The organism is Micromonospora sp. NPDC047793 (assembly GCF_040642635.1).
Taxonomy (GTDB): Bacteria; Actinomycetota; Actinomycetes; order Mycobacteriales; family Micromonosporaceae; genus Micromonospora.
The window spans coordinates 1-57,671 of the sequence record NZ_JBEYSG010000017.1; the positions used below are offsets into that span (position 1 = coordinate 1).

The 57,671-nt window shown below is 71.9% G+C and carries 47 protein-coding genes, 1 tRNA gene and 1 pseudogene (1 of these 49 running past the window's edge); 32 read left to right on the forward strand and 17 right to left on the reverse strand.

The window, feature by feature from the left end:
* Positions 1-285: 285 nt before the first annotated feature.
* Positions 286-1,131 carry a GNAT family N-acetyltransferase gene (locus ABZ738_RS25990; RefSeq protein ID WP_176094855.1) on the reverse strand — a complete coding sequence of 282 codons (846 nt, stop codon included), beginning with the start codon at positions 1,129-1,131 and terminating at the stop codon, positions 286-288.
* Positions 1,132-1,316: 185 nt separating this feature from the next.
* On the opposite strand from ABZ738_RS25990, the gene gltB reads away from it, so the two are divergent.
* From gltB to ABZ738_RS26025, 7 genes are all read left to right on the forward strand, one after another.
* Entirely contained in the window at positions 1,317-6,008 is a 4,692-nt protein-coding gene (gltB, locus tag ABZ738_RS25995; RefSeq protein WP_357217478.1) for a glutamate synthase large subunit, read from the forward strand.
* Positions 6,001-7,509, forward strand: coding sequence for a glutamate synthase subunit beta (locus tag ABZ738_RS26000; protein ID WP_357217269.1), 1,509 nt, complete (start codon positions 6,001-6,003; stop codon positions 7,507-7,509). Before gltB ends, ABZ738_RS26000 begins: the two co-directional genes overlap by 8 nt.
* A 262-nt stretch (positions 7,510-7,771) precedes the next feature.
* Positions 7,772-8,572 carry an SGNH/GDSL hydrolase family protein gene (locus ABZ738_RS26005; protein ID WP_131057760.1) on the forward strand — a complete coding sequence of 267 codons (801 nt, stop codon included), beginning with the start codon at positions 7,772-7,774 and terminating at the stop codon, positions 8,570-8,572.
* A 188-nt stretch (positions 8,573-8,760) separates the two neighbouring features.
* A complete protein-coding gene (locus ABZ738_RS26010; protein ID WP_357217274.1) occupies positions 8,761-11,499 on the forward strand; it encodes an FtsK/SpoIIIE domain-containing protein in 2,739 nt (912 codons plus the stop codon).
* 3 nt (positions 11,500-11,502) lie between these two features.
* Positions 11,503-12,432 (forward strand): hypothetical protein, encoded by a 930-nt coding sequence (locus ABZ738_RS26015; RefSeq protein WP_357217277.1) that lies wholly within the window; start codon positions 11,503-11,505, stop codon positions 12,430-12,432.
* Positions 12,433-12,614: 182 nt separating this feature from the next.
* Positions 12,615-12,878, forward strand: a complete 264-nt coding sequence (locus ABZ738_RS26020) for a DUF6244 family protein (RefSeq protein WP_131057839.1) — start codon at positions 12,615-12,617, stop codon at positions 12,876-12,878.
* 23 nt (positions 12,879-12,901) lie between these two features.
* The gene (locus ABZ738_RS26025) at positions 12,902-13,324 is read left to right on the forward strand and encodes a hypothetical protein (RefSeq protein ID WP_131057838.1); all 423 of its coding nucleotides are present in this window, start codon (positions 12,902-12,904) and stop codon (positions 13,322-13,324) included.
* Positions 13,325-13,354: 30 nt separating this feature from the next.
* Here ABZ738_RS26025 and ABZ738_RS26030 read toward each other — a convergent pair whose 3' ends face one another.
* Positions 13,355-14,455 carry a J domain-containing protein gene (locus ABZ738_RS26030; RefSeq protein ID WP_357217282.1) on the reverse strand — a complete coding sequence of 367 codons (1,101 nt, stop codon included), beginning with the start codon at positions 14,453-14,455 and terminating at the stop codon, positions 13,355-13,357.
* Positions 14,456-14,703: 248 nt separating this feature from the next.
* Positions 14,704-14,811: pseudogene (locus tag ABZ738_RS26035) on the reverse strand (MerR family DNA-binding transcriptional regulator); the annotation flags it as partial.
* A 64-nt stretch (positions 14,812-14,875) separates the two neighbouring features.
* Between ABZ738_RS26035 and ABZ738_RS26040 the strand changes: the two are divergent.
* On the forward strand, positions 14,876-15,679 hold the full coding sequence (locus ABZ738_RS26040; RefSeq protein ID WP_131053949.1) for an aminotransferase class IV family protein: 804 nt from the start codon (positions 14,876-14,878) through the stop codon (positions 15,677-15,679).
* A gap of 45 nt (positions 15,680-15,724) precedes the next feature.
* On the opposite strand, the gene ABZ738_RS26045 is transcribed toward ABZ738_RS26040, so the two are convergent.
* Positions 15,725-17,077, reverse strand: coding sequence for a pentapeptide repeat-containing protein (locus ABZ738_RS26045; RefSeq protein WP_357217287.1), 1,353 nt, complete (start codon positions 17,075-17,077; stop codon positions 15,725-15,727).
* Positions 17,078-17,226: 149 nt separating this feature from the next.
* On the opposite strand from ABZ738_RS26045, the gene ABZ738_RS26050 reads away from it, so the two are divergent.
* Both ABZ738_RS26050 and ABZ738_RS26055 read left to right on the forward strand, forming a co-directional pair.
* On the forward strand, positions 17,227-18,030 hold the full coding sequence (locus ABZ738_RS26050) for a TerC family protein (protein WP_131053951.1): 804 nt from the start codon (positions 17,227-17,229) through the stop codon (positions 18,028-18,030).
* Positions 18,031-18,265: 235 nt separating this feature from the next.
* Positions 18,266-19,165, forward strand: a complete 900-nt coding sequence (locus tag ABZ738_RS26055) for an alpha/beta fold hydrolase (RefSeq protein WP_357217291.1) — start codon at positions 18,266-18,268, stop codon at positions 19,163-19,165.
* Positions 19,166-19,329: 164 nt separating this feature from the next.
* On the opposite strand, the gene ABZ738_RS26060 is transcribed toward ABZ738_RS26055, so the two are convergent.
* Complete coding sequence (locus ABZ738_RS26060; RefSeq protein ID WP_176094845.1) at positions 19,330-20,202, reverse strand: aldo/keto reductase; 873 nt, start codon at positions 20,200-20,202, stop codon at positions 19,330-19,332.
* Positions 20,203-20,495: 293 nt separating this feature from the next.
* Here ABZ738_RS26060 and ABZ738_RS26065 point away from each other — a divergent pair, with 293 nt between their 5' ends.
* The 5 genes from ABZ738_RS26065 to ABZ738_RS26085 all read left to right on the forward strand — a co-directional run bounded on the left by ABZ738_RS26065 (position 20,496) and on the right by ABZ738_RS26085 (position 25,166).
* Entirely contained in the window at positions 20,496-20,864 is a 369-nt protein-coding gene (locus tag ABZ738_RS26065; RefSeq protein WP_117227117.1) for a YciI family protein, read from the forward strand.
* A gap of 255 nt (positions 20,865-21,119) precedes the next feature.
* The gene (gene pyk, locus ABZ738_RS26070) at positions 21,120-22,568 is read left to right on the forward strand and encodes a pyruvate kinase (protein WP_131053954.1); all 1,449 of its coding nucleotides are present in this window, start codon (positions 21,120-21,122) and stop codon (positions 22,566-22,568) included.
* Positions 22,565-23,452 carry an acyl-CoA thioesterase II gene (locus ABZ738_RS26075; RefSeq protein ID WP_176094844.1) on the forward strand — a complete coding sequence of 296 codons (888 nt, stop codon included), beginning with the start codon at positions 22,565-22,567 and terminating at the stop codon, positions 23,450-23,452. The genes pyk and ABZ738_RS26075 overlap by 4 nt, the downstream gene beginning before the upstream one ends.
* Before the next feature lie 60 nt (positions 23,453-23,512).
* Positions 23,513-23,974, forward strand: a complete 462-nt coding sequence (locus tag ABZ738_RS26080) for an Rrf2 family transcriptional regulator (RefSeq protein WP_131053955.1) — start codon at positions 23,513-23,515, stop codon at positions 23,972-23,974.
* Positions 23,975-24,191: 217 nt separating this feature from the next.
* Complete coding sequence (locus ABZ738_RS26085; RefSeq protein WP_357217299.1) at positions 24,192-25,166, forward strand: sulfite exporter TauE/SafE family protein; 975 nt, start codon at positions 24,192-24,194, stop codon at positions 25,164-25,166.
* Between the two features lie 108 nt (positions 25,167-25,274).
* On the opposite strand, the gene ABZ738_RS26090 is transcribed toward ABZ738_RS26085, so the two are convergent.
* Complete coding sequence (locus ABZ738_RS26090) at positions 25,275-26,705, reverse strand: pyridoxal-dependent decarboxylase (protein ID WP_236145734.1); 1,431 nt, start codon at positions 26,703-26,705, stop codon at positions 25,275-25,277.
* 212 nt (positions 26,706-26,917) lie between these two features.
* On the opposite strand from ABZ738_RS26090, the gene ABZ738_RS26095 reads away from it, so the two are divergent.
* Entirely contained in the window at positions 26,918-29,167 is a 2,250-nt protein-coding gene (locus tag ABZ738_RS26095; protein ID WP_357217303.1) for a cellulose binding domain-containing protein, read from the forward strand.
* A gap of 234 nt (positions 29,168-29,401) precedes the next feature.
* On the opposite strand, the gene ABZ738_RS26100 is transcribed toward ABZ738_RS26095, so the two are convergent.
* Together ABZ738_RS26100 and ABZ738_RS26105 are read right to left on the reverse strand one after the other, a co-directional pair.
* On the reverse strand, positions 29,402-30,418 hold the full coding sequence (locus tag ABZ738_RS26100) for an LLM class flavin-dependent oxidoreductase (RefSeq protein WP_131053249.1): 1,017 nt from the start codon (positions 30,416-30,418) through the stop codon (positions 29,402-29,404).
* A 44-nt stretch (positions 30,419-30,462) separates the two neighbouring features.
* The gene (locus ABZ738_RS26105) at positions 30,463-30,942 is read right to left on the reverse strand and encodes an Lrp/AsnC family transcriptional regulator (protein ID WP_131053250.1); all 480 of its coding nucleotides are present in this window, start codon (positions 30,940-30,942) and stop codon (positions 30,463-30,465) included.
* Positions 30,943-31,044: 102 nt separating this feature from the next.
* On the opposite strand from ABZ738_RS26105, the gene ABZ738_RS26110 reads away from it, so the two are divergent.
* Positions 31,045-32,202: a PLP-dependent aspartate aminotransferase family protein gene (locus ABZ738_RS26110; RefSeq protein WP_131053251.1), complete on the forward strand. Its 1,158-nt coding sequence runs from the start codon at positions 31,045-31,047 to the stop codon at positions 32,200-32,202.
* A 15-nt stretch (positions 32,203-32,217) separates the two neighbouring features.
* On the opposite strand, the gene ABZ738_RS26115 is transcribed toward ABZ738_RS26110, so the two are convergent.
* Both ABZ738_RS26115 and ABZ738_RS26120 read right to left on the reverse strand, forming a co-directional pair.
* Positions 32,218-32,952, reverse strand: a complete 735-nt coding sequence (locus tag ABZ738_RS26115) for a transcriptional regulator (RefSeq protein WP_236145735.1) — start codon at positions 32,950-32,952, stop codon at positions 32,218-32,220.
* A 47-nt stretch (positions 32,953-32,999) separates the two neighbouring features.
* A tRNA-Leu gene (locus tag ABZ738_RS26120) sits at positions 33,000-33,082 on the reverse strand.
* Positions 33,083-33,163: 81 nt separating this feature from the next.
* On the opposite strand from ABZ738_RS26120, the gene ABZ738_RS26125 reads away from it, so the two are divergent.
* From ABZ738_RS26125 to polA, 8 genes are all read left to right on the forward strand, one after another.
* A complete protein-coding gene (locus ABZ738_RS26125; protein ID WP_131053253.1) occupies positions 33,164-33,787 on the forward strand; it encodes a response regulator in 624 nt (207 codons plus the stop codon).
* Between the two features lie 55 nt (positions 33,788-33,842).
* Complete coding sequence (locus ABZ738_RS26130; protein WP_357217311.1) at positions 33,843-35,069, forward strand: hypothetical protein; 1,227 nt, start codon at positions 33,843-33,845, stop codon at positions 35,067-35,069.
* Between the two features lie 364 nt (positions 35,070-35,433).
* Positions 35,434-36,585, forward strand: coding sequence for a branched-chain amino acid ABC transporter substrate-binding protein (locus ABZ738_RS26135; protein ID WP_131053255.1), 1,152 nt, complete (start codon positions 35,434-35,436; stop codon positions 36,583-36,585).
* A gap of 61 nt (positions 36,586-36,646) precedes the next feature.
* Positions 36,647-37,630, forward strand: a complete 984-nt coding sequence (locus ABZ738_RS26140; protein ID WP_131053256.1) for a branched-chain amino acid ABC transporter permease — start codon at positions 36,647-36,649, stop codon at positions 37,628-37,630.
* The gene (locus tag ABZ738_RS26145) at positions 37,627-38,784 is read left to right on the forward strand and encodes a branched-chain amino acid ABC transporter permease (protein WP_131053257.1); all 1,158 of its coding nucleotides are present in this window, start codon (positions 37,627-37,629) and stop codon (positions 38,782-38,784) included. The genes ABZ738_RS26140 and ABZ738_RS26145 overlap by 4 nt, the downstream gene beginning before the upstream one ends.
* Complete coding sequence (locus tag ABZ738_RS26150; RefSeq protein ID WP_176094837.1) at positions 38,777-39,736, forward strand: ABC transporter ATP-binding protein; 960 nt, start codon at positions 38,777-38,779, stop codon at positions 39,734-39,736. The genes ABZ738_RS26145 and ABZ738_RS26150 overlap by 8 nt, the downstream gene beginning before the upstream one ends.
* Complete coding sequence (locus ABZ738_RS26155) at positions 39,726-40,436, forward strand: ABC transporter ATP-binding protein (protein WP_131053259.1); 711 nt, start codon at positions 39,726-39,728, stop codon at positions 40,434-40,436. The genes ABZ738_RS26150 and ABZ738_RS26155 overlap by 11 nt, the downstream gene beginning before the upstream one ends.
* A gap of 123 nt (positions 40,437-40,559) precedes the next feature.
* On the forward strand, positions 40,560-43,259 hold the full coding sequence (gene polA, locus ABZ738_RS26160) for a DNA polymerase I (RefSeq protein WP_357217318.1): 2,700 nt from the start codon (positions 40,560-40,562) through the stop codon (positions 43,257-43,259).
* Between the two features lie 20 nt (positions 43,260-43,279).
* Here polA and ABZ738_RS26165 read toward each other — a convergent pair whose 3' ends face one another.
* From ABZ738_RS26165 to ABZ738_RS26180, 4 genes are all read right to left on the reverse strand, one after another.
* Positions 43,280-43,696: a MerR family transcriptional regulator gene (locus ABZ738_RS26165; protein ID WP_176094835.1), complete on the reverse strand. Its 417-nt coding sequence runs from the start codon at positions 43,694-43,696 to the stop codon at positions 43,280-43,282.
* Between the two features lie 7 nt (positions 43,697-43,703).
* On the reverse strand, positions 43,704-44,456 hold the full coding sequence (locus ABZ738_RS26170) for an SDR family oxidoreductase (RefSeq protein WP_357217323.1): 753 nt from the start codon (positions 44,454-44,456) through the stop codon (positions 43,704-43,706).
* 110 nt (positions 44,457-44,566) lie between these two features.
* Positions 44,567-44,995 (reverse strand): DUF3140 domain-containing protein, encoded by a 429-nt coding sequence (locus ABZ738_RS26175; RefSeq protein ID WP_357217326.1) that lies wholly within the window; start codon positions 44,993-44,995, stop codon positions 44,567-44,569.
* 161 nt (positions 44,996-45,156) lie between these two features.
* On the reverse strand, positions 45,157-45,960 hold the full coding sequence (locus ABZ738_RS26180) for a class I SAM-dependent methyltransferase (protein ID WP_176094832.1): 804 nt from the start codon (positions 45,958-45,960) through the stop codon (positions 45,157-45,159).
* Positions 45,961-46,288: 328 nt separating this feature from the next.
* Between ABZ738_RS26180 and rpsA the strand changes: the two genes are divergently transcribed.
* Both rpsA and coaE read left to right on the forward strand, forming a co-directional pair.
* Positions 46,289-47,776, forward strand: a complete 1,488-nt coding sequence (gene rpsA / locus ABZ738_RS26185; RefSeq protein WP_117227135.1) for a 30S ribosomal protein S1 — start codon at positions 46,289-46,291, stop codon at positions 47,774-47,776.
* 129 nt (positions 47,777-47,905) lie between these two features.
* Complete coding sequence (gene coaE / locus ABZ738_RS26190; protein WP_176094831.1) at positions 47,906-49,084, forward strand: dephospho-CoA kinase; 1,179 nt, start codon at positions 47,906-47,908, stop codon at positions 49,082-49,084.
* A 10-nt stretch (positions 49,085-49,094) separates the two neighbouring features.
* On the opposite strand, the gene ABZ738_RS26195 is transcribed toward coaE, so the two are convergent.
* Positions 49,095-50,810: a hypothetical protein gene (locus tag ABZ738_RS26195; protein WP_357217333.1), complete on the reverse strand. Its 1,716-nt coding sequence runs from the start codon at positions 50,808-50,810 to the stop codon at positions 49,095-49,097.
* A gap of 334 nt (positions 50,811-51,144) precedes the next feature.
* On the opposite strand from ABZ738_RS26195, the gene uvrB reads away from it, so the two are divergent.
* The gene (gene uvrB / locus ABZ738_RS26200) at positions 51,145-53,253 is read left to right on the forward strand and encodes an excinuclease ABC subunit UvrB (RefSeq protein ID WP_176094829.1); all 2,109 of its coding nucleotides are present in this window, start codon (positions 51,145-51,147) and stop codon (positions 53,251-53,253) included.
* A gap of 112 nt (positions 53,254-53,365) precedes the next feature.
* Positions 53,366-54,325 (forward strand): helix-turn-helix transcriptional regulator, encoded by a 960-nt coding sequence (locus ABZ738_RS26205; RefSeq protein WP_131057038.1) that lies wholly within the window; start codon positions 53,366-53,368, stop codon positions 54,323-54,325.
* 174 nt (positions 54,326-54,499) lie between these two features.
* On the opposite strand, the gene ABZ738_RS26210 is transcribed toward ABZ738_RS26205, so the two are convergent.
* Complete coding sequence (locus ABZ738_RS26210) at positions 54,500-54,793, reverse strand: antibiotic biosynthesis monooxygenase family protein (RefSeq protein WP_131056996.1); 294 nt, start codon at positions 54,791-54,793, stop codon at positions 54,500-54,502.
* Positions 54,794-54,895: 102 nt separating this feature from the next.
* Between ABZ738_RS26210 and pnuC the strand changes: the two genes are divergently transcribed.
* On the forward strand, positions 54,896-55,549 hold the full coding sequence (gene pnuC / locus ABZ738_RS26215) for a nicotinamide riboside transporter PnuC (RefSeq protein WP_176094827.1): 654 nt from the start codon (positions 54,896-54,898) through the stop codon (positions 55,547-55,549).
* The gene (locus ABZ738_RS26220; RefSeq protein ID WP_357217339.1) at positions 55,546-56,658 is read left to right on the forward strand and encodes an AAA family ATPase; all 1,113 of its coding nucleotides are present in this window, start codon (positions 55,546-55,548) and stop codon (positions 56,656-56,658) included. Before pnuC ends, ABZ738_RS26220 begins: the two co-directional genes overlap by 4 nt.
* Before the next feature lie 54 nt (positions 56,659-56,712).
* Here ABZ738_RS26220 and ABZ738_RS26225 read toward each other — a convergent pair whose 3' ends face one another.
* Entirely contained in the window at positions 56,713-56,895 is a 183-nt protein-coding gene (locus tag ABZ738_RS26225; protein WP_357217342.1) for a hypothetical protein, read from the reverse strand.
* 201 nt (positions 56,896-57,096) lie between these two features.
* On the opposite strand from ABZ738_RS26225, the gene ABZ738_RS26230 reads away from it, so the two are divergent.
* Positions 57,097-57,671: the 5' portion of a tyrosine-protein phosphatase gene (locus ABZ738_RS26230; RefSeq protein ID WP_357217481.1), read on the forward strand. It continues 220 nt past the right edge of the window; the window shows 575 of its 795 coding nt (coding positions 1-575); the start codon lies at positions 57,097-57,099; its stop codon lies off the right edge, out of view.

Genomic DNA, 57,671 nt, shown 5'->3' on the forward strand with positions numbered 1-57,671 from the left:
ACCATGATGGTCGGCATCAGCTTCGCCGGGGGGCCGGGCCGCCCCCGGACGGTAATACCCTTGGTGGAGCCCGCCGCGACCAGGGAAGCGCCGCCGGGCTCCCCCACCCCCACCCCCACCCCCGCCCCCAACCCCGCCCCCACCCTGTCCCGCCCGCCCCGCCCGCCCGTCCGTCCGCCGCGTTGATCAAGGAGTTTTGGCGCCAGTTGATCGCCGGAAGCGACCAAACCTCTTGATCAACCCGGCGATGGGTGCGGCGCGCGGGGCAGGAGGGCGGGTGGGGCTTTAGGGGGTGACTGTGGCGGGTTCGGCTATGCAGGCGGTGCCGATGCGGCGGAAGCCGACTCGCAGGTAGACCCGGGCGATCTCCTCGCTGCCGGCGGAGAGGAAGACCACGTCGGTGCCGTTGGCGAGCAGGGTGCGGGCCAGTGCGGCGGTGACCGCGGCGGCCAGGCCCCGGCGGCGGGCGGTGGGCAGGGTGGCCACTCCGGCGATCTCGGCCACGTCACCGACCCGCATGGCCATCCCGCTGGCCAGCGCGCCCTCGTCGGGGGTCACGGCGAGGGCGGAGAGGCGGCTGCCGTCGGCGATGCGGGCCCGTTCCTCGTCCAACGCGGCGACGTCGAGGCCGATCATGGCGGCGTCGCGTTCGGCCGGGCCGCCCCTGCCCCGACCGGTGCCGGGTGCCGCGAAGCCGACGGCCGCGACGGCCCGGCGGGCGGCCACGTCGGCGGCGAGGTCCGGCGCGGAGGCGGTCAGCAACCGTACCGGTATGTCGGTGTACGTCGCCGGGTCGCCGACGGCCTCCGGGTCGAGGACCATCAGTGGGGCCTCCAGCACGGCGAGTCCGGCCGAGCGGGCCACCGCGAGCAGGTCCGGGTTGATCTCGTGTACCCATTCCAGGGCCTCGGGCAGACCGAGTTCCCGCTGCCGGTGGCGGACCGCCGTCAGGTCGGCCAGTGAGGGCGGTTGGTCGGCGTCGGGGCGCGGACGGGCATAGAACGGCCATCCGGGGCCTTCGCGGACGAACAGCACACACCCGCCGTGTTCTTCCGCGCGGGCCGCGTCGCGGGGGACCGCGTCGTAGAAACGTTCCAGCCGATCCAGCAGGCCGGCGTACGGTGTATCCACCGCGCGAGACTACACGTCCCAGAGTCTGGACGGTGTGATCAATCTGCACTGGCCTTGCGTACCGCGCCCTAACGTAGACTCAATAGTCCGATAAAGGGCCGACGTCGTCCCGTCCATGATCCACGCCTGAGTGACGACAGGAGGCCCGGGTGGCCTTTGCGTACCCACACCACCCCCAGCCGGCGCTGCGCGACGGCCAGGTAGCGTCCCCTGCCGGCCTGTACGACGCCTCCCACGAGCACGACGCGTGCGGTGTGGCCTTCGTGGCCGACCTGCACGGACGGCGCTCGCACACGGTGGTTGCCAGCGGTCTCGGCGCCCTGTGTCGGTTGGACCACCGGGGTGCCCGGGGTGCCGAACCGAACACCGGTGACGGCGCGGGCATCATGATCCAGGTGCCGGACGCGTTCCTGCGCGCGGTGGTCGACTTCCCGCTTCCCCCGGCCGGCGAGTACGCCACCGGCCTGGTCTTCTTCCCCGACGACGACGCCGCCGAGGCCCGCGCCCGGCAGGTGGTCGAGAAGTACGCGCTGGTGGAGGGCGCCGAGCTGCTCGGCTGGCGCGACGTCCCGGTGGACGCCTCGGACCTCGGCGAGACGGCCCTGGCGGCGATGCCCCGGGTGCGGCAGCTCTTCCTCGCCGCGGACCGGCTGACCGACACCCCCGCCGGACCGGCCGGCTCTCCGCTGCGCGGCATCGAGCTGGAGCGGGTCGCGTTCTGCGTCCGCAAGCAGGCCGAGCGGGAGTCGGCTGAGCGCGGCGTGCCGGCGTACTTCCCGTCGTTGTCCGGGCGGACCATGGTCTACAAGGGGATGCTCACCCCGGACCAGTTGCCCGCGTTCTATCCGGACCTCACCGACGAGCGGGTGGACAGCGCCATCGCGCTGGTGCACTCGCGCTTCTCCACGAACACGTTCCCGTCGTGGCCGCTGGCGCACCCGTACCGGTTCATCGCGCACAACGGCGAGATCAACACGATCCGTGGCAACCGGAACTGGATGCAGGCCCGCGAAGCGCTGCTGCGGACGCCGGAGCTCTCCGGCAACATCCGCCGGGTCTTCCCGATCTGCACCCCGGCCGCCTCCGACTCGGCCAACTTCGACGAGGTCCTGGAGCTGCTGCACCTGGCCGGGCGCAGCCTGCCGCACGCGGTGCTGATGATGATCCCGGAGGCGTGGGAGAACGACCCGGACATGGCCGCCGACAAGCGTGCCTTCTACCGGTTCCACGCCAGCCTGATGGAGCCGTGGGACGGCCCGGCCTCGGTCGCCTTCACCGACGGCGAGATCGTCGGTGCGGTGCTCGACCGCAACGGGCTGCGTCCTGGCCGGTGGTGGCAGACCGCCGACGGGCTCGTGGTGCTGGGCAGCGAGGCGGGCGTGCTCGACCTCGATCCGGCCACCGTGGTCGCCAAGGGTCGGCTCCAGCCCGGCAAGATGTTCCTGGTCGACACCACCGCCGGTCGGATCGTGCACGACGACGAGATCAAGACCGAGCTGGCCGCGGCCCAGCCGTACACGGACTGGCTGCACGCCGGGCTGATCGAGATGGACGACCTGCCGCTCCGCGAGCACGAGGTCTACACCCACGACTCGGTACGCCGTCGCCAGCAGACCTTCGGCTACACCGAGGAGGAGCTGAAGATCCTGCTCGCCCCGATGGCCCGCACCGGCGCGGAGCCGATCGGCTCGATGGGCACGGACACCCCGATCGCCCCGCTGTCCACCCGGCCACGGCTGCTCTACGACTACTTCCACCAGCTCTTCGCCCAGGTCACCAATCCGCCGCTGGACGCCATCCGCGAGGAGTTGGTGACCAGCCTGGCGACGACCATCGGCCCGGAGGGCAACCTGCTCGACCCGGGACCGGCGAGCTGTCGGCAGATCGTGCTGCCCTACCCGGTGATCGACAACGACGAGCTGGCCAAGGTCCTCTCCATCGACGAGGACGGCGACCTGCCCGGCTTCAAGGCGGTCCGGGTCTCCGGGCTCTACCGGATCCGGGACGGCGGGGCCGGCATCAAGGCCCGGCTGACCGAGATCTGCCGGCACGTGTCCGAGGCGATCGAGGACGGCGTCCGCATCCTGGTGCTCTCCGATCGGGACTCCAACGCCGACCTCGCGCCGATCCCGTCGCTGCTGCTCACCGCCGCGGTGCACCAGCACCTGGTCCGGGAGCAGACGCGGACCCAGGTGGCGTTGATCGTGGAGTCCGGGGACTGCCGCGAGGTGCACCACGCGGCGGTGCTGATCGGCTACGGCGCGGCGGCGGTCAACCCGTACCTCGCCTTCGAGTCGGTGGAGGACATGATCTCCACCGGGTCGCTGGCCGGGGTCGAGCCGCGGACCGCGATCCGCAACTACGTCAAGGCGCTCGGCAAGGGCGTCCTGAAGATCATGTCCAAGATGGGCATCTCGACCGTGTCGTCGTACTGCGGAGCGCAGGTCTTCGAGGCGGTCGGCCTGGAGACCCGGCTGGTGCAGCGGTACTTCCGGGGCACGCCGAGCACGATCAGCGGCGTCGGGCTGGACGGCATCCACACCGAGGTGGCCGCCCGGCACGCGCTGGCCTGGCCGCCGCCGGGTGCCGAGGCCCCCACCGGCCTGCCGGTCGGTGGCGAGTACCAGTGGCGTCGCGAGGGCGAGCTGCACCTGTTCAACCCCGAGACGGTCTTCCTGCTCCAGCACGCCACCCGGACCCGGCAGTACGACGTGTTCCGCGCGTACACCGCGAAGGTCGACGAGTTGGCCGCGAAGGCCGGGTCGCTGCGCGGCCTGTTCCGGCTGCGGACCGGCGACCGGTCGCCGGTGCCGATCGAGGAGGTCGAGCCGGCCAGCGAGATCGTCAAGCGGTTCGCCACCGGTGCCATGTCGTACGGGTCGATCTCGGCGGAGTCGCACGAGACCCTGGCGATCGCGATGAACCGCCTCGGCGGCAAGTCCAACACCGGTGAGGGCGGTGAGGACGTCGAGCGCCTCTACGATCCGGCCCGCCGCTCGTCGGTCAAGCAGATCGCCAGTGGCCGCTTCGGCGTGACCAGCGAGTACCTGGTCAACGCCGACGACCTCCAGATCAAGATGGCCCAGGGCGCCAAGCCCGGCGAGGGCGGTCAGCTCCCCGGCAACAAGGTGTGGCCGTGGATCGCCCGGACCCGGCACGCCACCCCCGGTGTCGGCCTGATCTCGCCGCCACCGCACCACGACATCTACTCGATCGAGGACCTCGCCCAGCTCGTGCACGACCTCAAGTGCGTCAACCCGGCCGCCCGGGTGCACGTCAAGCTGGTCAGCGAGGTGGGTGTCGGCACGGTGGCAGCCGGGGTGGCCAAGCTCAAGGCCGACGTCATCCTGATCTCCGGTCACGACGGTGGCACCGGCGCCTCCCCGCTGAACTCGCTCAAGCACGCCGGCACCCCCTGGGAGCTGGGCCTGGCCGAGGCGCAGCAGACGCTGCTGCTCAACAAGCTGCGCGACCGGGTCACCGTGCAGGTCGACGGCCAGCTCAAGACCGGCCGGGACGTGGTGGTCGCGGCGCTGCTCGGCGCCGAGGAGTTCGGCTTCGCCACCGCCCCGCTGATCGTCGCCGGCTGCGTGATGATGCGCGTGTGTCACCTGGACACCTGTCCGGTCGGCATCGCCACCCAGAACCCGGTGCTGCGCGAGCGCTTCAACGGCAAGCCGGAGTTCGTGGAGAACTTCTTCCTCTTCCTCGCCGAGGAGATCCGCGGCTACCTGGCCGAGCTGGGTCTGCGCAGCATCGACGAGGCGATCGGTCGGACCGAGCTGCTCGACGTCGCACCCGCGGTCGCGCACTGGAAGGCCGGCGGGATCGACCTCGGACGCGTACTGCACCTGCCGGAGCTGCCGGAGGGTGCCGCCCGCCGGGGCGTCCGGGTCCAGGACCACGGCCTGGAACTGGCACTGGACAACGAGCTGATCGCCCTGGCCGCCCCGGTGCTGGACGCGCCCGCCGACGGGACGCCGGTCGCCCCGGTCCGGGCGGAGGTGGCGATCCGCAACGAGCACCGCAGCGTCGGCGCGATGCTCGGCGGCGAGGTGACCCGCCGGTACGGTGGCGCCGGGCTGCCCACCGACACCGTCGAGTTCACCCTGCGCGGCACGGCCGGGCAGTCGTTCGGCGCCTTCCTGCCGCGCGGGGTCACCATGCGGCTGCACGGCGACGCCAACGACTACGTCGGCAAGGGCCTCTCCGGCGGGCGGCTGGTGGTCCGGCCGGACGCGTCGGCGCCCTTCGTCGGCGTCGGCGCCGAGTCCGGACAGCGCGCCGAGGACCAGATCATCGCCGGCAACACCCTCCTGTACGGCGCCACCGATGGCGAGGTGTTCCTGCGCGGCCGGGTGGGGGAGCGGTTCGCGGTGCGCAACTCCGGTGCGGCGGCCGTCGTCGAGGGTGTCGGCGACCACGGCTGCGAGTACATGACCGGCGGCACGGTGGTCGTGCTCGGCCCGACCGGCCGCAACTTCGCGGCCGGCATGTCCGGCGGCACCGCGTTCGTCTGGAACCTCGACCGGCGGCGGGTCAACACCGAGCTGGTCGACCTCGCCGCCCCCGGCGAGCAGGAGCGGGTCCGGCTGCACGAGCTGGTGCAGCGGCACTTCGCGGAGACCGACTCGGCGGTCGCCGAGGCGCTGCTCAAGCGCTGGCCGGAGGCGGTGGAGGAGTTCACCGCCGTGGTACCCCGGGACTACCGCCGGGTGATGGAGATCATGCGGGCCGCCGAAGCCGCCGGCCAGAACGTCGACGACGCGGTGATGAGTGCGCTCGCACCGGCCGCGCAGCCGCCCCAGGCGGCACCCGCGTCGACGCCGGTTCCGTCCGCGCCGCGGGCGGTCGCCCAGGAGGTGGCTCGTGCCTGACCCGAACGGTTTCCTGCGCTACCCCCGGCGGGTGCCGGCGCGCCGCCCGGTGCCGGTGCGGATCAGCGACTGGCGGGAGGTCTATCCACCCGCCGGTGAGGAGCTGATCCGGGAGCAGGCCACCCGGTGCATGGACTGCGGCATCCCGTTCTGCCACAGCGACACCGCCGGATGTCCGCTGGGCAACCGCATCCCGGACTGGAACGACCTGGTCCGCACCGGCAACTGGGACGCCGCGGTGGAGTCGCTGCACGCCACCAACAACTTCCCCGAGTTCACCGGCCGGCTCTGCCCGGCACCCTGCGAGGCGGCCTGCGTACTCGGCATCGGCGGGGGTGCCCCGGTGACCATCAAGCAGGTCGAGGTGGAGATCGCCGACGCCGCGGCGGCCCGGGGCCTGACCCCGTGCCCGAGTCCGACCCCGTCCGGGCGGTCGGTGGCGGTGGTCGGTTCCGGCCCGGCCGGGCTCGCCGCCGCGCAGCAACTGGCCCGCGCCGGGCACGCCGTCACCGTGTACGAGCGCGACGACACCCCGGGCGGTCTGCTGCGCTACGGCATCCCCGACTTCAAGCTGGAGAAGCGGCACATCGACGCCCGGCTGGCGCAGTTGGCCGCCGAGGGCGTGGTGTTCCGGAGCGGCGTGGACGTGGGCGTCGACGTGACCGCCGCGCAGCTCCGGGCCCAGCACGACGCGGTGCTGCTGGCCTGCGGGGCGTTGCAGGGCCGGGAGACCGACACCGTGGGCCGGCAGTTGCGCGGGGTGCACCAGGCGATGGCGCACCTGGTCGCCGCCAACCGGGTGGTCGCCGCCGCCGGTGCGGGCCGTCCCGCGCTGGCCACCCTGCCGGACGGTACGCCGATCGACGCGGCCGGCAAGCATGTCGTCATCATCGGCGGCGGCGACACCGCGGCCGACTGCCTCGGGGTGGCGCACCGGCAGGGCGCGGCCGGCGTACACCAGCTCGACCTGTACCCGCGCCCTCCACAGGCCCGCGACGAGGAGCGCGACCCGTGGCCGACCTGGCCGTGGATCCTGCGCGAGTACGCGGCGCACGAGGAGGGCGGGGAGCGCGTCTTCGCGGTCGCCGTGCAGGAGTTCGTCGACGACGGCACCGGCGCGGTCCGTGCCGTGCGGATCGCCGAGGTGACCGTCGAGAAGCGGGACGGCCGGCGCATCGTCACCACTGTCCCCGGGACCGAACAGGAGTTGCCCGCCGACCTGGTGCTGCTGGCCATCGGCTTCGAGGGCACCGAGGAGCAGCCGCTGCTGACCCAGTTCGGGGTGACCCGCAACGCCCGGGGCGCGATCGAGTCCCGGGGCGACTGGCAGACCGAGGCCGACGGTGTCTTCGTCGCCGGTGACATGCACCGGGGGGCGTCACTGATCGTCTGGGCCATCGCCGAGGGGCGGGCCGCCGCCGCCGCGATCCACGGCTACCTCGGTGGCGTCGGCACCCTCCCGGCACCCGTGCACGCCGCCTCCCAACCGCTCGCTGTGTAAGGAGGGGTCCCCTGCTAACGCCTCGTGCATAGCAGGGGACCCCTGCTAACACCCCGGCGCACCACGCGCGCCGCACACCCGCACACCCGCACACCGCACACCCGCGCATACGCCCGGCCGTGACTCGGCCGGGCGTGCTGCGTCTGCGGGGCGACGGCTATTCACTTCATCTGCATGTTTCGATAGCATTACCGGCTAGTAACAACCCCTGGCCACGCGCGCGGTCCACGGGCTCCACCACCACCCTCTGTGGAGGTCCGTCATGTCCCACCGTCCGCTGGCCCGTGCCCTCGCCACGTTGGTCGCCCTCGCCACCGCCACCCTCGGCGCACTGGCCGTACCCACCGCCGCCCAGGCCGCCGCGCCCGTGCACTACGTCGCGCTCGGCGACTCGTACTCCTCCGGGGTCGGCGCCGGCCCGTACGACCTGTCCACCTGCCTGCGCAGCCAGAAGTCGTACGCACCACTGTGGGCCGCCGCCAACGCGGTGGCCAGCTTCCGCTTCCCGGCCTGCGGCGGCGCGGTCACCGCCGACGTGCTCGCCAACCAACTCGGCGCGCTCAGCGCCACCACCACGATGGTCACCATCACCATCGGCGGCAACGACGCCGGATTCGCCGACGTGATGACCAGTTGCCGCTTCGGCAGCACGTCCACCTGCACCACTGCGGTCAACGAGGCCAAGGCGTTCGCCACCGGCACCCTGCCGGCCCGGCTGGACCGCACCTACGCGGCCATCCGCGAGCGCGCCCCGAACGCGCGGCTGATCGTGCTCGGCTATCCGCGCCTGTTCGAGACCAGGTCCTGCGGGCTGCTGGCGATGAGCACCCACAAGCGCACCCTCCTCAACGAGGCGGCCGACGTCCTCGCCGAGGTGACCGCCGACCGGGCCGCCGCGGCCGGTGCCACCTTCGCCGACACCCGGCCCACCTTCGCCGGCCACGGTGTCTGCGGTGCCCAGCCGTGGATCCGGGACGTCACCGGTGTCATCGAGGCGTACCACCCCAACGCCGACGGCTACCGGTACGGCTACCTGCCCGCGCTCAACGCGGTCACCGGCTGACGGCTCGCGATGTTAGGAGGGGTCCCCTGCTATGCACGAGGCGTTAGCAGGGGACCCCTCCTTTCACGCACGTGCCGGGAGCGCCGACGCCTGGACGGGCCGACACGGCCGTGCGGGGACCGTGCCCGGATCGCCGCTGTCCGTTAGGGTTTCAGCGGACCAGGCGGCTGTCGGCGGAGGGGCACACGTTGGGCAGGCTCGCGTCGGCGTACGGGCAGGCGATGGCCGCCCACCGGGCCGCCCGGGCCCACCTCGACTCCGCCCGTGACGCGTTGCGCGGCGCGGTGCCGGTCACCCCGGCGACCGACGCCGACCTGGTGGCCCGGCTGGCCCGGGTCGGCACCGCGTTGGCCACCCCCACGCCCGGCACCCCACTGGTGCGCCAGCCCGTGCCGGTACGCGTCGGCGAAGCGGTCGTCGCCGGTGGCGGCTTCCCGGTGCTGCTGCCGCTCGGTGCCGGGCACCACCTGGCGGTCGACACCGACGCCCGTGACCCGGCCGTGGCCGCCCTGCTGCGGGCGCTCGTGCTGCGGGTGCTGGCCACCGCCGCGCCGGGCGGCGTCCGGGTCGCCGGGCTGGACACGGCCGCTCTCGGTGCCACCTTCGGTCCACTGCGGCCCCTGGCCGACGCCGGCGTGATCGACGCGCCGGCCACCACCGACGCGGACGTCACCGCCCTGCTCGACGCCGCCGAACAGCACGCCCGGAACGCCCGCCGCGCCGACCGGCCCGACCAGGAACTCCTGCTGGTGGTCGCCGCGTCCGTCCCGTCGCCGCGCGAGGCGGCCCGACTCGCCGCGCTCACCCACGCCGGCCCCGCCGCCGCGGTCTGCGTGCTGCTGGCCGGCTGGCCGGCGATCGGCCCCGGGGAGTCCGCGCCGCCGCTGGGCTCCACCACCGTGGTGCGGCTCTCCGGCGACCAGACTTCCGCCGGTGGCACACCGGGCGTGCGGTCGTACGCGGGCGTCGGCGGGCTGGCCCGAGTCGGCGACCCGCCGGGCACGCCGTTCAGCGCCGACGGCAGCGGGCTCAGCGTCCCGGTGCGTCTCGACGGTGACGCCCCGCCCGCCTCGGTCGCCGCCCTCGCCACCCACCTGGGCGACGCCGCCCGGCGCGGTGCGGCGGTCACCTTCGCCGACCTGCTGCCCGGGCAGCGCTGGGCCACCTCGGCCCGCGCCGGTCTGCGTACCGTGGTGGGCCGCGCCGGACGCGACCCGTTCAGCATGGCCTTCGACGACGCCACCCCGCACTGGCTGGTCGGCGGACGCACCGGCGCCGGCAAGACGGTCTTCCTGCTCGACGTGCTCTACGGGCTGGCCGCCCGCTACTCACCGGCCGAGTTGCAGCTCTACCTCCTCGACTTCAAGGAGGGAGTGAGCTTCACCGAGTTCGTCCCCACCGGACACGACCCGTCGTGGTTGCCGCACGCCCGTGCCGTCGGCATCGAGAGCGACCGCGAGTACGGCGTGGCCGTGCTCCGCGAGCTGCGCCGCGAACTGCACCGACGGGCCACCGCACTCAAGCGCCACGGCGTCACCAAGCTCGCCGACCTGCCCCCCGACACACCGGTACCCCGGATCGTCGCCGTGATCGACGAGTTCCAGGTGTTGCTCGCCGGCAACGACCAGCTCGCCCGCGAATCGGTGGACCTGCTGGAGGAACTCGCCCGCAAGGGCCGCTCGTACGGCGTACACCTGGTGCTCGCCAGCCAGAGCACGACGGGGATCGAGGCCCTCTACGGCCGGGCCGAGGCGGTCTTCGGCCAGTTCGCGCTGCGGGTGGCGCTGGCCGGCGGCGGGGGAGTGCTCGACCAGCTCAACGACGCGGCGGCGACCCTGCCGGTCGGCTCGGCCGTGGTCAACACCGCTGCCGGCGCGCCCGGCGCCAACACCGTGATCCGCTTCCCCGACGCGCACGCCGCCGGTGGTGACCTGACCGGGCTGCGGCACGACCTGTGGCAGGCCCGCCAGCCGGGCGCGCGTCCGCCGTCGGTGTTCCGGGGGTACGACACCGCCCGCGTCGAGGCCGACGCCACCTTCACCGGTCTACGCCCCGGCGGTCGACGTCCCCTGGCCCTGGTCGGCCGGACGGTCGACGTGGACGGCACCACCGCCATGTTCATCATGGACACCGCTCCCGGCCGACACCTGGCCGTGGTGGGTACCTCGCCCACCGGCGCCGAGGTGCTGCGCGCCGCGACCCTGAGCCTCGCCCGGCAGCACACCCCCGGCGAGGCGACCTTCCTGCTCGCCCCGCTGGTCGCCGCCGCCGACTCGGCCGCCGACGACACCGCCGCCGCGCTGACCGCCGCCGGGCACCCGGTGCAGCGGCTCGACACCGCCGCCCTGCACGCCCGGATCGCCACCCTCGCCACGTCCCCGTCCGGTCCTGGCACGTCCGGGGCCGGTACGCCCGGTCCTGGCATGCCCGGAGCGGGTACGGCCGGTTTCGAGACGTTCGGGACCGGCGGCGTGCCTGACAGCCGCGTGCCTGGTAGCGGCGCGTCCGACGCCGCAGCGTCAGGTGACGGAGCGGGCGCTGCGGGGCGTACCTATCTGGTGGTCTTCGGGGTGGACGCCGCCGCCGGACGGCTCGCCGAGACCGACCCGGCGACCTTCCGCTCCGGCCACGACGACCTGCGGACCCTGTTGCGTCAGGGCCCCGGCCACGGCGTGCACCTGCTCGGCTGGTGGCGCGGCCTGCGTCGGCTCGCCGACGACCTCGGTGGCACCCAGAACCGCGACGACGTCGCCTGCCTGGTCGCGTTGAACGTGCCCGGCGCGGACCTCGGTCTGCACCTCGGCGTGCACGATCTGGTGTACACGCCACGGGCCGACCGGGCGCTGCTGGTGGACCGGCACGACCAGCGGGTCCGGTTGATCGTGCCGTTCGCCCGGGACGGGCACATCCCCGACGGGCAGGAGTGAGGCGTGTCCAGCTTCGACGAGTACGCCGCGCTGCTGCGGCACCTCTCCACCCAACAGCGTGCCGGTGAACAGGACACCGCCACCAAGACCGAGCGGCACCGTCACCTCGGTGCCACCGTGGAGTACCTGCACCAACGCCTGCTCGCCCAGGGCCAGCGCCTCGACCACCTCGGTCGCGGCATCGGCCTGGACCCGGCCACCGCCGGCACGCCGCCCGGATCCGGTCCGCCGGTCTCCGGTCCGCCGGTCTCGGGAATGCCCGTTTCCGCGCCGGTTTCAGGTGTGCCGGGTGCCGCGCCGGTCTCGGGGGTGCCCGGGCCGCCGACTGCTGCCGGTCACCCGCCGGTTTCCGGGGCGCCGTCGGGGTCGCCGTCGACGGTGGGGGTCGGCGGCGCCGCCGCCGCGCCGGGGCGGTCGGAGGTCGGGGCGTACCCGCAAACGGGGCAGACGGACCGGGCGTTGCCGGTGGCGGTGAGCGCGACGGAGGCGGGGGTGCCGGCCCAACGGGCCGGTGCGGTCGACCCGGCGACGGAGCTGGAGTTGGCGCGGCGCTGGGCGGACGAGGCGGACAGGTACGCGCAGCAGGCCGAGATGCTCGCCCAGCGCCCGGCGCTGCTGCCCGGATGGTCGCCGATGGCCCGGGCGGTCGCCGTCTATCTCGGCTTCTCCGGTGTCGCCGTGGTGCTGATCCTGATCCTGGGTCTCGCCTCCGACGTCGGTGTGGTCGGCCTCGGCACGGTGGTCGCCTGGATGTGTGCCGGCCTGCCCGCGGTCGCCCTGATCGGTGCCTGGCTGGTGCTCGGCAAGTGGGGGCGGCCCGCCAGTGGTGCCGCTGCGCCGCCCCGGTATCCGCTGCTGGGCTTCCTGCTGTGCTTCGTCGCGGTGCCGCTCGCCTACTGCGGCTACCTGGTGCTGGTCCGCCTGCTGCGCTGACCCGTGTGTGTAAGGAAGGGCCCCCTGCTAACGCCTACGGTATAGAAAGGGTCCCTTCCTAACTTCGGTCGCGCCGACCGGGCTCCCGACTCGTTCTGATCGGGTGTGCGGTGCGGGTGGTCGCGGTGTGCGGACGGATCTCGTACGCTCCTGAGTGGTCGCGGTCGAGCCGGGGAGGGCATGTGAGCGCAGCGGAGATGATCGCCCGATTGGCGGCGGCCGCGCACAAGCTGGACGAGGCGAAGGCGAAGACGGCCGCCGCCGCCCAGGATGCCGCCGAGGCGCGGCAACTCGTCGCGGGGGCGTTGCAGGGGGTGGCCGCCGGGCCGCTGATCGGGATGATCGACTCGTACCGGCAGGCGCTCGCGCAGGCCGCCGAGGGCGGTGGCCCGGCCCGGCAGCACGTCCAGGAGACGATCACGAAGGTACGCGCACTGGGCAACTGACCGGACGATCGAGAGGGTGGCGAGTGGACCGCGACGGCGGGGTGTTGGACGGATTCCACGTCGGGTATGTGCCGCCCGGTGTCGGCGACGAGGTGTCGGACTTCGCCAGTGAGTGGGAGGACGTCCGCCTCACCAGCCGGTTCTGGGAGCGCCGGACGGCCGACGGGCACCAGGTGGACCTGCGCGTCCACGTGCTGCGGGGGGATCGGCTCACCGACCTCGACGCGCTACGCGACTTCCTCGCCGCGTACCACGAGCGTGATCCGGCGCAGTGGCGGCTGAGCGACTTCCCGCACGGCGACGGCCCTGGGCTGACCGGCGAGGCGCAGGCGTTCTGGCTGGTCGCACCCGGTGTCGCCGTCAGCGTACTGACGACTCCGGAGTTCGCCGAGGCGCTCCCGGCGACCGCGCTGGCCGTCCGCGGCGCCGCCGACGACGAGGTGTGACCGCCGGGGCGGCGCGCCCTGCGGGTGGCCTCACCGCAGCCAGCGTACGTGGGCTCCGACGAGGCGGATCACCTGTCGCCAGGCAGTGTTGACGGGGCCGGACGGGAACGAGCCGAGCTGGCGACGTGCCTTCCACCCGGTGAGCGGCCGGTCCGCCACGCGCATCAGATCGTCGAGCCTGTCCAGCGGCGATCCCACCCGCAACAGTGTGCGTACGTCGTCCCACTCGAACGCCTCCGCCACCTCCATCACGAGGTCGCGATGGGTGATGAACAGACGCGGCACCCATTGCGCGATCGGGAACCTCAGGTTGTAGACGATCAGGTCGAAGTCGTACGACTGCTCCTCGTCATCGTCGCGCATACCCGTTCTGAGCACCCAGTTCATGAAATCGTCCCAACCGGGTGCGGTGGCCAATTCGTGGGCTCCGGGCTCGGTCAGATACCGGTGCAACGATTCCTGTGACCGGAACAGCAGCAGGTGACCGTCGGCACCGGGGAAGACGGCCTGCTCTTTCTGTTCGTCGGCGTACGCCCGGAGTGTGTATCCTTCCTCGCCATTCGGCAGGGACACGGTGATCGGGCGGATGACGAGTGATTCCGGTAGCTCCACCGGGTCGTACGACGGGTGGGTCCACCGGGCCGAGGGATGCTGGCGTTCGCGGGCCTCCCGCTCGCGTTCCTGCCGTTCCTTTTCCCGCGTCTCGCGTTCGCGGGCCTCTCGTTCCTCGGCCTCGCGTTGCCGCGCCTCCCGTTCCGCGGTGGCACGCCGGCGGGCCTCTCGTTCCTGCGCCTGGCGTTCGTAGGCGTCGCGCTCCCGTTTGCGCCGCTCCTGTTCCTGCTCGAAGGTCTCGCGCTCACCGGTCCGACCCTGTTCACCACCGGTGTGTCCACCACCGCCGGTCCGGGGTTCGCGGGTGTCCCGGCCGTGGCTGTCGAGGAGCAGTTTGTACGCCGCGTTGATCCGCTGCATCTGCCGGGTCGCCTCGGCCCGCACATTCTCCGGACTCGACTGGTGCCGGTCCGGATGCCAGACCTGCACGAGAATGCGATATCGCTCCCGAATCTGCGTCGGCGTCGAATCCTTGGTGACGCCGAGGAGGAGGTACGGATCCTGGCCGTCAGGAAGCATGTATTCGCCGGTTCTCACGAGTGCGGGGCATTGGCTGCGGCGATGGTAACAGTGTCCGTCGATCCGCGCGGCCGCAGCTCACTCGACGAGCGTGGCACCGTAGCTGTTCGACACGCCGCGCCGACTCCTGCTGCACTGCCACAATCGCAGGCCGACGTCGACCCCCCCGCAGCAAGTCAACGGGTCAGGGCGACAGGGGTGTCGGCGCATCGTCCTGCGAGGAGCGGACAGGCACGGTGGGTCGTTCGGCGGTGGCCGGCACCGATCCGGTACGAGGTGAGCAGTCCCTGCTCCTCGTAGTAGCGCAGGAGCCGGGGGCTGACGCCGGTGAGGCGCGACAGTTCGCCGATCTTCATCCCGATGTGATCTGCCCCATCCGCACTGGAAACTGACACTGATGTCAGATCGTACGCTGCCGATATGACGTACTTCGTTGTGCAGCGCGACGGCCGGACGGCGACCGCTGAGGACCTGGCACCGCTGGCCTTCGCGGGCCACGCGCACTTCACCGCCATGCAGGTACGCGGGGGCCGGGTGCGGGGCCTCGACCTGCACCTGGAGCGGCTGCGGTCCGCCTCGACCCGGATGTTCGGTCGGGTGGTGCCCGACGAGCGGGTCCGTGCCCACCTGCGGGCGGCGCTGGAGCAGAGCCCGGACGACGTCTCGTTGCTGGCCACCGTGTACTCGTCGGCGGGCGAGTTCACCCTGCCCGGTCCGGACGACGAACTGTCGGTGCTGGTGCGGACGGGGCCGGCGGCATCCGGGCCGCAGGGGCCGCTGACGCTGGCGACGGTCGGGTACGACCGGGTGCTTCCGGAGGTGAAACACGTCGGCGAGGTGGCCAAGACGCATCTTCTCCGTCAGGCCGTGGGGCGAGGTGCCGACGACGCCGCGTTCGTCGACCGGCGGGGACGGTTGAGTGAGGCGACGATCTGGAACCTGGCCTTCTGGGACGGTACGTCGGTGGTGTGGCCCGACGCGGAGATGCTGGGCGGGACCACGATGGGCATCGTCCGCCGCCAGGTGGACCGACTCGGCGTCCCGCAGCGCGTCCAGGAGGTCACCGTCGCCGACCTGCCGAGCATGGCGGGGTGCGTGGTGATGAACTCGTGGACGCCGGGCGTGGCGGTACACCGGATCGACGCGGTGCCGCTGCCCGACGCACCCTCCTTCCTGTCCCTGCTGCACCGGGCCTACCGGGCCGAACCGCTCACTTCGCCGTGAGGCAGGGGATCCGGGGCGGGGGAGTCGAGGTCGGACTGCGCGCGTTCACGGATCGGTGAGCAGGAGCCAGTCGTCGTCCAGGGGCGCGACGGTGGTGCCGTCGGGCCAGACGTGGGCGGCGGACGCCGTCGCGCGGGCCCGGTCGACCCGGGGGCGGTGGGCCAGCGTGGCGGACTCGAAGCTGACCGGGCCACCGAAGCGGGCGCGACCGAAGTTCGCCGTGCCGGGGAAGCGGGCACCGGTGAACCAGGCGTCGGTGGCGAACTCGGTCCAGCGGAACAGGGCCAGGTCGGCGAAGAGGGTGTCGCGGAAGTCGGCGTGGCCGCCGAAGACGGTGTGCTCCATGGAGAGTCCGCCGAGGAACGACGCCCGGCCGAAGTCGGCACCGCCGCCGAACGTGGTGTGGTCGAAGGTCACCGAGCGGCGGAACGTGGCGCCGCGCCAGGAGGTCTCGCCGAGCACGGCGCGCCGGGCGGAGAGCCGCCCGCCGAACTCGGCGCCGTCGGCGTGCAGCCCGCCGGTGATCCGCGCACCGTCCAGGACGACCTCCGCGTCGCCGGTGACCGCGTCCAGCACCAGCTCGTCGAAGGTGGCCGCCAGCACCAGCCGGCCACCGAGGCGGGCACCGCCGAACCGGGTGACGCCGGTGCAGGTCGCGCCGGTCAGGTCCGCGTCGTCGAGGGTGCACCCGGAGGCGTCGAGGTCGTGCAGGCGGGCGCCGGTCAGGTCCAGCCGCATACCGGGCCAGAACGCGTCGCCGTCCGCGCGCAGGCGCGCGGTCACCACCCGCTGCGCGGTACGCCGTACCTCCGACTCGCGCGCGTCGTCGTCCGGCGGCATCCGCAGGTACGCGCAGAGCACCGCCACGATGGTCGTGCGCTGTGCCGGGTTGTCCTGACCGAGGCGTTCCAGGGCGTGCAGTCCGCCGAGGCGTACCGCGGCGTTGTCGTTGCCGAGCAGTTCGACGGCCCGGGTGTACAGCTCGGTGAGTCGGCGCTCGGCGGCGTCGTACGCGGCGGCCTCGGCCTGCCGTTCCTGGTGCCGCTGCCCGGCCTCGGCGACCGCCTCGACGTGCGCCTGCACCCGGTCGCGGTGTTCCTGGTCCCGTGCGGCGACGGTCTCCTGGTGCCGCTGCGCCCGCTCGTTGATCCACTGTCGGCGGGCGGCGAGCAGCAGGGCGAGCCCGCCGCCGGTGCCGGCAACCACCGTCAGGCCGGTGCGGATCGCGTCGATACGCAGGCCGGCCCGGGTGTCCGGTGCGGCGGCCCGGTCGGCCTCGCCGAGCAGCCAGTCCAGCACCCACCAGCCGAGCAGGGCGGCCACCAGCAGCCCGATCAGGATCAGCCACCACGGCATGACCCGGAGACGCTCTTCATCGGAGGGCGAGGTGCCGCGCACGGCTCACAGCATGCCATCGCGCCGCACCCTGCGCGGGTGCCGACCGCCTGGGGTTGCGGCGGAACCTCCGGCGCGGTACGCCATGCGTACGCAGATCCGCCGATGGCTCCGGGTGCCGACCCGGCGGCGGTCTGGAAGTCGAGGATGGAATGGAATTCCTGACCAGTCCCGAGCTGTGGATCGCGTTCGCGACCCTGCTCCTGCTGGAGATCGTGCTGGGCATCGACAACGTCGTGTTCATCTCGATCCTGTCCGGCCGGTTACCTGAGCACCAGCAGGCCCGCGCCCGGATGATCGGTATCTCGCTCGCCCTGATCACCCGTCTGATCCTGTTGGCCTCGTTGTCCTGGATCATCGGCCTGACCGCTCCGCTGTTCACCGTGCTCGGTCAGGAGATCTCCGGGCGGGACCTGATCCTGCTGCTCGGCGGGTTGTTCCTGGTCGGCAAGGCGACGTACGAGATCCACGAGCACCTGGAGGGATCCGACCACGCCAAGTCGGGCAAGAAGGCCGCCTCGTTCAGTGTGGTCATCGCGCAGATCCTGGTGCTGGACGTGGTCTTCTCGCTCGACTCGGTGATCACCGCGGTCGGCATGGTCGACGAACTCGCCATCATGGTGGCCGCCGTGGTGATCGCCATGATCATCATGTTGGTCTCGGTCAATGCGGTGAGCAGTTTCGTCAACCAGCATCCGACGGTCAAGATGCTCGCCCTGTCGTTCCTGCTGATCATCGGTGCGAGCCTGATCGCCGAGGGCCTCGACCAGCACATCCCGAAGGGCTACGTGTACGGCCCGATCGCCTTCTCGATCTTCGTGGAGTTCCTCAACCTGCGGGTCCGGTCGCGTCAGCGACGCCGACAGGAGAACCAGCCGGTGCAACTGCACCCGACGTACGTCAAGAACGGTCCGGCCCGACCCGAGCCCGAGCCGGAGAAGGCTCCGGCCGGCTGACGCCCGTACCACCCTGGACGCCGCACGCACCCGGCCGGTGCGTGCGGCGTCCGCCGTTCCGCGGTGCGCTCCGCTCTCCGCGGTGTTCGTGGGGTGGCGGCGAAGAGATCGCTACCCGCGCGTAACTTTTCATTGACGTTTCCGGATTGTGGCCCGCATCATCGAGGCACGGTCGATCGGACACCCCCACCGCCTCCACCCGGCAACCCCGGGATCCCCCTTGGGAGGTGCAGCGATGCTGCTCCGAAAGGCTGTCCCCGTCCTGGCCCTGGCCCTCGCCACCGTCCTGGCCTCCCCGGCCGCCGCCACCGCCGAGCCCGTCCCCGACACGTCAACGGCAGGTGCCGCCACCGATCGCTCGGTCCTGGCCGATACCGGTCCGGTCGGTTCTGACCTGGCCGGCTCTGGCCCGGCGGGTGCCGCCCCCGATCACGGCGGCGCGGCGGGATCCGCCGACGGCCTGCGGGCCCTTGCCGGGGCCAACCCGGTCATCGTCGTCGGCGGGCTCAGCGGCTTCGCCGCCGTCTACGAACCGCTCGCCGCGCGGCTGCGCGCCGACGGGTACCGCGTCTGGATCTATCCGCTGCCGAACCTCGGGCTCGGCGACATCACCACGTCCGCCGGAAGCCTGCGCGGTTTCGTCGGCCAGGTCCGCGCCAGCACCGGCGCGGCAAAGGTCGACCTGGTCGCCCACTCCGAAGGCGGCCTGGTCAGCCGCTACTACATCAAGAACCTGGGCGGCGGGGACGCCGTCGGACGCTACGTCAGCCTGGGCACCCCGCAGTACGGCACGTACGTCGCCAACATCGTGGCCTTCCTCGGCCTGGGCAGTTGTGCGGGAGTCGTCGCCTGCCAGCAGATGACGATCGGCTCGCCGTTCCTCGCCGCGCTGAACGCCGGTGACGACACCCCCGGTGACGTCCGTTGGACCACCGTGCGTACCCGGCAGGACGAACTGGTGCGCCCGGTCGACAACGCCACGCTGGCCGACGGGGCGACGAACGTGTTGATCCAGTCCCGGTGTCCACTCCGCGTCGTCGGGCACCTCGGCCTGGTGACCGACGGCACCACGTACTCCGTGATCCGCCAAGCCCTCCGCGACCAACCCGTCAACCCCGCCTGCCTGGCCCTCTGACCCCCGCCCTCCGCCCCGCCCGTCCCTTCCGCCCCGCCGATCATGGAGTTGTGGTGCAGGAGTAGTGGTGATTGCCACCCTTTGTCCCTGCCGCAACTCCATGATCGGCGCGGTGGGCCGGCGCGCGGAGGCCGTGGTGCGGTGGGTCGTGGCGCGGGGGTGGGTCAGGTGGCGGTGGCGAGGGACTCGTACTCGGCGTCGGTCAGCTCTATGGTGGCGGCGGCGACGTTCTCCTCCAGGTGGGCCACCGACGAGGTGCCGGGGATCGGCAGCATCACCGGCGAGCGGCGCAGCAGCCAGGCGAGCGCGAGCTGGGCGGGCGTCGCGCCGTGCTCGGTGGAGATGGCGTCCAGCGGTCCGCCGGGGCGGGCCAGCTCGCCGGTGGCGATCGGGAACCACGGGATGAACGCGACGTCGTTCGTCTCGCAGTAGGTCAGCACCTCCTCGGCGCTGCGGTCGGCCACATTGTAGAGGTTCTGCACCGAGACGATCGGCGCGATCCGGCGGGCCGCCTCGACCTGCGCGACGGTCACCTCGGAGAGCCCGATGTGCTGGATCTTGCCTTCCTGGCGCAGCAGCACCAGCTCGCCGAGCTGGTCCTCCAGTGGCACCTTCGCGTCGATGCGGTGCAACTGGTAGAGCGCGATGCTCTCCAGGCCCAGGTGGCGCAGGCTCAGCTCGCACTGCTGGCGCAGATACTCCGGCCGGCCCACCGGGCGCCACACGCCCGGGCCGCCGCGGGTCAGACCGGCCTTGGTCGCGATGACCAGATCGTCGGCGTACGGGTGCAGTGCCTCCCTGATCAACAGCTCGGAGACGAACGGGCCGTACGAGTCGGCGGTGTCGATGAAGGTGACGCCCAGGTCGTACGCCCGGCGCAGCACCCGGACCGCCTCGGCCGGGTCCTTCGGGTCACCCCAGACGCCCGGTCCGGTGATCTGCATGGCCCCGTAGCCGAGCCGGTCGACGGTCAGCTCGCCGCCGATGCGGTAGGTGCCGGAGGACTTCGCGGGTCGCGGGTCGGTGTCGCTCGCCATTCGCCGTTCCCATCGTGTCGTTCGTCGGTGACCGCGTCGGTCACCCTGGAGTACACCTTTCCCCTGGTGCGGCGGTTACACCGGCGCGGGCGGGTACCCGATCGTGGCCCCACCGGAGGCTGACGACCAACCGGGCGGGCCGGGCCGGCTCCGAGGTCGACCGGGGTCGGATCCGAGTCGACCGGGGGCGAATCCGTTGAGCGGCCGGTGCCGGTCACCGGTGGCGTGAGACGCTCAGGAACACCGCCGTGCGTGCCACCGCAGGGCGCGGGTGAGCTGCGGAAAGGAACGTGATGGCAGGAGAGCCGCGGGTCGACTTCGCGCTCGACACGTTCGAGTGCATCGTGCTGTATCCCGGTGCCGCCGGGCGGGCGTTGCCGGCGGAGACCATCCAGCGCCTCCAGGCCGAGCACGCCGAGCACATGGCGGCGTTGCAGCGCCGGGGGATCATCCTGGTGGCCGGCGCGGTGGACGGCAACGACGCCCGGGAGCCGGATCCGCCGCTCGGCTTCGGGCTGGCGCGCACCGGCTCCGTGGACGACGTACGCAGTGTGATGGAGGCCGACCCGGCCGTGCAGGCCGAGCTCTACCGGGTGGACGTGATGACCTTCCTCTGCCCGGCGGGCTCGTTGGAGTTTCCGCTGGCCAAGACGGAGAGCTGAGGCGGGGACGGGATCCGCTGGCCGATCTTCGTATCGTGATGTCGCGAGCACTCTCGGTCACCGGAGTGGAGCGCCTCGCCGCCCATTGGTGTCAGGGGCGTACCATTCCGGCGCGCGGTCGCTGTTGCCCGCCGTTGACGTCCGGTGCGGCTTTCGCCCGCCGGCTGCGCGCGTTACGGCGCGCAGCGTTGGACAATCGTTCCGCAATGCGCAAGGGGTCGGCCCGTGGTCCGACCTGGAGGAGAGACTAGCCTGATGGGCGTGACACGCCGCGCGAAGATCGTCTGCACTCTTGGCCCCGCCACCTCGTCGCCCGAGCGCATCCGTGGGCTCGTCGAGGCCGGCATGAATGTGGCGAGGCTCAACTTCAGCCACGGCAGCCACGCCGATCACGAGTCCGTCTATCGACTCGTCCGGGAGGCGGCCGAGGCGACCGGTCAGCCGGTGGCGATCCTGGCCGACCTGCAGGGACCGAAGATCCGGCTGGGCCGGTTCGCCGACGGGCCGCACGAGTGGCGTACCGGCGACTCCGTCGTGATCACCGGCGACGAGATCCTGGGCAGCAAGGAGCGCGTCTCCTGCACCTACCGCCGCCTTCCGCAGGAGGTCAAGCCCGGTGACCGGCTGCTGATCGACGACGGCCGGGTGGCCGTCGAGGTCACCGACGTGACCGGCAACGACATCCGGGTGCTGGTCACCGAGGGTGGGCCGGTCAGCAACAACAAGGGCGTCTCGCTGCCCAACGTCGCGGTCAGCGTGCCGGCCCTCTCCGAGAAGGACGCGGCCGACCTGCGGTTCGCGCTCGGTCTCGGTGTCGACCTGGTGGCGCTCTCGTTCGTCCGCTCCGCCGACGACATCAAGCTCTGCCACGCGATCATGAGTGAGGTCGGCGTGCACCGGCCCGTACTCGCGAAGGTCGAGAAGCCGGAGGCCGTCGACCACCTGGAAGCGATCGTGCTGGCCTTCGACGGGGTCATGGTCGCCCGTGGCGACCTCGGCGTGGAACTGCCGCTGGACGAGGTCCCGCTGGTGCAGAAGCGCGCCGTGCAGCTCTGCCGCGAGAACGCCAAGCCGGTCATCGTCGCCACCCAGATGCTCGACTCGATGATCGAGAACTCGCGCCCGACCCGCGCCGAGGCCTCCGACGTGGCCAACGCCGTGCTCGACGGCGCCGACGCGGTGATGCTCTCCGGCGAGACCAGCGTCGGCAAGTACCCGGTGCTCACGGTCAGCACCATGGCCAAGATCGTCACCACCACCGAGGCCGGGTCCATCGCCGTGCCGCGACTCCAGCACGACCCGCGTACCCACGGCGGGGCGCTGACCGTCGCCGCCTCCTCCATCGCCCGGGCCATCGGGGCCAAGGCGCTGGTCGCGTTCTCGCAGACCGGTGACACCGTGCGCCGGTTGAGCCGGCTGCACTGCGACCTGCCGCTCCTGGCCTTCACCCCGGTCCCCGAGGTGCGGCAGCAGCTCGCCCTCTGCTGGGGCGTGGAGACCTTCCTGATGCCGTTCGTGCAGCACACCGACGACATGTTCCGGCAGGTCGACCAGGCGCTGCTCGGCCTCAACCGGGGCAACCCCGGCGACCTGGTGGTGGTCGTGGCGGGCAGCCCGCCCGGCAGCCCCGGCTCGACCAACACGCTGCGGGTGCACCAGCTCGGATCGCTCGTCGACGCCGCCACCGCGAGGGCGTTGCAGTGACCGACGGCGAGGGGACCATCGTCGGCCAGGCCGCCGTCGACCAGCTGCTTGAGGTGCTCGACCTGGAGTCGACCGGCACCATGTCGTTCCGGGGGATGAGCCCCCCGGTCGGCCCGCAGCGGGTCTACGGCGGCCAGGTCGCCGGCCAGGCACTGGTCGCGGCCGGGCGCACCGTCGCCCCGGACCGGGTGGTCCACTCGCTGCACGGCTACTTCGTTCGCGCCGGGGACCCGGCCGAGCCGATCGCGTACGAGGTGGAGAACATCCGCGACGGCCGGTCCTTCTCGGTACGCCGCTCGGTCGCCCTGCAACACGGCAAGCCGATCTTCTTCATGTCCGCCTCGTTCCAGCGGCACGAGGAGGGGCTCGACCACCAGACTCCGGTCCCGCCGGACGTGCCCGCCCCGGACGCCGTGCCGACGATGTCCGACCGGCTGGCCCGTTATCCCGAGCGGCTCGGCATCTGGGGGCAGATCCCGCGCCCCATCGACGTACGCTACGTCGGCGAACCCGGTTGGGTACGCCCCGGCGACCGGCCGGCCGATCCGCACCAACGGGTGTGGATGCGCATCGACGGCAAACTCCCCGACGACCCGCTGCTGCACGCCTGCGCCCTCACGTACGCCTCCGACCTGACCCTGCTCGACTCGGTGCTCTCCGTGCACGGCGAGGTGTGGGGGCCGGGCGGGGTGGTCGGTGCGAGCCTGGACCACGCCCTGTGGTTCCACCGCCCGTTCCGCGCCGACGAATGGTTCCTCTACGACTGCGGCAGCCCGTCCGCCTCCGGTGCGCGCGGGCTGGCCACCGGCCAGTTGTTCACCGTCGACGGCCGGCACATCGCCAGCGTGGTGCAGGAGGGACTGCTGCGTCGGGTGGGCGAGTGAGACCGATCGGCCCAGGGGTGATCGTCCAGGTGGATCGGGCGGCCCGCTAACCTGTCCGGCATGCGACTCTCCGCTCGGGTGGACTACGCCCTCCGCGCGGTCACCGAGCTGGCCTCGGTGACCGGGTCCGGGCGCGGTCGCCCGGTGACCGCCGACCAGATCGCCCGGGCCCAGGAGATCCCTCCGAAGTTCCTGGAGAGCATCCTGTTGCAGATGCGTCGGGGCGGCATCGTGCAGGCGCAGCGGGGACCCGAGGGTGGCTACTGGTTGGCCCGTCCGGCGGAGGAGATCTCCCTGGCCGAGGTGATCCGGGTGATCGACGGACCACTGGCCCACATCCGTGGCCAGCGCCCCGAACAACTCGGCTACCACGGCGCGGCCCGCGCCCTGCAGGACGTCTGGATCGCCCTGCGCGCCAGCGAGCGTCAGATCCTCGAACTGGTCACCGTGGCCGACGTGGCCCAGGGCACCCTGCCCGAACAGGTGACCAAACTGGTCGCCGACCCCCGCGCCTGGACCTGATCCCGTCCACCAGGGCAGCCGACGCCCCTCATCGTGGCAGCGTGGGTGGTCCCGGGGCCCGACGTGTCGTGCAGGTGCACTGCCACGATCGCGCGTGCGGTCCGGGGCGCCGTGTCCGGGTGTCGTCCCACTGACCGATCAGGGGGTTGACCGGAGGGCACTGCGTACCGCATTCTCGACCAAGTTGATAGGAGATGCCGAAAAGTAGGGGGCGTCCGTGCGCAAGTTGCTCGTCATCGCACTGGTCGGGCTGGCCGCACAGCTGGTCGACGGTGCGCTCGGCATGGCCTACGGACTGACGTCCACGACCCTGCTGCTGGTGGTCGGCATCGCGCCGGCTGCGGCGTCCGCCTCGGTGCACCTGGCCGAGATCGGCACCACGCTCGCCTCCGGGGCGGCGCACTGGCGGTTCGGCAACGTCGACTGGCGGGTGGTGCGCCGCATCGCCCTGCCGGGCGCGATCGGCGCGTTCGCCGGGGCCACCTTCCTCAGTTGGCTCTCCACCGAGTCGGCCGCCCCCTGGATGGCCGCCATTCTGTTCACCCTCGGCGCGTACCTGCTCGTCCGGTTCTCCCGGCCGCTGCGCCGCAACCCGGCCGCGGGCCAGCTGCGCGGCCGTTTCCTCGGCCCGCTCGGGCTGGTCGCCGGTTTCGTCGACGCCACCGGCGGCGGCGGATGGGGCCCGGTCGCCACGCCGGCCCTGCTGGCGTCCGGGCGGATGGAGCCGCGCAAGGTGATCGGCTCGGTGGACACCTCCGAGTTCGTCGTCGCCTCCTCGGCCAGCCTCGGCTTCCTGATCGGCCTCGGCACCGAGGGCTTCCTGCTGCCGATCGTGCTCGCCCTGCTCGCCGGTGGTCTGATCGCCGCGCCGATCGCGGCCTACCTGGTGCGGATCATCCCGGCCCAGATGCTCGGCGCGGCGGTCGGCGGCGTGATCGTGCTGACCAACGCCCGCGTCCTGCTGGGCGCCGCCGAGGTGCCCAGCGCCGTGCCGGTGGTGGTCTACGTGCTGCTGGCCGCCGGCTGGGTGGCCGCGCTGGTGCTGGCGGTGCGGGTGCTGCGGCGGACCCGCCGCGAGGAGGCACTCGCGGCCACCGCACCGGTCGACGGTGCCGCGTCGCCCGCCGAGGCAGACGCCACGCCAGCCGAGGCTGAGGGCGGCACCCGTGCCCTCTCCGGCGCGGACCGCTGACAGCCCGCCCGTCGTCCCCGGCCGCACCGCCCTCGGCGATCCGACTCCCGGATCGCCGAGGGACTGCCCGCGCCGCCGTCGGCGGATGCCCGGCCCGACGCCGGTGACTCAGTCGGCGGCGGTACGCGTAGCCTGCGAGATCAGCTCCCACGCCTGGTCCACGTGGACCTCGGTGGTCTGCGGCGCACCGACGGCCAGCCGCAGCGTGTACCGGCCGGCGACCCGGGTGTGCGTCAGATGGACGCGACCGGTGGCGTTCACCGCCGCCAGCAGCCGCTCGTTCGGCTCGTCGTCGCCCCGCAGCCGGAAACAGACCAGCGCGTACGGGTGCCCGGTGACCAGCTCGAAGCGGTCGTCGGCGCGTACCCGGTCGGCGAAGCGGGCGGCCAGGGTGACCCCGCTGCGGATGTGCGCGCGCAGCCCCTCGACGCCGTACCAGCGCAGCACGAACCAGAGCTTGAGCGCGCGGAAGCGCCGACCGAGCGGCACCTGCCAGTCCCGGTAGTCGATCACCGCACCGGACTCGGTGGCCGCGTTGCGCAGGTACTCGGGCAGCACGGTCAGCGCCTCGACCAGCTCACCGGCGTCGGCCACCCAGAACGCGTCACAGTCGAAGCCGGTCAGCAGCCACTTGTGCGGATCGAAGCAGTAGGAGTCGGCGTACTCCAGTCCGTCGTGGCCGGACCGCAGCTCGGGGCAGACCGCCGCCGAGCCCGCGTACGCGGCGTCGACGTGCAGGAAGACGCCGTGCTCGGCGCAGACCGGCCCGATCTGCGGCAGCGGGTCCACGGCGGTGGTGGAGGTGGTGCCGACGGTCGCCACCACCAGGGCGGGGACCACCCCGGCGGCGATGTCCGCCTCGATCGCGGCCCGCAGCGCCGTCGCCGACATGGCCCGGGTCTCCGGGTCCACCTCGATCAGCCGTACGCCCTCGGCGCCGAGCCCGGCGATCCGGGCGGCCTTCTCCACGGAGGAGTGGCCCTCGGTGGAGGTGTAGACCCGGTACCGTCGGTCCACGCCGACCTGTCGCCAGCGTCCCCGCGCGGCCCGGTGCAGCGCCACCAGGGTGGCGACCAGCGTGGCGGAGGAGGCGGAGTCCTGGATGACCCCACCGCCGGGGCCGCTGGAACGGAACTTGCGCGGCAGCTCCATCAGGTCGGCCAGCCAGTCGAGCAGCACCGTCTCCATCTCGGTGCAGGCCGGGCCGGTGGCCCAGAGCATCCCCTGCACGCCGAGCCCGGCGCTGACCATGTCGCCCAGCACGCTGGGTCCGCTGGTGTTGGCCGGGAAGTAGCCGAAGAAGCCGGGATGCTGCCAGTGGGTGAGCCCGGGTGTCACCAGCGAGTCCAGGTCGGCGAGGAGCGCCTCGATGGGTTCACCGTGCGTCGGCGGCCCGGCCGGTAATCGGGCGGCGACGGTGCCGGGTGGATCCGGCGAGGTGACCGGACGCTTGTCGAGGGTGGCCCAGTAGTCGGCGATCCAGTCGACGACCGCGTACCCGGCCTGGCGGAACTCGTCCGGTGTCATGTGCGCTGGCATGCCGGAAGTCGATCAAGAAGTGGGCGCGGTGGCAAGCATACGGCGTGATTGTGCCGAGAAAGCGCTTGCCATAGCATCACAGCTGCGCGGGGCCGCGTAGACCGACATCGATGCGTCGGGATCTCTGCCTTCCAGCGCGGGACGTCACCGTCGGACAGGGCACGCCGTCGGACAGGCGGGAACCGCGCGTGACCTCCTCCGGAGGGACGACCATGCCTCGCACCACCCGCCGAACCGCGCTGCTGGCCACGGCCACCGCCACCATCCTCGCGGCCGGAGGGCTGACCACCCTCACCGCGTCGGCCGCCGCCGCCGGCTGCCGCGTCGACTACCGGGTCACCAACCAGTGGTCCGGCGGCTTCGGCGCCGACGTCACCGTGACCAACCTCGGTGATCCGCTCACCGGCTGGACCGTCACCTGGACCTGGCCCGCCGGTCAACAGGTCAGTCAGGCCTGGAACGCCACCGTCAGCCAGTCCGGCACCCAGGTCACCGCCCGCAACGTGGATTACAACGCCACACTCGGCACCAACGCCAGCACCGCCTTCGGCTTCAACGGCTCCTGGTCCGGCACCAACCCCGCACCGACCGTCTTCGCCGTCAACGGCACCACCTGCACCGGCACGACCCGACCGACCACCACGCTGCCGCCCGTCACACCCACCCCGACCACGCCGCCGCCGACCACACCACCGCCCACCACCCCGCCGGCCGGCGCGATGCAGGCGGAGAACATCGACCGGGGGCTGGTCAGCGTCCGCGCCGGCACCGGCAACCTGGTCTCCTGGCGCCTGCTGGGCACCGAGACCTCCGGGGTGGCGTTCCACCTCTACCGGGGCGGCACCCGGGTCACCGCCAGCCCGCTCACCGGCGCCACCAACTACCTGGACAACGGCGCCGCCGCCGGAAGCGCGTACACCGTGCGGGCCGTCGTCGACGGCGTCGAACAAGCCGCCTCGGCGCCCGCGCTCCAGTTCCCCGCCGGCTACCTGGACGTGCCGTTGCAGATCCCGCCGGGCGGCACCACTCCCAGCGGCGAGGCCTACACCTACGCCGCCAACGACGCAAGCGTCGGCGACCTCGACGGCGACGGCCGCTACGAGTTCGTCGTCAAGTGGGACCCCTCCAACGCCAAGGACAACGCCCAGTCCGGCTACACCGGCAACGTCTACGTCGACGCGTACACCCTGACCGGCACCCGCCTGTGGCGCATCGACCTGGGCCGCAACATCCGGGCCGGCGCCCACTACACCCAGTTCCAGGTGTACGACTACGACGGCGACGGCGACGCCGAGGTCGCCATGAAGACCGCCGACGGCACCCGCTCCGGCACCGGCCAGGTCATCGGCAACGCCGGCGCCGACCACCGCAACTCCAGCGGGTACGTGCTCGCCGGCTCCGAGTACCTGACCATGTTCGACGGCCGCACCGGCACCGCCCTCTCCACCGTGGCCTACGACCCGCCGCGCGGCACCGTCTCCTCCTGGGGCGACAACTACGGCAACCGGGTGGACCGGTTCCTCGCCGCCACCGCCTACCTCGACGGACAACGCCCCTCGCTGATCATGGCCCGGGGCTACTACACCCGCGCGGTGATCGCCGCCTGGGACTTCCGCAACGGCAGCCTGACCAAACGCTGGACCTTCGACTCCGACGCCTCCGGCAACGGCGCCGCCGCCGGCCAGGGCAACCACAACCTCTCCGTGGCCGACGTCGACGGCGACGGCCGACAGGAGATCGTCTACGGCGCCGCCACCATCGACGACAACGGCCGCCTGCTGCACTCCACCGGCACCGGCCACGGCGACGCCATGCACGTCGGCGACCTCGACCCGGCCCGCCCCGGCCTGGAGGTCTTCAAGGTCAACGAGAGCGGCAGCCAGCCCAGCTCCTACCTCGCCGACGCCCGCACCGGACAACGCATCTGGTCCACCCCGGCCGCCGGCGACAACGGCCGGGGCGTCGCCGGCGACATCTGGGCCGGCAGCCCCGGGGCCGAGTCCTGGTCGTCCGCCGTCAGCGGCCTGACCAACACCCGAGGCCAGAACGTCGGCCGCAAACCGTCCTCCACCAACTTCCTGATCTGGTGGGACGGCGACCCGGTACGCGAACTGCTCGACGCCACCCGCATCGACAAGTACGGCCCCGACGGCGACACCCGCCTGCTCACCGGCAGCAACGTGGCCTCGAACAACGGCACCAAGTCCACGCCCGCGCTCTCCGCCGACATCCTCGGCGACTGGCGGGAGGAGGTCGTCTGGCGGACCAGCGACAACCGGGCCCTGCGCGTCTACAGCACACCCACGCAGACCGGCATCCGCCTGCCCACCCTCATGCACGACCTGCAGTACCGGGTCGCCGTCGCCTGGCAGAACACCGCCTACAACCAGCCGCCGCACCCGAGCTTCTTTCTCGGCGACGGCATGAGCACCCCGCCGGCACCCCGCATCTACCTGCGGTGACGTCGAAGGTGAGACAGTACTAGGCAGAGAAACGGACAGGCACCGGGCCGCGATCGCGGAATCCGCACAACCGCAGCCCGGTGCCCCACACCGCGGCACCCCCGACCCGTCCCGACCGGGGAGTGCCGTACCACCACCGGTAATAAAGTTAGGCGGGCTCCGCGTCGCGAGGGTGACGCTGTCGTGAAGATCGTGTTTCGTGCCCACCGAACCGCTGTGACCTGGGTTACTGCCTCAGCGCCGCAAGCCCCCGGCCACCTCGGTCGCGATCAGCTCGAACGACCGCACCCGGTCGACCACGTCGTACACCATCGCGGTCAGCATCAACTCGTCCGCACCGGTACGCGCCAGCAACTCACCCAACTGCCGTCGCACCGTCTCCGGCGACCCGGTCGCCTGACCCTCCCGGCGCTGCACCAAGAACTCCCGCTCCAGGTCCGTGTACGGATACGCCGCCGCCTCCTCCGGCGTGGCGAGCGGCTCCGGCCGCCCCGACCGCAACCGCAGGAACGACAACCCCGCCGGCCCGGACAGCCACTCGGCACGCTCGTCGGTCTCCGCGCAGACCGCGTTCACCGCCACCATCGCGTACGGCCGCTCCAACCACTGCGACGGGCGGAAACTCTGCCGGTACAACGCCAACGCGGGCAGCGTGTTCTGCGCGCTGAAGTGATGCGCGAACGAGAACGGCAACCCCAGCGCACCCGCCAACCGGGCACTGAACCCGCTGGACCCGAGCAACCACACCGCCGGCCGCTGCCCCCGACCCGGGGTGGCCGTGATCGGCCCCGACCCGTCCTCGCTGAAGTACTCCATCAGGTCGGCCAGCTCCCGGGGGAAACCCTCCGCCGACAACCCCTCCATCGTCCGGCGCAACGCCAACGCGGTCACCTGGTCGGTGCCCGGCGCGCGACCGATACCCAGGTCGATACGGCCCGGATGCAACGCCTCCAGCGTGCCGAACTGCTCCGCGACCACCAACGGCGCGTGGTTCGGCAACATCACCCCGCCCGACCCGAGACGGATGTTCTCGGTGTGCGCGGCCAGGTGCGCGAGCAGCACCGCCGGCGCCGACGACGCGATGGCCGGCATGTTGTGGTGCTCGGCCACCCAGAATCGGCGGTAGCCCCACTCGTCGGTGCGCCGGGCCAACTCGGTGGTGTGCCGCAACGCCTCGGTCGCGGAGCCGCCGGCCGCGACAGGGGCCAGGTCAAGGACAGACAACGGTACGTCGATCACACGGCTGCCCAACCCGGCGGATGCCACATTTGTTCCCCACCGGCGGCCGACGTGAATCAGCCCATCCCGCGCGCCTGCTCGAAGATCAGGCTGGTCTGGCTGTGCTGCACGGCCGGATCCACGGCCAGGTAGTCGAGGACGAAGTCCCGCAGCGCCTCCGCCGACGCCGCCCGCACGTGCAACACGTAGTCCTCCGCCCCGGCCACGTGGAACACCGACACCACCCCCGGCAACCGGACCGAACGCGTCCGGAACGCGTCCACCGCCGCCCGCGCGTGCTCGGTCAACCGCACCGACACCAGCGCCTGCAACGGCAACCCCACCGCCGCCGGGTCCACCTCGGCGTGGAAACCCCGGATCGCCCCGCACTCCCGCAACGCCCGGGTCCGCGCCAGACACGTCGACGGCGCCACCCCCACCCGCTCGGCCAGCGCGTTGTTCGGCAACCGACCGTCGGCGGCCAGCTCGGTCAGGATCGCGCGATCGGTGTCGTCCAGGGCCGCGAACGGCCGCACATCGTTCGGAACGAGGGGCATGAAGCCATCCTCCACCGAACATCCTCACTGTGGATAGGGTTAACAGCGAATGATCTTCGGAAGTATTGCCCTCCCGGCGCGAGATGTTCGATCCTTGCCGCCATGACGACCGTGGACACCCGTGCCGTGCACGCCGGCCGCGACGACCTCGCCGCGCTGGGCGTCCACGTGCCCCCGATCGACCTCTCCACCACCAACCCGCTGCCCTCGGTCCACGACGGCGGCGACGCGTACGAACTCCTCGCCACCGGCGGCACCCCGCCACCCGGCACCAGCGCCGTCTACCAGCGGCTCTGGAACCCCACCGTGGCCCGTTTCGAGACCGCCCTCGCCGAACTCGAAGGCACCACCGACTCCGTCGCCTTCGCCAGCGGCATGGCCGCACTCACCGCCGCACTGCTCGCCGCCACCCGCGACGGGAAACGACACCTGGTCGCCGTCCGCCCGCTCTACGGCGGCACCGACCACGTGCTCGCCACCGGCCTGCTCGGCACCGACGTCACCTGGGCCCGCCCCGACGAGGTCGCCGCCGCCGTACGCCCCGACACCGCCCTGGTCGTCGCCGAGACCCCCGCCAACCCCACCCTCGACCTCGTCGACATCCGCACCCTCGCCGACGCCGCCGGCGACGTGCCGCTGCTGATCGACAACACCGTCGCCACCCCGGTCCTCCAACAACCCGCCCGCCACGGCGCCGCGCTCGTCCTGCACAGCGCCACCAAGAGCATCGGCGGACACGGCGACGTCCTCGCCGGAGTCGTCGCCTGCGACCCCCGGTGGGCCGCCCGGCTGCGCCAGGTCCGCGCGCTCACCGGCGCGGTCCTGCACCCGCTCGGCGCGTACCTGCTGCACCGGGGCCTGCAGACACTGCCGCTGCGGGTCCGCGCCCAACAGGCCGGCGCGGAGAAAATCGTCGCCTGGCTCGCCGACCACCCCGCCGTCGAGCGCGTGCACCACCCCGGAATCGACGACCCCGCCGGGCTCATCGGCCGCCAACTCGCCGGCCCCGGCAGCCTGCTCGCCTTCCGGGTACGCGGCGGCGCACCCGCCGCGGCGGCGGTCGCCGGCGCCTGCCGGCTGATCACCCACGCGGTCTCGCTCGGCGGCGTCGACACCCTGATCCAGCACCCCACGTCGCTGACCCACCGCCCGGTCGACGGGGACGCGAAACCCGACGGCGGCCTGCTGCGGCTCTCGGTCGGTCTGGAGGACCCCGAGGACCTGCGCGTCGACCTGGCCCAGGCACTCGCCGTCGCCTGACCCGTCGGGGCGCGGTCAGGACTTCGGCCCGACGTGGCGGTCCAGCACGGCGACCGCCTCCCGGCGCGCGACGGAGAGACTGTTGTGGCGGTTCATCCGCCAGGCCACCCCGAGCAGGTCCAGCGCCCACTGGCACAACCCCATGATGTCGGCCGACTCGTTGACGAACATGTAGCGCGGATAGACGTACGTCCGGCCCCGCACCGTGACCCGGTTGGCGCAGCGGGTCCCGTCGGAGTGGAAGAGGCCACGGACAAAGTGGCCCGCGTGTTCATTCAGGATCTCCCACTGCCAGGAGGTGAGGACGATCGGGCGCTGATGCTTCTTGCCCGGCCCGTGTTGTGGGAGAAGGCACGGCCAGTGGTTGCCGGTGCTCTGTATCGCGACACAGCCCTGCTTCTTGACGCGCTGGACCTTGTTGGCTAGCACCGCCCGCATAGCCGTGTCGCAGGCCTCGATCAGGTCCGGCCAGGCGTCGGCGCAGTAGATTCGCAGCACCGGTACCCGGTCGGTCGTGACGAGGTGTCCGTCGCCGAGATAGAGGCCGAGCAGATAGGCGTAGGACGCAGGGGCCGCCGGCCCGTCCTGGTCGGGGCGGCACCGGAAGCAACGGTCGGCACTGCTGACCATCGTCGGCTCCGAGCGGTCGACGCACCAGTGCCATACGGTGGTGTAGGGGAGTGAGAGGGCGCGCGCCGCCGAGCGGATGTTGTGGCCCTGGGCGAGAAGGTCGCGGACACGTGCCCGCATCTCAGGAGGATGCACGACGACATCATCGAACGCATGTATGACAAAAGTGCCGGGAGCGGGATTCGAACCCGCAAGCCCTTTCGGGCAGAAGTGTTTGAGACTTCCGTGTATGCCGTTCCACCATCCCGGCGGGTGGGGCTTACTGTACCCGACTACGCTCGTGCGGGAGCATGGGTGGTAGCCGTGCAAAAAACGATCGTGGGAGTGGCTCGTGGCCGAGACGCAGACGGATGCCGCGCGCAGGCGGGTACTGATCGCCGAGGACGAGGCGCTGATCCGACTGGACCTGGCCGAGATGTTGGCCGAGGAAGGCTACGAGGTGGTCGGGGAGGCCGGCGACGGCGAGACCGCCGTACGCCTGGCCGAGGAGCTGAAGCCCGATCTGGTCATTCTCGACATCAAGATGCCGATCATGGACGGACTGGCCGCCGCCGAGCGGATCGCGGGCGCCCGGATCGCCCCGGTGATCATCCTGACCGCGTTCAGCCAGCGTGACCTGGTCGAGCGCGCCCGGGCGGCCGGCGCGATGGCGTACCTGGTCAAGCCGTTCCAGAAGTCCGACCTGGTGCCGGCGGTGGAGATCGCCCTCTCCCGTTACTCGGAGATCGCCGCGCTGGAGGCCGAGGTCGCCGGGCTCAACGACCGGCTGGAGGTTCGCAAGACCGTCGAGCGGGCCAAGGGCGCGTTGATGACCACCTACAACATGACCGAGCCGCAGGCGTTCAAGTGGATCCAACGCACGGCGATGGACCACCGGATGACCATGAAGGAGGTCTCCGAGCGGATCCTCGCCGAGACCGCCGGTGGTGGCGAGGTCACCCGACCGGCTCCCTGACCGCCCGCCGTCACGGGGCAGTCGCGGGGTCCGGCGGCCGTTAGCATCTGGCGGCATGGGTGCCCGGCGTTCCACGCTGACGCGGCGATCCGGGGCGCGTCGGGTGGGCGTGTTCCGTGTTCGGCGGTTGTTCCTGGTGGTGTGTGGCCTGCTGGCGGTGACGCTGGCGGGGTGTCCGACGCCGCAGCGGGACGACGCCGGCCCGGGGCCGGCGCGGCTGTCCTGGGAACGGGTGGAGGTGCCGAACCCGTCGGAGTCGGGCCGGGTCCTGGTGCGGGACCTGGCGGTGTGTTCCGGTCACTGGTATGCGGCCGGGGCGGTGGCGGATCCGGCGGGTGCGACCCGTCCGGCGGTCTGGTCCAGTCTGGACGGTGCGACGTGGACGCCGGTGCCGGTGATCGCGGATTCGTTCTACGGGCGGCAGAGCGTGCTGTTCTCGGTCGGCTGTCGGGACGGCGCGGTCGCCGCGGTCGGCGGCAAGGTCGGCGGTGCGCACGGCAATCCCCGGGTGAGCACCTGGTGGCAGCGTCGGGACGGCACGCTGGTCGAGGTGGCGGCGTCGTTCGAGCTGTACGGCGGCCCGAAGGCGGTCACCGTGTCCCGGCTGACCGGCGGCCCGGACGGGTGGTTGATCGTCGGGAACCGGGCCAGCGGGGCGGCGGCGTGGGTGTCGCCGGACGCGGCGGAGTTCGCGATCGTCGAGGGCGCCCCGGAGCTGGCCAGTGACGGCCAGGGCGTGACCTGGGCGTTCGACGCGGTGGCCGGGCCGTCCGGCTGGTTGGCGGTGGGTGGGCTGCTGGCGCCGGGGCGGATCGACCGGGATCCGGCGGCGTGGACCTCCTCGGACGGGCGTACCTGGCGACGGACGGTCCTGCCGGGCGGCCAGGAGTACGAGGAGATGCAGCGGGTGGTCCTGGTGGACGGGGTGCCGCTGGGAGTGGGGCTGCGCGGGCGGGCGTTCGGCGCGTGGCGTCAGGACGCGGCCGGGTGGACGGCGGCGGGCGGGTTCGGCCAGGTGGACGGCGGGGTGCCGTCGGTCGGTGGGGTGGCGGTGTCCGCCGGGCAGGTGCTGGCGGTGGTCTCCGACGGCGAGCGGTACGGCGGTTGGCTCTCCGGTGACCGGGGCGACAGGTGGCGGTCGGTGGAGTTGCCGGTGGCGGCGCCGGTCGGGGCAGCGCGGGCGGTGGCCCTGTCGGCCGAGGGTGGGCGGTGGTGGTTGGCGGTCGACGACGGGGCGCAGACCTCGGTGTGGGTGGGGAGGCTCGACCCGCCTTCGGAGTGAGGTGGCCGTCACTCTCGGTGGTTTTCGGAGCGGAAACCTGATCTTCACGTGGGCGCCCTACGGCATGTCTGTCCGGGTGTGTCGGCGGTGTTCCGGGGTGTTCCAACTGGCGGACAGGTATCGGCTAACGACCGGTCAGCGGATTGACCTGTTACGGGAGTGGCAGGGTTGACGTCTCTCTTCGTAACGGTTTCGCAGACCCCGCTCCGACCTCTTCCTTGGCCGAATGAGTGTGGGTACGCTCCGCCAGCACGAGCCGTAATGCAGGGGGCGTCCCTGCCCGGTGTGCGGTGGACGGGCCACACCTTGTCGCCGCCCCGCCGGGTCCCGGTGCCCACCTGCTTCTGGAGGAGGTCAGGAAGCCGTGAGGCGAAGCTATTCAAGGGCGCTGGGTACTGCCGCGCTCGCCGCGGTGCTGGTCGCCGCCGCCGGGTGTCAGGACGCCGGTGGTAGCGGCGACAACACCGCGTCCGGTGACTGCGGTGGCAAGATCGCCATCTTCGGTGCGTTCACCGGTGACAACGCGGGTCTGGTGCTGCCGTCGCTGAACGCCGCGAAGCTCGCGATCAAGCAGCACAACGAGGCGAACGCCGACTGCAAGGTCGAGATGGTCGAGTTCGACACCCAGGGTGACCCGGCGCAGGCCACTCCGGTCGCGAACCAGGTCGCGGGTGACACCTCGTTCCTCGGTGTCATCGGTGGTCACTTCTCCGGTGAGTCGGACGCCACCATGCCGGTCTACGAGGCCGCCGGTCTCGTGATGGTCGCCCCGTCGGCGACCCGGACCGACCTGACCCAGAAGGGCAACAAGTCCTTCTACCGGGTGGTCGGCAACGACGGCACCCAGGCGGGCGCCGTGGCGACCTACCTCAAGGGCGAGAACGCGCAGCGCGTCTTCCTGATCGACGACGCCAGCGCCTACGGTGCCGGTATCACCGCCGAGCTGACCAAGAACCTGGGCGCCACGGTCGCGGCGAGCGACAAGATCCAGGAGCGGCAGTCGCAGTTCGAGGCGACGATCTCCAAGATCAAGGCGGCGAACGCCGACTTCGTCTTCTACGGTGGCTACACCCGTGAGGCCGCGCCGCTGGTCCGCCAGATGCGTGCCGCCGGTGTGCAGGCGAAGTTCATCGGTCCGGACGGTCTCTACGACCCGGCCTTCCCGGCCGGTGCGTCCGGTGGCGCCGACGGCTCCATCATCACCTGCCCGTGCCTCCCGCCGGACAAGGCCGGTGGCACCTTCACCGCCGACTACCAGGCCGAGTACGGCCAGCTGCCGGGTTCGTACGGTGCTGAGGGCTTCGACGCCGCGCAGATCTTCATCGACGCCTTCAAGGACGGCAAGAAGTCCCGTGCCGAGATCCTGGAGTTCGTGAAGAACTACGACAAGCAGGGCGTGTCGAAGTACATCAAGTTCGACGCCAACGGCGACGTGGACCCGTCGAGGGTCGTCATCTGGGCGTACCAGATCAAGGGCACGGAGATCTCTCCGCTGCAGGAGCTCAAGCTCAGCTGACGAACAGTATCGGGGTGCGGCCGGGGTGATCCCCCGGCCGCACTCGATGCAAGGAGACCTGGTGAATTTCGCGGACCTCTTCAGCCACATCGGTCAGCACACCGTCGACGGGTTGTCCAAGGGGGCGATCTATGCCCTGATCGCTCTCGGCTACACCCTGGTGTACGGCGTCCTGCGCCTGATCAACTTTGCTCACTCCGAGGTCTTCATGGTCGGTACCTTCGCGGTGCTCGGCCTCTGGACCGCACTCGGGGTGGAGAACAACCCGCCGCTCGGCCAGGCGGTGCTCTTCCTGGTACTCGGCCTGATAGTCGCGGCGATAGCCTCCGGCGGTACGGCTCTGGCGATCGAACGGGTCGCGTACCGACCGTTGCGGCGCAAGAACGCGCCGCCCCTCATCTTCCTGATCACCGCGATCGGTCTGTCGTTGGTACTGGTGGAGGTCTTCGGCCTGGTGCTGCCGAAGCTGCTGGGCGACCTGGTGCCGTCCATGTTCGGCCGGGGCCGGATCATCCTCGGCATGCCGACGATCATCGAGCAGAAGACGCTCTTCACGATCGGCAACACGGAGATCAACAATGTTCAGTTGATCGTGATCGTGTCCGCCGTGGCGATGATGGCGGTGCTGGACTGGTTCATCAACCGCACCCGGTACGGCCGGGGTGTGCGGGCGGTGGCGCAGAACCCGGAGACGGCGGCCCTGATGGGCGTCAACCAGGAGCGCGTGATCATGCTGATCTTCGTGCTCGGTGGCATCATGGCGGGCGCGGCGGCGCTGTTGTGGGGCATGCGTTTCGGCTTCACGCAGAACAGCATCGGTTTCGTGCTCGGCCTCAAGGCGTTCACCGCAGCCGTTCTCGGCGGCATCGGTAACCTACGCGGCGCGTTACTGGGTGGGCTGTTCCTCGGCATCGTCGAGGTCTACGGCGCCACCATCTTCGCGTCCAACTGGGAGGACGTCATCGCCTTCGTGGTGCTGGTCATCGTGCTGATGTTCCGCCCGACCGGCATTCTGGGCGAGTCGCTGGGGAGGGCCCGAGCATGATCGACAAGATTCGTGACCTGGACCGTAAGCGCACCAACGCCCTGCACTCGGTCGGCGACCGGTGGCGGGCGTTGCCGAAGTGGCAGCGGGCGCTGTCCTTCGTGGCCTTCGTGATCTTCCTCTACTACCTGCCGCTGCTCGGCATTCCCGGCCTGACCTGGCTGCGGACCGACTCGATCTCGGGTGGTAGCAACTGGGCCGGTGTGCTCTTCACCTGCGCCGTCTACGTGCTGGTGGCGATCGGTCTCAACGTCGTGATCGGCCTGGCCGGTCTGCTGGACCTGGGGTACATCGGCTTCTTCGCCATCGGCGCGTACGCGGTGGCCCTGTTCGGCTCGGTGAACTCGCCGGTCGTGAAGTGGATCCAGGCGGAGTTCAACCTCCCGACGACCTGGGCGGTGGCCTGGGCGATCTGTGTGTTCATCGCGTTGGTGATGTCGCTGATCTCCGGGGTGATCCTGGGCTGGCCGACGCTGCGGCTGCGCGGTGACTACCTGGCCATCGTGACGCTCGGCTTCGGCGAGATCATCCGGATCGTGGCCCGTAACCTGGAGGGTGTCACCCGGGGCCCGCAGGGCATCTCGGCGATCCCCGGCCCGGAGGGTCCGCCCTCGCCGGACAACCAGATCTTCGGCCTGGTCGACGTCAAGCCGTGGTACTGGCTGGCGATCACCGTCGTACTGCTCATGGTCTTCGCGGTGCGCCGGCTGGAGAACAGCCGGGTCGGCCGGTCCTGGCTGGCCATCCGGGAGGACGAGGACGCCGCGGCGGTGATGGGCGTCTACCCGTTCAAGTTCAAGCTCTGGGCGTTCGCCATCGGTGCGGCGCTCGGCGGTTTCGCCGGCTTCCTCTTCGCCAGCCGCTACGCCTTCATCGACCCGACCCAGTTCAACGTGAACCTGTCCATCCTGTTCGTGGCGATGGTCGTGGTCGGTGGGTCCGGCAACATGGTGGGCGTCTCGGTGGGCGCGGTGCTGCTGGCCTACCTTCCGGAGCGGTTCCGTGAGGTCGCCGACTACCGGTGGCTGGCCTTCGGTCTGGCCATGGTGCTGGTGATGATCCTGCGTCCGCAGGGCCTGATCCCCAGCACGCGCCGGGCCCGCGAGCTGAAGGACCGTGCGGCGGAGGCAGAGGAGGCGCCCGCTCATGTCTGACGAGACCAACACCCCGTCCGACGCGACCGAGACCACGGCGGCGCCGAAGATCCCGGCGCAGCCGGGACCACGCAAGACGCTGCTGGAGATCGACGACGTCACGCTGCGCTTCGGTGGCGTGGTCGCGCTCAACGGAATCAGCTTCGAGATCAACGAAGGCGAGATCCTCGGCCTGATCGGGCCGAACGGTGCCGGCAAGACCACCTGCTTCAACGTGATGACGGGGGTCTACAAGCCGACGTCGGGCGCGGTCCGGTTCCGCGGTGAGCGGGTCACCGGCCGTAAGCCGCACCAGATCAGCCGGTTGGGCATCTCCCGGACGTTCCAGAACATCCGGTTGTTCCCGGAGATGTCCGCGCTGGAGAACGTCATGGTCGGGACGGACTCCCGGCACAAGACGAGCGTGCCCGGCGCGCTGTTCCGGCTCTACCGGGTGCGGCCCAAGGAGGAGGAGCTGCCGCAGGTCACCGCCTCCGGCGGGATCGTGCGGACCTGGCAGCAGGTGCGGCGTACCTTCGCCAAGACCTTCGGTCTGTCCCGCCACATCCTGGAGGAGCGGGCCGCCGAGGACAAGGCGATGGAACTGCTGCGCTTCGTCGGCATCGCCGACCGGGCGAACGACGCGGCGCGCAACCTCCCGTACGGCTACCAGCGACGACTGGAGATCGCCCGGGCGCTCGGCACCGAGCCGAAGCTGCTCTGCCTGGACGAGCCGGCGGCCGGGTTCAACCCGGCCGAGAAGGAGGATCTGCTCGGGCTGATCCGCCGGATCCGGGACAAGGGCGTGACGGTGCTGCTGATCGAGCACGACATGCGGCTGGTGATGGGTGTCACCGACCGGATCGTGGTGCTGGAGTTCGGCACCAAGATCGCCGATGGTCTTCCGGCCGAGGTCAGTCGAGACCCGCGGGTGATCGCGGCGTACCTGGGGGAGCCCGCCGATGCTGCTTGAGTTGAACGACGTCAGCGTCTCGTACGGTCGGATCGAGGCGTTGCACGGCATCAGCCTCACCGTCAACGAGGGCGAGGTGGTGGCCCTGATCGGTGCCAACGGCGCCGGCAAGACCACCACCATGCGGGCGATCTCCGGTATCCGTTCGCTCTCCGGTGGCCGGATCACCTTCGACGGCGAGGACATCAGCAAGCTCCGTGCCGACCTGCGGGTGGTCCGGGGCCTGTGCCAGTCGCCCGAGGGTCGGCAGATCTTCCCCGGCATGACGGTGCTGGAGAACCTGGACATGGGGGCGTACACCCGGCGGGACCACGCCGGCATCGCCGCCGACCTGGAGAAGGTGCTGGAGCTCTTCCCCCGGCTGCGCGAGCGGCGCAAGCAGGCCGGTGGCACGCTCTCCGGTGGTGAGCAGCAGATGCTCGCCGTCGGCCGGGCACTGATGAGCAGGCCGAAGCTGCTGCTGCTGGACGAGCCGTCGATGGGCCTGGCCCCGATGATCATCCAGCAGATCTTCGACATCATCGTGGAGATCAACCAGCAGGGCACCACGGTGCTGCTGGTGGAGCAGAACGCGCAGCAGGCGCTCTCCCGCGCGCACCGGGCGTACGTCCTGGAGACCGGGCGGATCGTCAAGGAGGGGACCGGGCAGGAGCTTCTGCACGACCCCTCGATCAAGGAGGCGTACCTGGGCGTGGCCTAGTCGCCGCGTGCCGTCGACGGCCGCCCGTCCCCGCGTCCGGGGGCGGGCGGCCGTCGACGTTTCCGGGGGGCCGCCGGTGCCGCCGCGCCGGGGGTGTCGGGGGCACGGGCTAGAGTCGCTGCCGTGACAGCTACGACGCCGCGCCTGCTCCTCGTCGACGGACACTCCCTGGCATACCGGGCGTTCTTCGCCCTGCCGGTGGAGAACTTCTCCACCACGACCGGGCAGCCGACCAACGCCGTCTACGGCTTCACCTCCATGCTGATCAACGTCCTGCGCGACGAGCGGCCGACGCACATCGTGGTCGCCTTCGACGTGTCCCGCCGCTCCTTCCGCACCGAGAGGTACGCGGAGTACAAGGCCGGCCGCAGCGAGACGCCGAGCGACTTCAAGGGCCAGGTCAGCCTGGTCAAGGAGGTCCTGGCGGCGTTGCGGGTGCCGGTGGTGGAGAAGGAGGGCTACGAGGCGGACGACGTCATCGCCACGCTCGCCTGTCAGGCCCGCGACCAGGGCATGCCGGTGCTGATCAGCACCGGTGACCGGGACGCCTTCCAGCTCGTCGGCGACCAGGTCACCGTGCTCTATCCGCGCAAGGGCGTCTCCGACCTGGCGCGGATGGACCCGGCCGCGATCGAGGCCAAGTACGGTGTCGGCCCGCAGCGTTACCGCGACCTGGCCGCGCTGGTCGGCGAGACCAGCGACAACCTGCCCGGTGTCCCGGGCGTCGGCCCGAAGACCGCCGCGAAGTGGATCAACACGTACGGCGGGGTGGAGGGTGTGATCGCCCGCGCCGACGAGATCAAGGGCAAGGCCGGTGACAGTCTGCGCGAGCGGCTGGCCGACGTGATCCGCAACTACGAGATCAACTGTCTGGTCACCGACCTCGACCTGCCGGTGCGGCCGGAGGACGCCCGCTGGTCGGGGTGGGACCGCGAGGCGGTGCACCAGGTCTTCGACACCCTCCAGTTCCGCATCCTGCGGGACCGCCTCTACCAGTACCTCGACGCCGTGGAGCCGGAGGCCGAGGCGGGCTTCGACCTGACCGGCGAGGTGCTGGCCGCGCCCGGAGCGCTGGCCGGGTGGCTGGAGACGCACGCGACGCCCGGCACGCCCGTCGGCGTCGCGGCGAAGCTGGACACCGGCCCCAACCGCCGGCACACCGCCGTGGTCACCGGCATGGCGCTGGCCACCGGCGACGGCGCGGCGGCCTGGTTCGACCCGAGCACGCTGGGGCAGGCCGACGAGACGGCCCTGGCGGGTTGGCTGGCCGACGAGAACCGGCCCAAGGTGCTGCACGACAGCAAGCCGGCCGTGCTGGCCTTCGGCGCGCACGGCTGGTCCCTGGCCGGCATCGCCCGCGACACCCAGATCGCGGCCTACCTGGCCCGCCCGGACCAGCGGTCGTACGACCTGACCGATCTGGCACTGCGCTACCTGCACCGGGAGCTGCGGGTCGACGCGCCCGACGACGGGCAGCTCACGCTGGACGGGCTGGGCGATGACAGCGAGGCCGAGCAGAACCTGATGGTGCACGCCCGGGCGACGCTCGACCTGGCCGAGGCGATCGACGCCGAGCTGTCCCGCGACGGCGAGCAGTCGGCGCGGCTGATGGCCGGGGTGGAGCTGCCGCTGATGCGGGTGCTGGCCGCCATGGAGCGCACCGGGATCGCCGCCGACACCGGCTACCTCTCGGAGTTGGAGGCGCACTTCGCCGCCGAGGTGAAGGCCGCCGCCCAGGGCGCGTACGCGGTGGTCGACCGGGAGTTCAACCTGGGTTCGCCCAAGCAGCTTCAGGAGATCCTCTTCGGTGAACTGAACCTGCCCAAGACCAAGAAGATCAAGACCGGGTACACCACGGACGCCGACGCCCTGCAGTGGCTCTACGCGCAGACCGAGCACCCGTTGCTGCACCATCTGCTGCGGCACCGGGACGTGGCCAAGCTCAAGTCGACCGTGGACGGCCTGCTCAAGTCGGTCTCCGACGACGGGCGGATCCACACCACGTTCAACCAGACGGTGGCCGCCACCGGCCGGCTCTCCTCCACCGAGCCGAACCTGCAGAACATCCCGATCCGCACCGAGGAGGGGCGCCGGATCCGTCGCGCGTTCGTGGTGGGCGAGGGGTACGAATGCCTGCTCACCGCCGACTACAGCCAGATCGAGATGCGGATCATGGCGCACCTGTCGACGGACGACGCGTTGATCGAGGCGTTCAACTCCGGGGCCGACTTCCACGCCGCCACCGCCTCGTCGGTCTTCGGGGTGCCGGTCACCGAGGTCACCCCGGACCAGCGGCGCAAGATCAAGGCGATGAACTACGGCCTGGCGTACGGGTTGAGCGCGTTCGGCCTGTCCCAGCAGCTCGGCATCACCGCCGAGGAGGCCCGGGGCCTGATGGAGGACTACTTCGCCGGGTTCGGCGGTGTCCGCGACTACCTGCAGGAGGTGGTGGCGCGGGCCCGCCAGGACGGCTACACCTCCACCATCCTGGGACGCCGTCGCTACCTGCCGGACCTGGTCAGCGACAACCGGCAGCGGCGGGAGATGGCCGAGCGGATGGCCCTCAACGCGCCGATCCAGGGTTCGGCGGCGGACATCATCAAGGTCGCCATGCTGCACGTCGACACCGCGTTGCGGGAGGCCGGCCTGGGGTCCCGGATGCTGTTGCAGGTGCACGACGAACTGGTCTTCGAGGTGGCGCCGGGGGAGCGGACGGCGGTGGAGGAGCTGGTACGCCGCGAGATGGGTGCGGCCTATCCGCTCTCCGTGCCGTTGGAGGTGTCGGTCGGCGAGGGCCGGGACTGGAACAGCGCCGACCACTGACCCGTGCGGCGGCCCGGCGCTCAGGTGGTGAGCGCGGCCTTCGGAGCGGCGGCCGGCGTCGCGGTGTCGTGGCCGATGGGCGGTGCGGCGGCGCGCAGTGCGGCGGCGAGCCGGTCGCGGAGCGCCACCTGGGCGGCGATGCGGGCGTCCAGCACGGCCAGGCGGTCCCGAGCGATCCGCAGCCCGGCGGGGGAGGGTGCCGCCGTGGCCACGTCCCCGTCGAGGCAGGGCAGGAACGCCCGGACGTCGGTCAGGGTCAGCCCGCCGGCCAGCAGGTGACGGATGTTGCGGACCCGGACGACGGCCCGGTCGTCGTACTCACGGTAGCCGTTGGCGGCCCGGTGGGAGTCGATCAGGCCGTGTTCCTCGTAGTGGCGCAGCGCCCGGGGCGTGCTGCCGGTGGCCCGGGCCAGTTCCCCGATCCGCAATCCGGGCACCGTCCTCTCACGCGACGACCGCTCCGCCGTCGACCGGCAGCACCACTCCGGTGACGAAGGCCGCGGCCGGTTCGCAGAGCCGCAGGATCGCCCACGCTATCTCTTCGGGGGCACCGATCCGGCCCAGCGGGGTGTGTGCGAGCTGCCAGGCGCGTACCGTGTCCCGCTGCTGCGGGTCGAGGCCCTGGTGCGTACCGATCGGGGTGTCGATCGCGCCGGGGGCGACCCCCACCACGCGGACGCCGCGTGGTGCGAGTTCCACCGCCCAGCTGCGGGTCAGCGAGTCGAGGGCGGTCTTGCCGGCGGCGTAGAGCGCGGAGCCCGGCCAGGCCCGCTGCCCGACCGCCGTGGTGACGTTGACGATCACTCCCCGGGCGTCGGTCAGCGCCGGGACGGCGGCGTGGGCGAGCCGGACCGGGGCGAGCAGGTTGGTCTCCAGTTGCCGGCGGGCCGCCGTCTCGTCGAGGTCGGCCAGGTCCCCGCCGCCGGCGATACCGGCGTTGTTGACCAGGACGTCCAGCCGACCGTGGCGGTCGAGAGCGGCGCGGACCACCCGGTCGGGCGCGTCGGCCGCGGTGACGTCGACGGCCAGCGGCGTGATCAGGGGATGGTCGGTCGCGGTCTCGGTCAGCGGCGCGGTGCGGCGACCCACCGCGATGACATGGGCCCGGGCGGAGCTGAACGCCCGGGCGGTGGCCCGGCCGATTCCGGTGCCGGCGCCGGTGACGACGACGACTCGGCGTGGCGTGTGGTCGATCATGGCGCCGATCGTCCGACCCTGCCGTCAGCGGCAGGGTCAAGCCATGCCTCCGCCGGATCAGGTCGCCCGAGGGCGGCGGGCCGGGGTGAGCGTGTCGGGACTCGCCGACGTCAGCGTGCCGGGCCGCGCCGGTTCTTCGGTGGGCTGCCGTGCCGTTCCAGTGCCTTGCGGGACGGGCCGCCGGGCGGGGGCAGCGGCGCCTTGACCGGGTCGTGGCCCCAGTTCATCAGCGAGTACCGCCACCGTGTGTCGCGGACGTCGCCGCTGGGTCGCTGCGCCATGTGGCGACGGACGTAGCCGACGACCTTGCGCATGTGCTTGTAGTCGGCGGCGCTGAGCTGGTCCCGCTTGCGACGGAGCAGGTCGACGATCTTGCGGCCGGACTCGTGGCCGACCGACTCGCCGCCCTCGGTGCCCTTCTTCTGCCAACCGACGTGCTTGGACTCCGGCGTCTCCAGCCACTGCTGGAGCTCACCGGGCTTCATGTTCACCGCGTCGGTGAACTCACGGTAGGTCTGCTGGTCGTCGGTCCCGCTCACGGCGCAACACCTCCGGGTGGTGGGCGACGTCCTGGCCCGAGTCGGTCTCGGCCACGGCGCGGGTTACCCGGGGGTGCGGCACGGAAACGACGCGGGTGGCCGTCGACCCCGTGGACCGGGTGGCGGAGCGCCCCCGGCGAGGTGTCCCGCGTTCCGCGATCTCAGTCGTGTCTCTCGGTGACGAAGACGGCGGTGCCGGGGAAGAGCCGGCCGCGCAGCGGGCTCCATTGCCCCCAGAGCCCCTCGTGTCCCTCCGGCCACTCCGGCTCCACCAGGTCCACCAGGCGGAACCCGGCACCGACCAGTTCACGGATCCGGTCGCCGAGGGTGCGGTGCTGCTCGACGTAGGTGGCCACGCCGGTGTCGTCCTGCTCCACGTACGGCTGCCGGTCGAAGTAGGAGTGCACGGCGGTCAGTCCGCCCTCGCCGGGGTCGTCGAGGAAGATCCAGCGCATCGGGTGGGTGACCGAGAAGACCCAGCGTCCGCCGGGGCGCAGGATCCGGTGCACCTCGCGCATCAGGGCGGCCGAGTCGTCGACGAACGGCACCGCGCCGAACGCCGTGCAGGCGACGTCGAAGCTGCCGTCGGCGAACGGCAGCGCCAGCGCGTCGGCCTGGGCCAGTGGTACGCGTACCCCGCTGCGGTCGGCGGCGCGCGCGGCGTGGCGCAGCATGCCGGCGGACAGGTCCACCGCGACCGGGTGGGCGCCCTGGGTGGCCAGCCAGCGGGCGCAGGACGCCGCGCCGCAGCCGACCTCCAGCACCCGACGTCCGGCCACCTCGCCGAGCAGCCGGGCGTCGGCCTCGCGCAGCCCCTCCGGGCACCAGACGAAGTCCACGTCACCCAGGAAGGCCCCGTGCTCGGCCTGGTAGGCGTCGGCGTCGGTGTCCCACCAGTGGCGGTTGGCGCGGCGGATCTCGGCGTCGCCGACCCGGCGTCGGGTCACCCGGTTGTCGTCGTTCACCCGCTCACGCTAGGCGTCCGGAGGGGGTGGGGCGGCGGTGGGCCGGGGTGTCGTGGTGTCGGCTGGCCGAAATCTCCGCTTTCGCGGGTGGTGAGGTGATGAGGAGACGGGAGGGCTTGCACGCTGTGGTAATGCAGCGGGTAGGGTAGACGATGCGCTCGCGGATCGCGTGCCTCGGCAGGGAGCAGGTGCGCGGTCGACGGAGTCACATCACGATCTCGTTCAGCGATTTCCGGGTGGTGGGTCCGCCGGCGGATCCGTTGGCGCGCACAGGTCACCGCGACACCAGCCTGCTGTGACACACCATCCGACCGGAGCAACCGCCCACATGACGAGCAGCATCGAGGCCCCCTCGAGCGCCACCAAGGTCACCGTCGACGATCTCGGCTCTGAGGAAGCTTTCCTCGCCGCGATCGACGAGACCATCAAGTACTTCAACGACGGCGACATTGTCGAAGGCACCGTCGTCAAGGTCGATCGGGACGAGGTCCTGCTCGACATCGGCTACAAGACCGAGGGTGTCATCCCCTCTCGTGAGTTGTCGATCAAGCACGACGTGGACCCGGCAGAGGTCGTCTCGGTCGGTGACCACATCGAGGCCCTGGTCCTCCAGAAGGAGGACAAGGAGGGTCGGCTGATCCTCTCCAAGAAGCGGGCGCAGTACGAGCGGGCCTGGGGCACGATCGAGAAGATCAAGGACGAGGACGGTGTCGTCCGCGGTTCGGTCATCGAGGTGGTCAAGGGTGGCCTCATCCTCGACATCGGGCTGCGCGGCTTCCTGCCCGCCTCCCTGGTCGAGATGCGGCGTGTGCGCGACCTGCAGCCGTACGTCGGCCGTGAGCTCGAAGCCAAGATCATCGAGCTGGACAAGAACCGCAACAACGTGGTGCTGTCCCGCCGTGCCTGGCTGGAGCAGACGCAGTCCGAGGTGCGCACCGAGTTCCTCAACAAGCTCCAGAAGGGGCAGGTCCGCAAGGGCGTCGTCTCCTCGATCGTCAACTTCGGCGCGTTCGTCGACCTCGGCGGCGTGGACGGTCTGGTGCACGTCTCCGAGCTGTCCTGGAAGCACATCGACCACCCCTCCGAGGTGGTCGAGGTGGGCCAGGAGGTCGAGGTCGAGGTCCTGGACGTCGACCTGGACCGTGAGCGGGTCTCGCTGTCGCTGAAGGCGACCCAGGAGGACCCGTGGCGGCAGTTCGCCCGCACCCACGCGATCCAGCAGATCGTGCCGGGTAAGGTCACCAAGCTCGTGCCGTTCGGCGCGTTCGTCCGCGTCGACGACGGCATCGAGGGTCTGGTGCACATCTCCGAGCTGGCCGAGCGCCACGTGGAGATCCCCGAGCAGGTCGTGCAGGTCGGCTCCGAGGTCATGGTCAAGGTCATCGACATCGACCTGGAGCGTCGCCGGATCTCGCTGTCGCTCAAGCAGGCCAACGAGGGCTTCGTCGAGGGCGAGGAGCACTTCGACCCCACCCTCTACGGCATGGCTGCCACGTACGACAACGAGGGCAACTACATCTACCCGGAGGGCTTCGACCCGGAGACGGGCGAGTGGCTCGAGGGGTACGACAAGCAGCGCGAGACCTGGGAGAACCAGTACGCCGAGGCGCGGCAGCGCTGGGAGGCGCACCAGAAGCAGGTGCAGACCTCTCGGGCCGCCGAGGCCGAGGCCGCTGCCAACCCGCAGCCCGCCCCGACCGGCACCACCACCTCGACCAGCGCGGCACCCAGCCGTCAGGCCGAGGAGCCCGCGGGCACCCTGGCCACCGACGAGGCGCTCGCCGCTCTGCGGGAGAAGCTCGCCGGCGGTAAGTGACCCGCTGCTGACGACGACGGGCCCCGCCCCGACCTGGATGATCCGGGTCGAGGCGGGGCCCTCGCCGTCGACCGGCCCGCCCGCCCGTGCCGGCTTGGCGCGGCGGCCCTGGTCAGGTTGACTGGTGCCGTGTTGAAGATCGGACTCACCGGCGGGATCGGCTCGGGCAAGAGCGCGGTGGCACGCCGGCTGGTCGAGCGCGGGGCGGTACTCGTCGACGCCGACCGGATCGCGCGTGAGGTCGTCGCCCCCGGCACCGACGGGCTGGCCGAGGTCGTCGCGGCCTTCTCCGAGCGGGTGCTCGACGCCGACGGCGCGCTGGACCGGGCCGCACTCGGCGAGGTGGTCTTCGCCGACGAGACGGCCCGCCGCCGGTTGGAGGCCGTCGTGCACGGTCGGGTGCGGGCCCGGACGGCGGAACTGGTCGCTGCGGCACCACCGGACGCCGTCGTGGTCAACGACGTGCCGCTGCTGGTGGAGGTGGGGCTGGCCGCCACGTACCACCTGGTGGTCGTGGTGCGCACGGAGGTGGAGACCCGGCTGCGACGGTTGGCCCGCGACCGGGGGATGAGCCGGGGTGAGGCGGAGCGGCGCATCGCCGCGCAGGCCGACGACGCCCGCCGCGCGGCGGCGGCGGACGTGCTGCTCACCAACGACGGCACCCTCGACGAGTTGCACGCGACGGTCGACGCGCTCTGGCAGGACCGGCTGGTGCCCTACGAGGTCAACCTGCGGCAGCGACGGCCGGTCCGGCTGGACCGGGTGCGCCTGGCCGAGCCCGACCCGACCTGGCCACAGCAGTACGCCCGGCTGGCCGCCCGGATCCGGCACGCGGTCGCCCCCGCCGACCTGCGGGTGGACCACATCGGGTCGACGGCGGTCCCCGGTCTGGCCGCCAAGGACGTCATCGACGTGCAGCTCAGCGTGTCGTCGCTGGCCGAGGCGGACGGACCGATGGCCGACCGGCTCGCCGACGCCGGGTTTCCCCGACTGCCCGGTGAGTGGTGGGACACCGCGCGCACCGGCGGCGGCCGGTGGGAGAAGCGGTTGCACGGCAGCGCCGATCCGGGCCGCCCGGTGCACCTGCACATCCGCCAGGACGGCTCACCGGGCTGGCGGTACGCCCTGCTGATGCGCGACCACCTGCGGGCCGATCCGGACCGGCGGGCCGCGTACCTGGGACTCAAGCGGGAGTTGGCCGCCTCCGCGCCGGAGAGCGGCACGTACGCCACGGCGAAGGACCCGTGGTTCGACGAGGAGCACCTGCGGGCCGAGGAGTGGGCCGCTCAGACCGGGTGGCGTCCCTGACCGGTCGCTCTCAGGTCGGCGGGGTCAGCCGGGGTGTCCGCCCGGTGGTCAGGTCGAGCTGTGCCCAGGCCCCGGCCGGGGTCCGGGTCTCCAGTCGGCGCAGCAGCCCGGTGCGGTCGACCCAGTAGCGGGTCGGTCCCCGGGCGGTCTCGACCTCGACGACGTCCACCGGGACGCCGCGGTGACTGTCGCCACGGATCCGCCGGGTGCTGCCCTGCGGGCCGGTGCCCCGGGCGGCCCGCAGCGCGGCGGACACCAGCGGGTCCAGAGCCGAGGTGCGGTGCGGGCCGGTCCGCCAGCCGGTGGTCGGAGGTGGCAGCGGTGGCCGTGCCGCCGGGTCCGCGCCGGGTCGGGTCTCGATCCGGGCCACCGTGCGCCGGCCGTGCCGAACCAGGACGCGGCGGTCCGTCGCGTCGAGTGCGGTGACGCCCAGGTACGCGGTGCCCGCCGTCCAGCTCAACCAGCCGGAGCCCCGCAGGTCGAGGTCGGTGCCGACCGGGCCGACCAGGGTGACGGTGGCACCACCGGCGGCGCGCAGCCGGGCGGGCAGCCGCTGCCAGCGGTGCCGTTCGGCGGTGGTGAGGGCACGGGGCAGGCCGGGGCGGCCACCCAACGCGTCGACCGGGCGCAGCGTGGGCCGGTCGGCGCGGTGCAGCTGGAGATTCACCTGACCGACGCCGGGCAGGGTGGTCTCGACCCGGTGCAGCCGTCCGGTCGAGTCCAGCCAGTACCGGGCGACGCCGGTGTGGGGTGCGGCGCTGGGTGATCCGGTCGGGGTGGCGCCGCCGGTGGCGACGGGGCGCGGCAGGGACGTCTCCAGCACGTCGACCGTCTCGCCGGTGACCTGCTCGTGTCGCAGCCAGCGGCCGGAGAGTCCGTCGGCGGGTTCCGGCCGGTCGAGGGCCAGGTCGAAGACCAGGCCCAGCAGCGGGTCGAGGCTCCGGTCGGCGCAGAGCCGCCAGTCGTCGCCCGGGGGCATCAACGGCGGCATGGCGGGGGTCGACATGGCCTCCGGGTCGGGGCGGACCACGGCCACGGTGGGGGTGGCCTGGACCAGTCCGCGCAGCGGGCCGGCGCCGGGACCGCTGACGTCGAGGTAGACCAGCCGGCGGGCCCAGTCGACCCAGCCGAGCAGATCGGTGCGGCCGGCGGTGCCGCTCACCGTGAGGTGCAGTCCGGCACGGACGTCCCGGTAGTTGACGACCCGCATGGCGGCCAACCGGTCCCGCTCGGCGGCCGTGAGCTCACGGGCGGGCGGTGCGGCGGGCGCCCAGTTCACCAGGGTCGCGACCAGGGTGACGGCGGAGGCGGCGGCGGTCAGGGCGAGCGCGGCCAGAACGACGCGGCGACGCCGGGCGGCGACCTGTCGGGAGTGCCCGGCCGCCGGGGTCGTCCCGGCGAGGTCGTCGTCCTCGGCCGGGTTGCCGGCCGTCGGGTCGAGCATGCCGTGCGCCACGGCCGCCCGTCGGACGCCGGGGCGCGGTCGGGGTGCTGCGGCGGCCGGGTCGGTCCCGGACAGACCGAGGATCTCCGGTGGGGTGAGGCCGGCGCGGTGCCGGCGGGCACCGGCGCGGCGGCGGTTGCCCCGTCCGGCGGGGGCGTCCGTCGAGCGGTCGGGCGGGACGCGGATGCCATCGCTGCGTTCGGGCGGGGGGTGGGCGTCGGCCGGGTCGCCGGGTCGCTCGGGGCCGGTGTCGTCGGAGGCCGGTCGTGAGGTGTCCGTCACGGGAGGATGAACGGGCCGGACCGGGTCGGGGTGACGAGGTGGCGGTGCCGGCGTCGGCCGGGTCCTGGTGTGTAGGTGGCGCTCGCGGCGGCCGGTCTGCGCGTTCGGCGCGACCACGTCGGGCGCGCACGCCGGGCATGCCGGGTGCTGCGGCCTTCGGTGCCGGGGGCGGCGTGGCCTGTGGGGCCCGCCACCGGCCCGGTCGGCCGCCGCGAGCGGCCTACGGAAAAAGCGTAGCCGGGTGAGAAGAACCACACAATGCGAATATCGAAGCCGATCAGGTGCCGCCCGTAGTCGCGGCGGAGTGTCGGTCCCCGGGCGTACGGTTGACGTCATGGCGCTCGACATTCCCCGGCTCGACGGCCGTTTCCAGGTCGTCAGCGATTTCCAGCCGGCCGGTGACCAGCCGGCGGCGATCGACGATCTGGAGCGACGCGTCCGCCGAGGCGACCGGCACACGGTGCTGCTCGGCGCGACCGGCACCGGCAAGAGCGCCACGACCGCCTGGCTGGTCGAGCGGCTGCAACGGCCCACGCTGGTGCTGGCGCCCAACAAGACGCTCTGCGCCCAGCTGGCCAAGGAGTTCAGCGAGCTGCTGCCGGACAACGCGGTGGAGTACTTCGTCTCGTATTACGACTACTACCAGCCCGAGGCGTACATCCCGCAGACCGACACGTACATCGAGAAGGACTCCTCGATCAACGAGGAGGTCGAGCGGCTGCGGCACTCGGCCACCATGTCGCTGCTCACCCGGCGCGACGTGGTGGTGGTGGCGACCGTCTCGGCGATCTACGGCCTGGGAACCCCGGAGGAATACCTGGACCGTGCGGTGCGGGTCGCCGTCGGCCAGGAGCTCGACCGGGACCAGTTGCTGCGCCGACTGGTCGACATCCAGTACACCCGGAACGACATGGCCTTCCAGCGGGGCACGTTCCGGGTCCGGGGCGACACGTTGGAGATCATTCCGGCGTACGAGGAACTCGCCGTCCGCATCGAGCTCTTCGGCGACGAGGTGGAGAAGCTCTACTACCTCAACCCGCTCACCGGGGACGTGGTGCGCGAGGTCGACCATCTGCTGATCTTCCCGGCGACGCACTACGCGGCCGGGCCGGAGCGGATGGAGCGGGCGGTCCGCGACATCGAGGCCGAGTTGGGCGAGCGCCTGGCCGAGTTGGATCGGCAGGGCAAGCTGCTGGAGGCGCAGCGGCTGCGGATGCGCACCACGTACGACATCGAGATGATGCGGCAGGTCGGCTTCTGCTCCGGCATCGAGAACTACTCGATGCACATCGACGGGCGGTTGCCCGGCAGCCCGCCGCACTGCCTGCTCGACTACTTCCCCGACGACTTCCTCACCGTCGTCGACGAGTCGCACGTGACGATCCCGCAGATCGGCGGGATGTTCGAGGGTGACGCCTCGCGCAAGCGGATGCTGATCGACCACGGGTTCCGGCTGCCCAGCGCCGCCGACAACCGCCCGCTGCGCTTCGACGAGTTCCTGGAGCGGGTCGGCCAGATGGTCTTCCTGTCGGCCACCCCGGGGCCGTGGGAGTTGGAGCACGCCCAGGGCGAGTACGTCGAGCAGGTGATCCGCCCGACCGGCCTGGTGGACCCGGAGGTCGTGGTCAAGCCCACCAAGGGCCAGATCGACGACCTGATGCACGAGATCAAGCTGCGCACCGAGCGTGACGAGCGGGTCCTGGTCACCACGTTGACCAAGAAGATGGCCGAGGACCTGTCGGACTACCTGCTGGAGAACGGCATCCGGGTGCGGTATCTGCACTCCGAGGTGGACACGTTGCGCCGGGTCGAGTTGCTGCGTGAGTTGCGTCGGGGTGACTACGACGTGCTGGTCGGCATCAACCTGCTGCGCGAGGGGCTGGACCTGCCCGAGGTGTCGTTGGTGGCGATCCTGGACGCGGACAAGGAGGGCTTCCTGCGCAGTGGTCGGTCGTTGATCCAGACCATCGGTCGCGCGGCCCGTAACGTCTCCGGCCAGGTGCACATGTACGCCGACAAGATCACTCCGTCGATGGCGGCCGCGATCGAGGAGACCGATCGGCGCCGGGCCAAGCAGATCGCGCACAACGAGGCGCACGGGATCAGTCCCGAGCCGCTGCGCAAGAAGATCCACGACATTCTCGACGACATCTACCGCGAGGCGGAGGACACCGAGGCGACCCGGGTCGGTGGTGCGGTGCGCCAGTTGTCGCGGGGCAAGGCGCCGGTCAAGGAGACCCGTAGCCGGGCTCGGGGCGGTGCGGCCACCCCGGCCCGAGAGGGCATGGCGCGGGCCGAGTTGGCGCAGCTCATCCAGGAGCTCAACGACCAGATGCTGGCCGCCGCGCGCGAGTTGCAGTTCGAGTTGGCCGCCCGGATCCGCGACGAGGTCGCCGACCTCAAGAAGGAGTTGCGGGGGATGGACGCCGCCGGGGTGTCGTGATGGCCCGGGGCGGGTGTGGTGGCGCGTGGCGAGATCGGTTCGTTGCATAGCGCGAGCGAGGTATTGCCGTGCGTGACTGTCCTGCGTACTCTCCGACGGTGGGGAGGCCGGGATGCCGTTGTCAGCAAGTCCTGTCATCCGCAGGGTTCGGCTCGGCGCGGAGTTGCGCCAGCTGCGCCGCGGGGAGTCACTCACCTTGGAGCAGGTCTGTGGCCAGCTCGGGTGGGCGTCCACGTCCAAGTTGTCCCGCATCGAGCTGGGTCAGAGTCGGCCGGACCTGGCCGACGTGCTGGATCTGCTCGACGTCTACCAGGTGCCGCCACCGCAGCGCGAGGCGTTGATCGTCATCGCCCGGGACGCGGCGGCCGGTCGCGGCTGGTCCCGGGCGCTGGGTGAGATGGGGGAGCGGCAACGCGCGTACGCGGAGCTGGAGGCGGGCGCGGCGGGCATCGTCGAGTACCAACCGGCCGTGCTGCCCGGGTTGGTGCAGACCCCGGCGTACGCCCGGCTGCGGCTGGCGGCTGCGGCGCTGATCGGTCCCGAGCTGGACCTGGAGGCCGAGGTGCGGGCTCGCGGGCTGCGGCAGCAGGTGCTGCGCCGGGCCGATCCGCCGCACTACACGGCGCTACTGGACGAGCGGGTCTGCGCCCTCGGCGGCATGCCGGTGGACGTCTGGCGGGAGCAGCTGTGGCACCTGGTGGCGCTGACCGAGCTGCCGCACGTCACCATCCGGCTGGTGCCCGGCGACGTCCCGTCCCACGACGGTGTGCATCCGTTGGCGGGCTTCTCGTGGTACGTCTTTCCCGATCCGGCGGATCCGCGCACGGTGATGGTGGAGACGCTCACCACCGACCTGCGGCTGGTCGCCGAGGCCGACATCGCCCGCTACGAACGGATGGTCGAGTGGCTGTCGGCGGTGGCGCTGCCGGCCACCGAGACCGCGGCGGTGCTGGCCCGGCAGGCCGAGCGACCGGAGATCCCCCGGCCCGCCGACCCCGTCGAGGACGCCGTGCGGGCTCCCGTCGAGGAGGTCCCGGCCGCAGAGCGCGACGCGGAGCGGCTCGCCGGCTGACGTTCGCCGGTCCGGGTCGGACGCGGACGCCGGACGCGATTAGTCGGGTGGGGACGCGCGGCCGGCGGGCCCGGCGCGCCCCCGAGCCCGTCGGGACCGCCGACCGCGCGTCGCGGGCACGATAGACGAGGGGTACGACACTTTTCGGTCCCGCGCCGGGCCGGGACGGCGTCCTCAGGCGGGTACGTCGACGAAATGCTCGACGAGCGGCGGACCGGCGAAGTGCGGACCGATCAGCCCGCGCCACTGCGCGAAGCGGTCGGTCTGCCGGAAGTTGACCTCGTGCGCCTCGACCGAGTCCCACTCGACCAGCAGCACGAACCGCGTGGGGGACTCGACACCCCGGGTCATCCGGACCGAGCGGCAGCCGGGCGTGTCGGCGAGGACCGGGTGCGCCGTGCGGTACGCGGCGGCGAACTCGTCCTCCTGCCCGGGAATCACGTCGATCAGCGCGACTTCAAGCACCATGTCAGCAGCCTCGCACGGCGGGCGGGTCGGGGTGGGCGCAGGGGTCTGTTCCACCGGCGGTCGGCGCTCTAGGGTGAGCGCGCGACAGACCCGGGAGGACCTGTGATCGACTGGCTCACCAGCACGGCGTTCAGCGTCGCCGGGGCGGGCATCAGCTGGGCGGAGCTGCTGGGCTTCGGCACCGGTGTGGTGAACGTCTGGCTGATCGCCCGGCAGCACATCGCCAACTGGGCGATCGGCATCGCCAACGTGCTGCTGCTCGGACTGTTGTTCTGGACGACGGGTCTGTACGCCGACGCGAGCCTGCAACTGGTCTACGTGGCTCTCGGCTGCTACGGGTGGTGGCACTGGTTGTACGGCGGCGAGCGGCGCAGCCGGCTCACGGTGACCCGGACCGGGCGGCGGGAGTGGTGGGCGCTCGGTGTGGCGGGGGTGCTGCTCACCGGCGGGATCTGGCTGCTGCTGGACCGGGCCACCGACTCGACCGTGCCGCTGCCCGACGCGCTCACCACGGCGCTGTCGCTGCTGGCCACGTACGGGCAGACCCGCAAGCTGGTGGAGAGTTGGTGGCTGTGGATCGCCGCCGACCTGATCTACATCCCGCTCTACGGGTACAAGGGACTCTGGCTGACCGCCGTGCTGTACGTGATCTTCCTCGGTCTCTGCGTGGTGGGTCTGCGGGCGTGGCGGTCGGACCTGCGGCGACGTGCGGTCGCCGCACCGGTGCCGCCCGGCCCGGCGCCGGTGGTCGCGTGAGCGGCGGGACCGACCCGGCGGCCACCCCGCCCGGGGACGCCCCCCGGTTCCGGCACGGCATGGTGGTCGGGAAGTTCTATCCGCCGCATGCCGGCCACCACGCGCTGATCGAGGCGGCGGCGGCGCGCTGCGCGACGGTGACCGTGGTGGTCGCGCCGTCCCGGTGGGAGTCGATCCCGCTCGCCGAGCGGGTCGCCTGGTTGCGGGAGGCGCACGCGGGCAGCGGCCGGGTCCGGGTGGTGGGGCGGTATGACGACCATCCGGTCGACTACGCGGACCCGGCGGTGTGGGACGCGCACTGCGCGGTGTTCCGGGAGGCGGTCGGGCCCGAGCCGGTGGACGCCGTGTTCTCCTCCGAGGAGTACGGCGCGGAGTTGGCCCGTCGCTTCGACGCGGTGGCGGTCTGCGTGGACCCGGACCGGCGGGCGGTGCCGGTCTCCGGTACGGCGGTCCGCGCCGACCCGGTGACACACTGGCGGTGGCTGAGCCCGCCGGTGCGGGCCTGGTTCGTCCGCCGGGTCGTGGTGGTGGGCGCCGAGTCCAGCGGCACCACCACGATGGCGGCGGCGCTGGCCGCCCACTACGACACGGCGTGGGTCCCCGAGTACGGCCGCGAGCTGACCGCCCGCAAGCTGGCGCTCCTGCGTCGGCGGGAGCCCTCGGCGACGGTCTTCGACGTGACCTGGGACCGGGACGACTTCGTCGAGGTGGTCCGCGGGCAGCAGGCGGCCGAGGACGCGGCGGCCCGGGTCAGCGGCCCGCTGCTGTTCTGCGACACGGACGCCCGGGCGACCGCCGTCTGGGAGGAGCGGTATCTGGGCTCGACCTCCTCGGTGGTCCGGGCGGCGGCCCGACGTCCGGCGCTGTATCTGCTGACCGACCACGAGGGCGTGCCCTTCGACGACGACGGGCTGCGTGACGGCGAGCACCTGCGGGCCTGGATGACCGGGCGGTTCCGCACCGAGCTGGTCGGGTGCGGGGTGCCGGCGGTGACGCTGTCCGGGTCGCACGCCGAGCGGCTGGCCACGGCGGTGGCGGCGTGCGACGCGCTGCTGGCCGCCGGCTGGTCCCTGGCCGATCCGCTGCTCCCCGCCACCCACGACACCTAGCCTCCTAGGATGCCAGAGCGGGAGGGCGGTGGGTCACACCAGAGCGTCGGTCTCCTACTCAGATGCGGTGCGCGCCGAGCAGCGTGGCGGTCCGGCGGCCAGTCCGGCGACCCACGCCCCGACCTCGGCCGGAGCGCCGAGTGCCGGGGCGTCGACCGCCCGCACCTCGTCGGGAGATCGCCGAAGGGTGGCGACGGCGACCCGGACCACCGCTTCGGCACCGTGTCGCACGCCCACCCCCGGCCGGTTGCACCCCTGAGTCCGGACGATAGGAAACTTTCCGCCGATCGACAATCCTCAGTCCGCATCTTTACTCCGGGCGGCACGCCGCGTCTGCCTGCCCGGGACGACGGGACCGCCCGTGTGGTGGTGATCGTCGGATCGGGCACCCTGGTAGGCGCGGTGCGACACGGCGAAGGAGAGGGTGGGAACGTGGGCCTGGAACGGGACTGGCGGCTCGTGGGTGCGCCCAACGCGCGGGATCTGGGTGGTCTGGTCGGTGCGCGGGGACGGCGGGTCCGGCCGGGGCGGCTGATCCGTACCCCCGCGTTGGGCCGGCTGACCGACGAGGACCTGACGGTGCTGGCCGGGCTCGGTCCGGCGTGCGTGGTGGATCTGCGGGACGACTCGGAGATGTCGGTGGCCCCGCCGGACCGGCTGGTCGGCGCGCCGACCGTGGTGCACCTGCCGGTGCACGACCCGGCCCATCCGGTCTTCACCTACGTCTCGGCGGTGCTGCTCGGGCACGACCTGGACGGGTACGCGGACCTGGCGCGGCAGGGGACACCGGCGGCGATGGCGGACATCTACCGCTGGTTCGTGACCGGGGAGTCGGCCCGGGCGGGTTTCGGCGCGGCGGTGCGGTTGGCGGCCGGGGCACCGAACCTGCCGTTGGTGTACCACTGCTCGGCGGGCAAGGACCGCACCGGTTGGCTGACCGTGGTGCTGCTGCACGCCCTGGGCGTGGACGAGGCCGCGATCCGGGCCGACTACCTGGCCAACAACGAGTTGAC

Excerpts from the sequence above, each read along its gene's own strand:
- ABZ738_RS26005 (WP_131057760.1), top strand. The coding sequence starts at position 7,772 with ATGTCCCACCGTCCGCTGGCCCGTGCCCTCGCCACGTTGGTCGCCCTC.
- ABZ738_RS26030 (WP_357217282.1), bottom strand. The coding sequence starts at position 14,455 with ATGCTTCCTGACGGCCAGGATCCGTACCTCCTCCTCGGCGTCACCAAG.
- ABZ738_RS26040 (WP_131053949.1), top strand. The coding sequence starts at position 14,876 with ATGACGTACTTCGTTGTGCAGCGCGACGGCCGGACGGCGACCGCTGAG.
- ABZ738_RS26050 (WP_131053951.1), top strand. The coding sequence starts at position 17,227 with ATGGAATTCCTGACCAGTCCCGAGCTGTGGATCGCGTTCGCGACCCTG.
- ABZ738_RS26055 (WP_357217291.1), top strand. The coding sequence starts at position 18,266 with ATGCTGCTCCGAAAGGCTGTCCCCGTCCTGGCCCTGGCCCTCGCCACC.
- ABZ738_RS26060 (WP_176094845.1), bottom strand. The coding sequence starts at position 20,202 with ATGGCGAGCGACACCGACCCGCGACCCGCGAAGTCCTCCGGCACCTAC.
- ABZ738_RS26065 (WP_117227117.1), top strand. The coding sequence starts at position 20,496 with ATGGCAGGAGAGCCGCGGGTCGACTTCGCGCTCGACACGTTCGAGTGC.
- pyk (WP_131053954.1), top strand. The coding sequence starts at position 21,120 with ATGGGCGTGACACGCCGCGCGAAGATCGTCTGCACTCTTGGCCCCGCC.
- ABZ738_RS26080 (WP_131053955.1), top strand. The coding sequence starts at position 23,513 with ATGCGACTCTCCGCTCGGGTGGACTACGCCCTCCGCGCGGTCACCGAG.
- ABZ738_RS26090 (WP_236145734.1), bottom strand. The coding sequence starts at position 26,705 with ATGCCAGCGCACATGACACCGGACGAGTTCCGCCAGGCCGGGTACGCG.
- ABZ738_RS26095 (WP_357217303.1), top strand. The coding sequence starts at position 26,918 with ATGCCTCGCACCACCCGCCGAACCGCGCTGCTGGCCACGGCCACCGCC.
- ABZ738_RS26105 (WP_131053250.1), bottom strand. The coding sequence starts at position 30,942 with ATGCCCCTCGTTCCGAACGATGTGCGGCCGTTCGCGGCCCTGGACGAC.
- ABZ738_RS26110 (WP_131053251.1), top strand. The coding sequence starts at position 31,045 with ATGACGACCGTGGACACCCGTGCCGTGCACGCCGGCCGCGACGACCTC.
- ABZ738_RS26115 (WP_236145735.1), bottom strand. The coding sequence starts at position 32,952 with ATGCGGGCACGTGTCCGCGACCTTCTCGCCCAGGGCCACAACATCCGC.
- ABZ738_RS26130 (WP_357217311.1), top strand. The coding sequence starts at position 33,843 with ATGGGTGCCCGGCGTTCCACGCTGACGCGGCGATCCGGGGCGCGTCGG.
- ABZ738_RS26145 (WP_131053257.1), top strand. The coding sequence starts at position 37,627 with ATGATCGACAAGATTCGTGACCTGGACCGTAAGCGCACCAACGCCCTG.
- ABZ738_RS26150 (WP_176094837.1), top strand. The coding sequence starts at position 38,777 with ATGTCTGACGAGACCAACACCCCGTCCGACGCGACCGAGACCACGGCG.
- ABZ738_RS26155 (WP_131053259.1), top strand. The coding sequence starts at position 39,726 with ATGCTGCTTGAGTTGAACGACGTCAGCGTCTCGTACGGTCGGATCGAG.
- ABZ738_RS26170 (WP_357217323.1), bottom strand. The coding sequence starts at position 44,456 with ATGATCGACCACACGCCACGCCGAGTCGTCGTCGTCACCGGCGCCGGC.
- rpsA (WP_117227135.1), top strand. The coding sequence starts at position 46,289 with ATGACGAGCAGCATCGAGGCCCCCTCGAGCGCCACCAAGGTCACCGTC.
- uvrB (WP_176094829.1), top strand. The coding sequence starts at position 51,145 with ATGGCGCTCGACATTCCCCGGCTCGACGGCCGTTTCCAGGTCGTCAGC.
- ABZ738_RS26205 (WP_131057038.1), top strand. The coding sequence starts at position 53,366 with ATGCCGTTGTCAGCAAGTCCTGTCATCCGCAGGGTTCGGCTCGGCGCG.
- ABZ738_RS26210 (WP_131056996.1), bottom strand. The coding sequence starts at position 54,793 with ATGGTGCTTGAAGTCGCGCTGATCGACGTGATTCCCGGGCAGGAGGAC.